This is a genomic window from Bifidobacterium imperatoris, assembly GCF_002860405.1.
Taxonomy (GTDB): Bacteria; Actinomycetota; Actinomycetes; order Actinomycetales; family Bifidobacteriaceae; genus Bifidobacterium; species Bifidobacterium imperatoris.
Window position 1 is genome coordinate 1 of the sequence record NZ_NMWV01000007.1, and the last position, 42,447, is coordinate 42,447.

The window sequence follows — 42,447 nt, forward strand, 5'->3', positions numbered from 1 at the left end:
AGATGCCTCTGGGCCGTGCCGCGTCGCGCGTCTTTTTGAGGTACCGGTCCATCGTGGCCGCGCTCATCCGCTCCAGCTCGCGGAACGCGAAACCGTCCCAGTCGGCGAGCTCGCCGTGCGCGCGCAGCATGGGCATCCACAGGGGCAGCATCGCCTTGAGGTACTTCGCNCACGGCGCATCCATCATCAGCCACACCTGGACCAGCAGCTCGCGCGACTGCTCCGAATACCGCTTCGGCCGCTCCGCGGGCGACATCGACGGCCTGCCGCGCCCGGCTTCCGTGAGTCTGCGTCTCGCGGTGCTCCTGCCGATTCCCAGCACGGAGCACATCTCATCGAGGATGCGTCCCTTGTCCTTCTTCGACGCCTTCATGTATTCATCCCTGAATCTCAGGGTGACCTGCCGCTTCGTCGCCATGCTGATCCTGTCTTCCATAAGACAAGCCAAACAGGACCGATACCGTTCGCGCTCATTCCCGATGAGGCACCACCACACCCTACGCGCTCAAAAAACGTGAGGCACGTCGATCGGGCGTTTTGCAGGAGCGGTTTTGCTATACTGGGAACCGCGGAAAACATTGAAAAGAAACGGCGAGGATGCCGGTTCCGCAAGCGGTTTCCATAACAGAACAACCAACAGGCAACAGTAGTTAATTAGGTGATAGCTAGTTAAGTAATGGTGTTTCCCTCCTTGGCGGTGCCCCCGAGTGACATGGACTCCTCGGGGGCATCTGCTGTTTGGGGGAATTGTGGGGAAAGTTCATAATCCACACGGAGCTGGATGGTTGGGGTAACCGTTGTGAGACCGTAGGCTTGGCCGAACGGCCTTGAGTGTGTCGAACAACGGATACCTCAACCATCCAGTGGTCAATTGCGGATTGATCCGGCGCGTCGTTGTCTGGCCAATCCGTAATATAGATATTCGTGTGTGCCAACGGCATGCCTTATGTAACAGGTGTGCGCGCTGGGATATCCTTCAAGTCGATGATCGCACGCAGCAATGCGAACGCGGGAGGCGGGGAGGCCATCGGGCCGGTGGACTGGGCTAACTTTTGACTATTCGTCAGACGCGGATTTAATACGCGTGAGAGCGATTCAGTGAAAAGTGTGGGCGCAGTGCGGCGGTCACACGAAAGTAAGAGAAACCACTGAATCGGAGAATTCAAGTTGCCTACTATTGAACAGCTCGTCCGTAAGGGACGTCAGGCAAAGCCGAAGAAGTCCAAGACTTTGGCACTGAAGGGAAGCCCGCTGCGTCGTGGCGTGTGCACCCGTGTCTACACCACCACCCCGAAGAAGCCGAACTCGGCTCTGCGTAAGGTTGCCCGTGTGCGCCTGTCCTCCGGCATCGAAGTCACCGCCTACATTCCGGGCGAAGGCCACAACCTGCAGGAGCACTCCATCGTGCTCGTGCGCGGCGGCCGTGTGAAGGATCTGCCGGGTGTGCGTTACCACATCGTGCGTGGTGCACTCGATACCCAGGGCGTCAAGGACCGTAAGCAGGGTCGTTCCCTGTATGGAGCAAAGAAGGCGAAGTAAGAGATATGTCACGTAAGGGACCTTCCAAGAAGCACGTCGTGCTGCCCGATCCGATCTACGGTTCCACCGTGGTGGCGCAGCTCATCAACAAGATTCTGCTTGACGGCAAGAAGTCGATCGCCGAGGACATCGTGTACTCCGCTCTCGACATGGTCAAGGAGAAGTCCGACCAGGAGCCGGTCGCTGTTCTGAAGCGCGCCCTGGACAACATCCGTCCGTCCCTCGAGGTTCGCTCCCGCCGTGTCGGTGGCGCTACCTACCAGGTGCCGGTCGAGGTCAAGCCGAACCGCGCTAACACCCTGTCTCTGCGCTGGCTGACCGACTTCTCCCGCGCTCGTCGTGAGAAGACTATGGCCGAGCGTCTCGCCAACGAGATTCTGGACGCTTCCAACGGCCTCGGTGCTTCTGTCAAGCGCCGCGAGGATACTCATAAGATGGCAGAGGCCAACAAGGCCTTCGCTCATTACCGCTGGTAATTAATCCAGGAGAATAAGGAATAACGATGGCTCAAGAGATTTCGGACCTTCACGACGTCCGCAATATCGGCATCATGGCTCACATCGATGCCGGTAAGACCACCACTACCGAGCGAATTCTGTTCTACACCGGTAAGAGCTACAAGATCGGTGAGGTTCACGATGGCGCAGCCACCATGGACTTCATGGCTCAGGAGCAGGAACGCGGCATCACCATTCAGTCTGCTGCTACCACCTGCTTCTGGAACCGTCAGACTCACGACACCAAGGACAAGTTCCAGATCAACATCATCGATACCCCTGGCCACGTGGACTTCACGGCCGAGGTGGAGCGCTCCCTGCGCGTGCTCGATGGTGCCGTTGCCGTGTTCGACGGCAAGGAAGGTGTGGAGCCGCAGTCTGAGACCGTGTGGCGTCAGGCTGATAAGTACAGCGTTCCGCGTATCTGCTTCGTCAACAAGATGGATAAGCTGGGCGCCAACTTCTACTACTCCGTCGACACCATCAAGGAGAAGCTGGGTGCTAACCCGATCGTTATGCAGCTGCCGATCGGCGCTGAGAACGACTTCGCCGGTGTTGTCGACCTGGTTGAAATGAAGGCCTACGTCTGGAACGGTACCGAGGGCCTCGGCGCTAAGTACGACACCACTGAGATCCCGGAGGACCTCAAGGACAAGGCTGAGGAATACCACGAGAAGCTTGTTGAGGCCGCTGCTGAGGCTAACGACGAGCTGATGGACAAGTTCTTCGAGGAAGGTGACCTCTCCAAGGAAGAGGTCCGCGCTGGTATTCGTCAGCTGACGATTGCCAAGAAGGCCTTCCCGGTCTTCTGCGGCTCCGCCTTCAAGGACAAGGGTGTTCAGCCGATGCTGGACGCCGTTGTTGATTACCTGCCGTCTCCTGAAGACGTGCCGGCTATCAAGGGCTACAAGCCGGGCGATGAGTCCGTCGAGATCGATCGTCACCCGACGAAGTCCGATCCGTTCTCCGCACTGGTCTTCAAGATTTCCACCCACCCGTTCTACGGCAAGCTCGTGTTCGTGCGCGTCTACTCCGGTTCCGTCAAGCCTGGCGACACCGTGCTGGACTCCACCCGCGAGAAGAAGGAACGTATCGGCAAGATCTTCCAGATGCACGCCGATAAGGAGAACCCGATGGATGTGGCCGATGCCGGCAACATCTACACCTTCGTGGGCCTGAAGAACGTCACCACCGGTGACACCCTGTGCGCCATCGACGAGCCGATCACCCTCGACTCCATGACCTTCCCGGATCCGGTGATCCAGGTTGCCGTTGAGCCGAAGACCAAGGCCGATCAGGAGAAGATGGGCATCGCTCTGGCCAAGCTGGCTGAAGAGGATCCGACCTTCCAGGTCACCACCGACGAAGAGTCCGGCCAGACCCTGATCGCAGGTATGGGCGAGCTCCAGCTCGACATCATCGTTGACCGTATGCGTCGTGAGTTCAAGGTCGAGTGCAACCAGGGCAAGCCGCAGGTTGCCTACCGCGAGACCATCCGCAAGGCCGTCATGGACCAGGGTTACACCCACAAGAAGCAGACCGGTGGTTCCGGCCAGTTCGCAAAGGTCCTGATGAACTTCGAGCCGCTCGACACCACCGAAGGCAAGACCTTCGAGTTCGAGAACGCCGTCACCGGTGGCCACATTTCCCAGGAGTTCATCCCGTCCATCGAGGCTGGCGTCAAGGAAGCTATGGAATCCGGTATTCTCGCCGGCTTCCCGGTTGTGGGCGTCAAGGCTACCGTCACCGACGGCCAGATGCACCCGGTCGATTCCTCCGAAATGGCCTTCAAGCTCGCAGGCTCCATGTGCTTCAAGGAGGCTGCTCCGAAGGCTAAGCCGGTCATCCTCGAACCTATCATGAAGGTCGAGGTCCGTACTCCGGAAGAGTACATGGGCGAAGTCATCGGCGATCTGAACCAGCGTCGTGGCAACATCCAGTCCATGACCGACGCCATCGGCGTCAAGGTCATCGACGCCAAGGTCCCGCTGTCCGAGATGTTCGGCTACATCGGCGATCTGCGCTCCAAGACCCAGGGCCGCGCCATGTTCACCATGGAGATGGACTCCTACGATGAGGTCCCGAAGAGCGTCGCTGAAGAGATCATCAAGGCTCAGCGCGGCGAGTGACACGCGCCACTAACTGAAGTTCGCTAGTGTCTCCAGTCAGCGGTAATATCGTGTACCGCTGACTGGGTTCTGGCTCTTCAAAGTGGCACATAACCCAGAAACCCAGTAGAATAGAGCGAGTGCCTACGCGAAAGGGCGTAGGAAACTCACGAGACGTCCAGGAGGACAAGAGTAATGGCAAAGGAAAAGTACGAGCGTACTAAGCCGCACGTTAACATTGGTACCATCGGCCACGTCGATCACGGTAAGACTACCCTGACTGCCGCCATCTCCAAGGTGCTGCACGAGGAGTTCCCGGATGTCAACCCGGAGTACGACTTCAACCAGATCGATTCCGCTCCGGAAGAGGCCGCCCGCGGTATCACCATCAACATCGCCCACATCGAGTACCAGACCGCTAAGCGTCACTACGCTCACGTCGACTGCCCGGGCCACGCCGACTTCGTGAAGAACATGATCACCGGTGCTGCCCAGATGGATGGCGCTATCCTCGTTGTGGCCGCCACCGACGGCCCGATGGCTCAGACTCGCGAGCACGTTCTGCTCGCTCGTCAGGTGGGCGTTCCGAAGATTCTCGTCGCTCTGAACAAGTGCGATATGGTCGAGGACGAAGAGCTCATCGAGCTCGTTGAGGAAGAGGTCCGTGACCTTCTCGACGAGAACGGCTTCGATCGCGACTGCCCGATCATCCGCGTCTCCGCTTACGGCGCTCTGCATGATGACGCTCCGGACCACGAGAAGTGGGTTGAGCAGGTCAAGAAGCTCATGGACGCTGTCGACGAGTACATTCCGACCCCGGTTCACGACCTGGACAAGCCGTTCCTGATGCCTATCGAGGACGTCTTCACCATCTCCGGCCGTGGTACCGTTGTCACCGGTCGTGTCGAGCGTGGCCAGCTGGCCGTCAACACCCCGGTCGAGATCGTCGGTATTCGTCCGACCCAGCAGACCACCGTCACCTCCATCGAGACCTTCCACAAGACCATGGACGCCTGCGAGGCTGGCGACAACACCGGTCTGCTGCTGCGTGGTCTCGGCCGTGACGATGTCGAGCGTGGCCAGGTTGTGGCCAAGCCGGGCTCCGTCACCCCGCACACCAAGTTCGAGGGCGAAGTCTACGTGCTGACCAAGGACGAGGGCGGCCGTCACTCGCCGTTCTTCTCCAACTACCGTCCGCAGTTCTACTTCCGCACCACCGACGTCACCGGCGTCATCGAGCTGCCGGAAGGCGTCGAGATGGTTCAGCCGGGCGACCACGCTACCTTCACCGTTGAGCTGATTCAGCCCATCGCAATGGAGGAAGGCCTGACCTTCGCAGTGCGCGAAGGTGGCCACACCGTTGGCTCCGGTCGTGTGACCAAGATCCTCGCCTGATTCACTGAATCACGCAAGAATCTACGCTTGAACTAGCGTTATAGGAAATCCCCTTCGAGGAAACTCGGAGGGGATTTCTTGTATGTGACGCATGCTTACACCTGTATCAAATTTGTATGAATTAGCAGTGGGACATAAGTCTTAGGCATAGCTGTGCATGGTCAATGGGTATTGGATATTGCTATCGAATAGTTGTTCAATAGGAGTCAATATCAATAATCAAAGGAGCAACAATGAGCGAGACCATGAAAGCTGCCATCTTTGTCAAGCCTGGACAGATGGCTGTGGAAGAGGTGCCGAAGGCACGCCTTGAACAGGATGATGATGCGGTTGTGCGTGTTGTGCGTGCTTGTGTGTGCGGTTCCGATCTGTGGTATTTCCGTGGGTTGAGCCCGCACCCCGAACACGCGCAGATTGGTCATGAGTCGATTGGCGTGGTCGAGGAAGTGGGTTCGGCAGTCACGTCTGTGAAGTCCGGTGATTTTGTGGTACTGCCTTTCCCGTACAGCTGCGGCAAGTGCCCGGTGTGCAAGGCCGGTTTCGAATCCGTATGCCCGCACGGTGGCTACTTCGGTGCCAGCCAGGCCGAATATGTGCGCGTACCGGAAGCCGATGGCACCGTGGTTAAGGTGCCCGGTTCTCCTGAGGATTACGATGATGCCACGCTCGCTTCGCTGCTGACCATCGCTGACGTGATGTCCACTGGCTACCACGCAGCAGTTTCCGCCGAAGTCAAGCCCGGCGACACCGCCGTGGTAATGGGTGATGGTGCGGTTGGCCTGTGCGGCGTGCTGTCCGCGCACATGCTCGGTGCCAAGCGCATTATCGCGATGAGCCGTCACGAAGATCGTGCCGCGGTCGCCCGTGAGTTCGGTGCCACGGATATTGTGGCTGAACGCGATCAGGCCGCCATTGACAAGGTGTTGGAGATGACCGGCGGCTATGGCGCAGATGCCGTGCTCGAATGTGTGGGTTCCAAGCAGTCCTTCGACACCGCCATCGGTCTCATTCGCCGCGGTGGCGTGATCGGCCGTGTTGGTCTGCCGCATGATGTCGAAATCAGCGCCGAGGGCACGTTCTACGGCAACATCGGTATCAAGGGTGGCCCGGCTCCCGTGCGTCATTACGATCTGCAGTCCGGCCTGCTGGACACCGTGGTGAAGGGCGAAATCAACCCCGGTCGCGTGTTCACCGCCGAGTTCGACCTCGACCATATTCAGGAAGCTTATGAGGCAATGGATCAGCGCAAGGTCATCAAGTCCCTGATTCGCTTCTGAATTACCGCAGCGAATGGTTCTCATTAACGACTGTGCGGGGATTGCACACGCACTTGAACATCCTCACGTTGCTTCCATCGTTGGGATTACGAGGAAGGTATGACTGTGATGTTCGTTTGATGGTGTGTCAATCCCCGCACGTTTGCTATTGAGAATGATTCGCTGCGGTATCGGTCGCTACTGCAGTGTACCGAGCTTCTGATTAACTCGGGTTTGCACTTCGATGTAGTACTGCAGTTCTTCGTCGGTCAGCGAACCATCGTCCACGGCATCGAACTTTTGCACCATGTCGCTGTACTGCTTGGTCCACTTGGCGTAGTCGGCAAGCATGGAAACCGGATGACCTTCGGAGTTGTACTTGTTCATGAAGTCCACGTAGTCGTTCATGATTTTCTCGTAGCTATCCATTGCGGCCTTGAAATCACTTTCGGATGGGCTGGAAGACGCATTGGAGTCGGTGTTCGCAGAATCATCAGAGGCAGTGGAATCATCGGTAGAGGAGTCCGAGGAACCTGAAGAGTCCTCTGGTGGATAGATGGAAATATCCATCACATTCGTGTTGTATTCATTCACCGATGCATGCACACTGTAGCCAGCTGCATTCTTAGCTGTAAATGCCTCGTCGGACTTGGAATAGTCGACGGTGAAACCCTTGTCCTGCAATGCCTTTATATAAGCCGTATATGCAGTGGAATCCGTATCGCATACGGAGATGGAGAATAGGCTGGAGCTTTCGCTTTCGATCTTACCGGTGGTGGATTGCGGTTGCGGCAGCTGTGCGACCAGGTCAGAGGACGGCCAGCTATACGCTTTGCACGTCACCTTCATGGATTCCTTGAACGCGGCATCATCAGCTGCGCTCTTGGCGCCGGCGCGCACAATGCCAACGCCGCCGATAATCAGCGCCACTACGGTAATACCAACTGCCACCCAAGCGAGTACACGGCCTTGAACTTTGCCATCCTTACGCGTCACATACAAGGAGAAGCCGGAAAGCAATACTGGCAAAACCGCAAGGACCACCAGTGTGCTCCAAGAGTTTATGCCGATGAAAGTGCTCAGCAGGAACACTGCGTCCACAATGATGGCGAAAACCGCAAGTTTCGAAGTCTTCTTATGCGGTTTCGGTTGCTGAATGGCGGGACCATTCGTTGGAATTCCTGTAGGGTTAGCAGGTCCGTTTGGATACACAATTGGCGTAGTGGGTTGGCTGGGCTGCCCGTTCGGCTGCTGTGCCGGAGCCGGCTGATTGAATTGATTGGTCATAGTATCTTCTCTCCTTTCCAATCAAAAGCCACTAATCTCGCGGAAATTATTGCGTAGAACCAAACAGCATTCCTCAGCTGGCTGCTGAATTACTCAGTTGCCAACTGAATTTCAAGGAATTTGTTTGATGGCTGACTCTGCTCGCCTGCAATACAGCGGTATAAAGGAAGGCATGAGAACGAACGGTACTTCAGGCGAGAAAATCCTTACCGAAGAACTACTGGACCGGTTACTTGCCAGCAACAGCATCGAGGCATATCTGGATGAGGAGAAAATTAAGGACCGCGAGCTGGTTGATTATCTGCAGTTTCTGTTGGCTCGGCATGGTTTGAAACGTGCTGACGTGGCTCGTGCATCCGGTCTGAACGCCACAGTGGTGTATGACATTTTCGCCGGTAAGAGCAGGCCGGGGCGCGATCATGCGATTATGCTGGCGTTCGGGTTGCAGTGCGACGTGAGAGAAACCCAGCGTGTACTGCGTTTTGCCGGTGTCTCTGAGCTGTGGTGCCGGCAGCGGCGCGATGCCATTATCTTATGGTGTGTGCAGCAGGGCTTCGACCGGGCGTCTACGGATGATGAACTGCATCGATTTGGCGAACCGACGTTGCTGAGCGTGGATTAGCATAGAGAAAATATGGAGCATGCAATGTTTGCAATGCTCCAGAAACTGAGCGATTGCGGCACTGGGGGAGGGCACGTCATGGATGATATGCAAACGATGCATGCCATGATGCTGGACGATGCCTACCATGTTGAGCAAGTGTTGGCGAACGGACAGTATGGCATTACCGAGCTGGTTACGCTCGATGGCACCGGCCCGTTTGTTCGTAAAAAGATTCCTCTGCAATTCGCACGCAGACGCTTATGGTCAACGATTGCTGAATGCCGTTCGCCACGCTTGCCGCAGATTGAAGCCACATATGAGCTGCCTGACTGGTTTGTGGTGATTTACGATTATGTGCAAGGTGTCACGCTCGAACAGTACATGGCCGAGCGCGGACGTTTATCTGCTGATGCGGCGATTCGCATTGTTGCGCAATTGTGCGAAGCGGTAGACGAATTGCATCGGTGCGGTATTGTGCACCGCGACATCACCCCGGCGAATATCATCATGGCTGCTGACGGCGTGCATCTTATCGATTTTGGCATTGCGCGCGAACACAGTGGCGCTGATGGAGCCAACGGTATGCCGCGCTCGCATGATACGACCACGCTGGGTACTTGGGGTTTTGCGGCTCCGGAGCAGTATGGTTTTGCGGCCACTGATGCGCGTAGCGATGTGTACGCCATCGGATGTGTATTGGGATTTTTGGTTACCGGTGTGCAGCCTTCAGATAAGAATCACTATGAGCGGCTGCTTGCGGATGCTGATGTGGTTGATTCGCGCATTCGCTTCATTGTGCAGCAGGCATGTGCGTTTGAGCCAAGTGCTCGACCGCAGGATGCGGCAGCCTTGCGTCGATTGCTGTATTCCGCGAATGCTGGGTCGGCAGGCGCGTACGGCAGTGGGGAAGCGCCTGATGCAGCGCATAGTGGTACGGTGCGGCGTTTGCGCAGACGATGGGTGATGTGGATTGCTGCGGTGCTGGTAATGGTGCTGATTGTGGCCGGCGGCATTACCGGATATGCGCTGTTGCGTGGGAATCTTGGCGGTGGGCTTGCGCAATCGAGCTCCGATACGCAAACTTCAACCGGTAAGGTTCCTGATAAGAACGGTGGCGATTCCTCGCCGGATTCATCGTCAGCTGGCAGTAACGATGGGAAGGAAGCGTTGCAGAATAACCCTCTTGAACTGACCGAATCTGGATGGTCGGCACCAAACGGGTATGTGGAATATGCGCTTGCGCTGCATAATACGGATGTTACGTATGCTGTACAGTTCCCTCAGGTCACGGTTACCGGTAAAAGTGCCGATGGATCGGTGATGTTTTCGCATACACAGGTGTTCGCTATCGTGTATGCCTCAGAGACTGCGTATTTCGCAGGGCAGGCCGGGGACGGTGAGAAACCGGCGAGTGTGGAATTCACGGTGGAGAAGCCATCAGCGGATGATTTGTTGGATACCGGTGGCGCGGAGTCGTTCACTGTTCGGGGAGTCAAAGCGCGCAAGATCGATTTGGGCGGTACGACCTTCAGCGGGGAAGTGGTGTGCGAGCGTGATGATGACAATGGCAAAGGCTTATATGCGGACGACATCAGTGTGACGCTTGTCTTGCGTGATAAACAGGGACAGATCGTATATGGGCGCAATACCAATGTGATCAAGCCCGCACAGGGCAGTGCCAAGGCGTTTTCTATCGAGACGTACGATTTGCCGGCATATGCGTCATACGATGTGTATGCGCATGTGTACTAGGATATTCCGGTACGGTATTGATGTATCGTTACATCAGGAGTGTGCTCTACTGATATTGAGGTAGGGGAGGGCCTTATGGCATTCGTGACCATTCGAGATATTGCGCAGGAAGCCGGCGTTTCCGTTACGGCGGTTTCGCAGATTCTGCATGATAAAGGCCGTTTCTCTCAGCAGACGCGCGAACTGGTGCGTCAGACCGCCGAACGATTGGGGTATGTGCCCGACCAGCGTGCTCGTGCGATGCGTTCGGCCGCCACGCAAACCGTAGGACTTCTGGTACCGGACCTACGCAACCCGTATTTCGCCGACATGGTTTCCTCGATGGAGGAGGAGCTGTATAGACGAGGTTTTACCACGTTGATTGGTTCCTATGGTGAACGGGTGGATAGGCAGGATGCGTTCTTGCGCAGTCTGCTCGGCCAGCGTATCGATGGGGCCATCGTAGTGCCGCAAGGTGGGCTTTCCCAAGGATTGCAACTGTTGATTGAGCGTAAGTTGCCGTTGGTGTTTGTGGATCGTCTGGTGCCGGGAGCGGAGAATGTTCCGTTTGTGGTTTCCGATCCCAAACCTGGTTTGGAGGAGGCTCTGGAACGACTGGCCGGGCTGGGGCACAGGGCAATTGGATTTGTTTCGCATTCCGCATTGGGGTCGTTCAGCGTAAACGAACGTGCGAAGGCGTTTTCCGCTGCCATTCGAGAGCGGATTCCTGGCGGGACCGGCGTGGTGGTTGACTGTAATTCAACGGTCGAGTCGAGATCTTCTGCTCTGGAGCGTTTGAACAATGCGGGGGTTACGGCCATTATCTGTGCGTATTCTCCGGATGCCATCACCATGTTGGGGCTGCTTCAGGAACGTGGCATTGCCATCGGCGATGCGGTGTCGCTGATTTCGTTCGATGACATCGAGGCATTTCGTTTGATGGTTCCGCAAGTATCCGTGATCTCTCAGCAGGCCGATGCGATGGGCCGGCTTGGCGTTGAGATGCTGATACGGCGTATCGCTTCGGGAACTGAAGTGGCTGCGCATACGCACTGTGTGCCCACGGTATTGCATATGCGCGGATCATGCGGTGTCGCAGTCGTATGATGTTGGGCCTCTATGGATTTCCTGATTGACGCACCGGCTAGCAAGAATGACGGCTGGGGCAGCCTATATGTGTATAGGCTGAGTGCTGTCGTGCTGATATGCAACACGCTGAAAAGGGCAATGGTTATTTGACAATATTGATTTAACGTTTTATCTTTGATGTTGTCAGATGATAAAACGTTAAATCAAAGCTTTCGGGCTAGACCACAACGCCCATCATCACCGGTCGCGGAAGACCGGTTTAACGCCATCAATGAAGAAAGGCACTCAATGAAGAAGCTCATTCTCGATCTCGATACCGGTGTAGATGACGCGCTTGCCATCTCCTATGCACTGGGCAGCCCGGAGGTCGAACTCATCGGCATCACTGGTACGTACGGCAATGTGCTGCTCGATCAAGGTGTACGCAATGCACTGGCTATCACCGATCTGCTGGGTCATCCGGAAGTCAAGGTGTATAAGGGCTTGCCGCATTCCAGCACTACCGATTCCTTTGAAGTGCTCGACATTTCCGCTTTCATCCACGGCAAGAACGGCATTGGAGAAGTCGAAATCCCGGATTCTCCGCGTCAGCCGGAAACCGAATCCGCGGTCGACTTCATCATCGATGCAGTAAAGACCTACGGTAAGGATTTGATCTACGTACCCACCGGTCCAATGACCAACATTGCCGCAGCTCTAAAGAAAGTTCCCGAAATCAAGGATGAAATCGGCAATATCGTGCTCATGGGTGGCGCACTGACCGTACCGGGCAACTGCAACGCTTGCATGGAAGCCAACATTTCCCAAGATCCGGAAGCCGCGAACGAACTGTTCCATTCAGGTGCTCCTGTCACTATGGTCGGCCTCGACGTAACGCTGCGCACGCTGCTGACCTATAAGGAAACCCAGCAGTGGCGTGATCTCGGTACCAAGGCCGGCAACTTCCTCGCGGATATGACCGACTTCTATATCAAAGCCTATGAGACCACGTCGCCACACCTCGGTGGCTGCGGTCTGCATGATCCGCTCGCTGTGGCGGTGGCCATCGACCCAAGTCTTGTCACCCTGCTGCCACTCAATATGAAGGTCGATCTGGAAGGCCCGACCCGCGGCCGTACCATCGGAGACGAAACCCGCTTGAGCGAACCGGCTGACACCACCAAGGCCGCCGTGCAGGTTGATGTGCCGCGCTTCCTCAACGAATTCATGACCCGCATCACTAACCTCGCCAAGGCCGCCGAGTAATACCACCATCGCATATATATAAGGACTTCAATCATGTCGAATACCGCAACTGTGCCTGCAAACGCATCCGCTGATCCGTGGGCCGATCCGGAAACCAGCAGCAGCATGGCCGTCAAGGCCCTGATTCCGCTGCTCATCACCTTCATTCTCGGCACCCTGTGTCTGCAGGGCTTCAACTTGGTCTTCACCCAAGTCGGTGCAGACGTCGGCGCACCAGCGCAGGCCTCGCTGATCACTGCCATCCCCGGCATCGTGCTCGGCATCGTCTGCTTCATCTACGGCTCCCTTGGTGATTTCGTCTCCCTGAAGAAGCTCGTGGTCGTTGGTCTGATCACCCTGTTCATTGGCTCGATTTTCGGCTTCGTGGCCAACTTCTTCTTTGCCGCGAACCTGTGGACCGTAATCATCGCCCGCGTCCTGCAGACCGCAGGCGAGCAGGTGGCCGGTTCCGCGTTCCTCGTGGTGGCCAGCAAGTACCTGAAGCCATCGCTCAAGGTGATTTTCTTCGGCCTGTTCACTGCCGGCTACCAGCTGTCCGCATCCATTGGCGTATTCGCTGCCGGCATCCTGAGCTCCATCGCATGGCAATACCTGTTCCTCATTCCTTCCGTCACCATCGTCTTCCTGCCGCTGCTGCTCAAGAACCTGCCGGACAAGCAGGGCAATGGCGAGAAAGTCGATTGGCTCGGCTTCACCATCTTCGGCGTGGCCACCGCATTCCTCACCCTGTTCTTCTCCTACATGGCATGGTGGATGCTCGCCGTGGCCATCGCACTGTTCGTGGTCTTCGCCGTGTACATCACCAAGGCTGCCAAGCCGTTCGTGACTCCGGAATTCTTCAAGAACAAGCGTTGGCTGTGCGCCATCAGCCTGATTCTGGTGTTCTACTTCACCAACTACTTCATCTCCCCGATGTTCAACGCCATCGGCACCAACATCTACGGTATGACCACCACGCAGGTCTCCCTGCACATCGTGTTCGCCTTCCTCGTGGCCGCTGCATTCGGCATCTGCTCGGGCGGCATCGTAGGCAAAATCGGCATCCAGCGTGCCCTGCCCATTGCCGGCACACTGATGGCGGTCGGTTTCATCGCCTCCGGTCTGGCTGTCAACTCCGGATTCGTGGTGCTCACCCTGTGCGCATGCTTCTTCTACGCAGGCTGCGGCCTCATGTACTCGCCGGTCGTTACCACCGTGCTTGGTACGCTGTCCGCTGACGAGTCCGGCCGCGGCGTGGGCATGAACGATCTGGCCATGAACGTCAGCCCCTCCATCGGCATCGCACTGTTCTCCAGCCTCATGGGTTCGCAAGCATTCTCCGGATTCAGCGTGATTGGAGCCTCCGGTGCGGCCGCCAGCTACTCCAACATCCTGATTCTCGCCGGCTGCGCGCCGATCCTCGGTCTGATTGTGTTCTTCGCCTTCCGCAAGAAGATCTACACCGATAAGTAAGCAATACTTCCGATCAACCATCGGACGGCTGTGATACTACGGCCGAATATAGTAGCCATATCAAGGCCGTTGGGCCGGTCTTATATCCGGTTCAACGGCCGTTCTCATGCGAAAATCACTCAGTTTCCCAATCAATTCACCTCACGAAAAGGCAACTCTCATGTCTGATTCTGTTTCTTCTTTCTTCTCTTCCACTACCTCTTCCAATAATGATGTGCTTGCCTTGCTCGACCATATTCACGGTTCGGTCAGCGTGGTTGGCTCAATGAACGCTGACTACACCGTTGCCGCACAACGTCTTCCCGGCCCGGGAGAGACGGTTGCAGGCGGACCATTGCAGATCTTGCCTGGCGGCAAGTCCGGCAATCAAGCTGCTGCAGCAGCGCGTATAGGTGCCAATGTGCGCATATTTGGCGCGGTCGGCTCGGATAGCAACGCTGATTTTCTGCTGGGAGCCTTAGACGATGCTGGCGTAGACACTGCCAATGTGCGTCGCGTGGCTGGACCGAGCGGCACCACCGTCATTATGGTGGACGCGGCAGGGGAGAACGCCATCGTGTATTCACCGGGTTCCAATGCACAAGTCACAGCGGACTATATTGAAGCCTCACGCGAGGCATTGACCGGCGCCAGTGTGCTCGGACTGTGTTTGGAAAGTCCGATGGAAGCTGTGACTGCGGCGGCACGCATGTGTCATGAGGCCGGAGTCAAGGTACTGCTCAATAATTCACCGTTCACGCCGGTTTTGCCAGCTGAGCTCATCGAAGCTGCTGATGTGCTGTTGGTTAACGAACATGAAATGGTGCAATTGCTAGGGATTGCAGAGCCTGAGAATGATGATTGGTCAACGTTTGACTGGGAGACCGCACGGCAGCGCATGCACGAATACGGGTTCAAGCAGGCGATAGTCACTTTAGGCGGTGATGGATCGATGGTACTGGATTCCGCATGCACGCGTATTGCGCCGGTGAAGGTGGATGCTGTGGATACCACCGGGTGCGGCGACTCATTCATGGGTACTGTGCTGGCGGGGCTTGCCTCTGGTTTTGCGCTGCGCGAGGCGGCCAGCCTGGCATCATATGTGTCCGCCTATGCGGCCACCGGTTACGGTGCCCAAGCATCCTATGGCACGGCGGCGCAGATCAGGGAGCGTTTTTCCTTCTGAGTAACCGCGCAGCGAATCATTCTCATTAACAACCGTGCAGGGATTACGCACACAATCGAACAAAAGCGCATTGCTACCATCGTTGGAATCGCAGGGAAAATGCGGTTACGATGTTCGTTTGAGAGTGCGTCAATCCCCGCACGGTTGTTAATGAGAACCATTCGCTGCGGGGGAGGGAGGGGAGCTTCATGACACAAGGGCAGCAGCAGAAGCCAACTACAATAGAAGTGCGCGGCGCCCGCGTGCATAACCTTAAAAACATCAACGTCGATGTGCCGTTGGGCGAGCTGGTTGGCATCGCCGGCGTCTCCGGTTCAGGCAAAAGCTCCCTGGCATTAGGCGTGCTCTACGCGGAAGGCTCCCGGCGATATCTCGAAGCCCTCTCCACATACACGCGTCGCCGTTTGACCCAGGCCTCCCGCGCGCAAGTCGACGAAGTGTTGCATGTGCCGGCTGCGCTTGCCCTGCATCAGCGGCCGGCAGTTCCCGGCATTCGCTCAACGTTCGGCACAATGACCGAACTGCTCAATAGCTTGCGATTGCTGTTCTCCCGCTGCGCATCACATGTCTGTCCATATTGCGGCGCGCGCCAAAAACCCACGCTGAATGTGGCAGCTGAACTGCCGATGATCTGTATTAGTTGCGGCAAGGAATTCCAAGCTCCGGGCGCAGAATCATTGGCATTCAATTCAGCTGGCGCATGCCCTACCTGCTCAGGCACCGGCATTGTGCGCGAAGTGAACCGTGCGGCCTTGGTGCCAGATGAGTCAAAAAGCATCGATGACGGTGCGGTGTTGCCGTGGGGTTCCCTGATGTGGGATCTGATGAAGCAGGTGTGCGGTGCGATGGGCGTGCGCACCAATGTGCCGTTCAAAGAATTGACACCTGAAGAGCGCGATATCGTCTTCAATGGTCCGGCAGTCAAAAAGCATATTCTGTACCGGCCAAAGAAAGGTGACGATTTCGCTGAACTGGACTTCACCTACTACAACGCGGTCTACACGGTGGAAAACGCGCTCGCCAAAGCCAAGGATGAGCAGGGTTTGAAGCGTGTGGCGAGGTTTCTGGAAGAAAAGCCATGCCATGACTGTGGTGGTACGAGGCTGAGCTCGGCGGCCCGAGGGCCTGAAATTCGTGGTATTAATCTGGCGCAAGCCACGGCTATGACCTTGGATGATGCGGTGGCTTGGATGCACGGTGTGCCGGAATCATTGCCGGTTGACATGCGCCCGATGGCCACCAATATTTGTGAGTCTTTCCTCGATGTGGCGAAGCGGCTGCTCGAGCTCGGGCTTGGGTATCTTGCACTGGATCGTGCCGGTTCCACTTTGTCCACCGGCGAACGCCAGCGCGTGCAGTTGGCGCGTGCCGTGCGCAACCGCACCACCGGCGTGCTGTATGTGCTGGACGAGCCGTCCATCGGGCTACATCCCTCGAATGTAGACGGTCTGCTTGGCGTGATGCATGATCTGGTGGCGGACGGCAATTCCGTGGTCGTGGTCGACCATGATGTGCGCGTGCTCAAAGCCGCGGACCATCTCATCGAAATGGGGCCGGTCGCCGGTGCCGGCGGTGGCTATGTGATTGCACAGGGTGCGGTTAGTGAGGTGGCGCATAATGCGAACAGCCGTATTGCGCCTTTCTTGAGCGAAGACGGGCAGCAACGGATTCGCGCGCGAGTTGCTGTCCACGATGATTCTTCCGAAACGATGCCGCAGCCAAGCCGACCTGAAGCAGCATCAACGGAATCAAGCATGTTCGCCAACGGACGTATTCACATGGAGACCGGTTCGCTGCATACGGTCAAGCCATTGACCGTGGATATTCCGCGCGGCCGATTAGTGGCCGTCACCGGTGTTTCCGGTTCTGGGAAAACCACGATGGTGCTGGAGTCGCTGATTCCAGCGCTGAAAGCCGCGGCCGCCGGTGAATCATTGCCGAAGCATGTGCATGCGTTGCAGGCGGACGGTATAACACGCGCCAATCTCATCGACGCCACGCCCATCGGCGCGAATGTGCGTTCCACTGTGGCCACGTATGCTGGCATCCATGATGAGCTGCGCCGAGCATTCGCACGTTGCGAGGAAGCCAAAGCGGCTGGTTATAAGGCCGGCGACTTTTCCTATAACACCGGCCGGTTGCGCTGCCCAACCTGCGATGGTACCGGTTCGATTTCGCTCGATGTGCAGTTTCTGCCGGATGTGACCATTGCCTGCCCAGACTGCCAGGGCTCGCGTTATGCGCCGGAAGCCAGCACCATTCATCGGCAGGTGAAAGCTGCGAAATCCTCAACCGGTCGAAAGACTGCGAAGAATGTGGCAGACGAAAGCGGTAACGCTGTTACCTCGGATGTTTTCGAGGTGTCGCGCTTGCTAACACTGCCGCAACTGATGTCCATGAGCGTGGACGAGGCGCTGGCCGTGACCGCTGATATGCGAAAAGTGCATGCACGCCTTATCACCTTGCATGATTTGGGGCTTGGCTATCTGACTCTTGGCGAACCCACGCCATCCCTTTCCGGCGGCGAGGCGCAGCGATTGAAGCTCGCCAGTGAGATGGGTCGTGCGCAATCCGACGCGGTGTTTGTTTTCGACGAGCCGACCATCGGCCTTCATCCCCTCGATGTGCAGGTGTTGCTCGGTGTATTCGACCGGTTGATGGCAAGCGGTGCCACGGTAGTGGTCATCGAACATGACTTGGATGTCATCGCTAATGCCGACTGGGTGATTGATCTGGGACCGGGCGGTGGAGAAGCGGGCGGACGCATCATAGCCACTGGTACGCCGGAACAGATTGCATCTGATCCCGTGAGTATCACCGGCAGGTATCTCAGCGTGCGCTGAGCCGCGGAAGTGCTGCGATCACAGTACTTTTTGCGCGAAAAGTGCGTTGCTGATACAGCATATGCCTCGTATGGCGGGCGAATAAGAGAGCTTAGGTGCGGCAGGGGAGTAGGATAACCGGCGTGAATCAGGTACATGGCATCAAACGCGCGAATGCGGACGCAAAGTACCATCAGATGACCGAACAGCCGATTCCCTCGCTGATTCTGACGCTGAGCGTGCCGGCGGTCGTCTCCAACCTGGTGACTACCGCCTACAATCTGACCGATACGTTTTTCATTGGCCAGCTGGGTACCTCACAATCGGGTGCGATTGGCATCGCCTTCTCCATCATGACCGTACTGCAGGCGCTGGGTTTCTTCTGCGGCCAGGGTGCCGGTAATTCGCTCAGCCGCGAGCTCGGCAAGCGCGACATCGACCGCGCATCCAAATTGCTGGCCATTGGATTCGTGGCGGCATTCAGCTTCGGTCTGCTCGTGGCCATCATCTGTCTGGCGACTCTGCGGCCTCTGGTCATGCTACTGGGATCCACTGCCACCATTGCCCCTTATGCCGTGCAATATCTGACGCCGATCCTGGTGGCCGCACCTTGCGTATGCGGATCGTTCGCGCTGAACGGATTGCTGCGATACCAAGGGCAATCGGCATACGGCATGATCGGTCTGGTCACCGGTTCGTTGCTGAACTTCCTGTTGGCGCCACTGTTCATTTTTGTGCTTGACATGGGCATTTTCGGTGCCGGCCTCGCCACCGGCATCTGCCAGACGGTGAGCTTCATCATTCTTGTGGTGATGAGTGCGAAGTTTGGCGTGCTGAGGCTTTCGCTGCGCAACTTCAAACCGGATCCGCTGCTGTTGCGTGAGATTCTGGGCGGTGGTCTGCCATCGCTGATCCGCCAAAGTGCAGGTTCGATAGCCACCACATGCGTGAACATCGCCGCCAATCCGTTCGGTGACGCGGCCATCGCCGGCATGGCCATCGTGATGCGCATCATGCTCGGCGTCAATTCGGTGATCATCGGTCTCGGCCAAGGATTCCAGCCGGTATGCGGCTACAACTATGGCGCCGGCAAGTTTGCGCGCGTGCGTGAAGGCTTCTGGTTCTGCGTCAAGCTATCGACCGCCGTGCTGGTGGTGCTTGGAGCGCTGATTTGGGTGATTGCGCCACAGCTCGTAGAGATCTTCCGCTCCGACCCGGCCGTGGTGTCGGTAGGCGTTGCCGCGCTGCACTTCGAATGCCTGTCGGTGGCGCTGAACGGCGTGAACATGATGGGCAATATGATCAGTCAGACGCTTGGCAAAACCGGTATCGCCTCATTCCTCGCGGTCTGCCGCACGGGATTGTATTTGGCTCCGGTCGTGCTGATCTTGCCGCAATTCATGGGCGTCACTGGCGTGGAAGTGGCGCAAACGGTTTCCGATGTGCTGACGTTTATCACCACGGTGCCGTTTATGAGGTATATCTTGCATAAGTTCCTCGCACAGAATCGCGTCTAGCGGTAAGTGTGTAAAGTAGGAGAGAGCAATGGACCAATTTGGGGTAATGATCGGCCAACTGGTCGGCTTCTTCATCATGCTGATGGTGGGTTACGGCTGCGTGCGCCTGCGTTTTTACGGCAAGGTGGCATTGGATGGCATGTGCTCGCTGCTGCTTAACGTGCTGATTCCTGTGCTGGTGTTCTCCAATGCGGTGGACGGTACCGATCGCTCGCATCTTGCCGCCAATTGGGGTGTGATGCTGCTCACCGCGGTTATGTATGGGCTGTTGGTTCTTGTGTTTTGGGCGCTTGCCCATGTACTGCGACTCAAAGGTTCACGCAGTCACATATTCCAAGCATCCTTGATTTTCGGCAACGCTGGTTTTATTGGTATTCCACTGATTATGGCGCTGTTTCCCAAGGAAGGCGCGATTTATGTGGCGCTGATGTCCATTGTGGATCAGGCGCTGTTGTGGACGTATGGCGTTTGGTTATGCGAACCGGTCAAAGAATCTAATGATGCGACGGCGACGCAATCAGCGGAATCCGTCGCTGCTGTGGGAGCTCGCAAAGCGTCGCGCCCCTCCATTGGCTCGAAAGTGATTTCCCTGCTGCGCCGCTTCATCAACCCGGCGTTCATCGGTGTGATGATTGCGCTTGCATTGATTCTTCTGGGTGTCAAAGTGCCAGCCATTATTTTGAAGCCGCTGCATACCATCGGCAATATGGCCACGCCAATGTCGCTGATTTATCTCGGTGGCCTGTTCGCACTGACCCGCTGGTGGAAGGTACTGCAGCGTTACGAGCTGTATGTGGGTCTTGTTGCCAAGATGATTGCGTTCCCGCTGGCTTTCTATGCGCTGCTTACCGCCGTTGTGACTGCGCTGCCGTTCGCCGTGCCGATCACGCATGACATGATGCTGATGATTACGGTGATTTCAGGCTTGCCGACGATGACCACCATTGCCATGTTCACTGGGCGCAAGGACAATATGCCCGAATATGCGGTGGGATTCGTGCTGGTCAGCACACTGTTCTCCCTGTGCTCGCTTGCCGTGGTTTCCGCGGTGGTGTTCTAGCCTCGTGATGCTCCGCTCTCAGCCATTATTGGTGCTTTCGTTCGTTATCGACTACACTCATAGAAACGTTTCGACTGCATATCGATGAGGAGGATGCGCAATGGCGGGCATCAAAGATGTGGCGGCGCTGGCGGGAGTTTCGATTAGCACGGTCTCATATGTGATGAGTGGTAAGCGCTCGATTGGCGATGCGACTAAGAAGAAGGTACTTGCCGCCGCTAAAGAACTCGGCTACATGCCCAACGCGCAGGCAAGATTCCTGAGAGGAGAACCCACCAAGGTTCTGGCGTTGAGTTCCCCTATTCACGAATACACGGATTATTCCAACTATGCGGTGTTCTTCTTCGCGCTTGCTATGCGTGCTAAGCGCTATGGGTATGACATTTTGCTGCTTATGCATGAGTATGGCGATCAGGAACTTTCACGCATTGCCTCCAGCGGCATGGTAGACGGTATTTTGCTGTTGGATGTATTGATGTGCGATGCTCGTGCCGATGTGGCGAAAACCCTGGACATACCAGTGGTGGCAGTGGGATATCCGAGCAATTCAGATGGTATTTATTCAGTGGATCTGGACTTCGAGCGCATGGGGCGCGAAGCCATCGAAAAGGCGCATGCGCTTGGCCATCGACATGTATTGATTGCAGGTTCGGAACGCAATGCCTATGAGGATGGGTCGAATTATCTGGTTCGTTTCCGTGATGCCGCCGTCAAAAAGGGTGATGATCTCGGTGTATCGGTGATGTTCAAACCATCTACCGGTTTTGGCCGCGATGACGTGAATTTGATGCTGGATGAGGCTTTCGCTGAAGATTCGGAGATTTCATTGATTATCTGTCAAACCAATGCCGCGCATATTTCCAATGTGCTGGCATGTTTGCAAGCCCGCGCAATCAAAGTGCCTGAGGATGTTTCCGTACTTGCCGCATGCACGTACGGCTTAGGTTCCCTGCCCAAGCGTGTTGATGAAATGCCGATGATGCCGAATGAAACATGCTCGCGAGCCGTTGACCTCATGATGGAAGTGTTGGAGGGCAAACGCAGTGACGTGGGCCATGTGGAATTGCTGCCTTCGCGGTATCAAGCGCGAGGCACGGTGACCGCACACTGAAACATAACAGTGATGACGTATCCGTTGTTTATCTCGTAGTCATACGAGAATCATTTGGCGTTGCGGCGTGCTACGATGTGCACCGTTGTTAGGCGTTGATCCGTTATCAGCGGGGAGTCTTCGGAAGAACAGCAGGTGCGGCCGGATGTGATGGCTGAAGCTGCTCAGTAGAACCGACGGGTTCGGCCCGAAATAGCCGAACACAAGCGATCGCACGATCGTCAGCAATAGATTGGGTTTCTTATCTGATTTATTGCTGTGATGGTGGCGATAAGCGAGGTGGTACCGCGGTGCGGGGCGCAACAATAGCGTTCATCATCGTCCTCGTAGGCAGGAATGGTTGGAATGAAACCATTCCGGGCGGAACAATGGCTGTTCCCGAACTGCGAGGGTTGCCGCTGGCGCCATCGCAAACGGGAATCATGCTGATTTGATTCATTGCTCGGAATTTTCATCGCAGCCGCTCCTGCAAGGACCAACACAGTATTACTAGGAGATTTACGGTGAGCGAAAACGTATATCCCAAGGCGAACGAGGGCGGCGAAACCGCACACGTAGCGCCAAACCCAAGCTTCCCCAACATGGAGCAAACCGTTCTCGACTACTGGGATAAGGACGATACCTTCCAGAAGTCCGTGGAACGCAACCCTTCCGGCGACCACTCCCAGAACGAATTCGTGTTCTTCGATGGCCCGCCGTTCGCCAACGGTCTGCCGCACTACGGCCACCTGCTGACCGGTTACGCCAAGGACGTGATTCCGCGTTACCAGACCATGAAGGGCCGCAAGGTCAACCGCGTCTTCGGCTGGGATACCCACGGTCTGCCGGCAGAGCTCGAAGCGCAGAAGGAACTCGGCATCGACTCCGTCGATCAGATCGAGAAGATGGGCATCGATAAGTTCAACGATGCCTGCCGCGCATCCGTTCTGAAGTACACGCACGAATGGCAGGACTACGTGCACCGTCAGGCTCGCTGGGTGGACTTCGAACACGGCTACAAGACCTTGAACATTCCATACATGGAATCCGTGATGTGGGCATTCAAGCAGCTGTACGACAAGGGGCTGGCTTACCAGGGCTACCGCGTGCTGCCGTACTGCCCGAAGGATCGCACGCCGCTTTCCGCCCACGAGCTTCGCATGGATGCCGACGTCTACCAGGATCGTCAGGACACCACCGTCTCCGTGGCCGTTAAGCTGCGCGATGAAGACGCCTACGCCGTCTTCTGGACCACCACCCCGTGGACCGTGCCCACCAACTTCGCCATCGTGGTCGGTGCCGACATCGATTACGTGGAAGTCCAGCCGACCGAAGGCAAGTTCGCCGGCAAGAAGTTCTACCTCGGCAAGGACCTGCTGCCGCACTACACCAAGGAACTTGGCGAGAACTACGAAGTCGTGCGTGAGCTCAAGGGCTCCGAACTGGCCGGCCGCCGCTACTGGCCGGTGTTCCCATACTTCGCCGGTGAGAAGGCCGAGACCGAAGGCAATGTGCCCGGTCCGAACGGCTACACCATCTTCACCGCCGATTACGTCGACACCGTTGAAGGTACCGGCCTCGTGCATCAGGCACCTTACGGCGAAGACGATATGAACACGCTCAACGCCAAGGGCATCAAGAGCACCGACGTGCTCGATGCAGGCTGCCGCTTCACCTCCCAGTGCCCGGAATACGAAGGCATGTTCGTGTTCGACGCCAACCTGCCGATCTTGCGCAATCTGCGTGCCGGTGACGGTCCGCTCGCTCAGATCGATGAGGACAAGCGCGCCATCCTCTTCCAGGAGAAGAGCTACGTGCACTCCTACCCGCACTGCTGGCGTTGCGCCACCCCGCTGATCTACAAGCCGGTGAGCTCCTGGTTCGTTTCCGTGACCAAGATCAAGCCGCGCCTGCTGGAGCTCAACCAGCAGATCAACTGGATTCCGGAGAACGTGAAGGACGGCCAGTTTGGCAAGTGGCTCGCCAACGCCCGTGACTGGTCCATCTCCCGTAACCGCTTCTGGGGCTCCCCGATCCCGGTGTGGGTTTCCGACGATCCGAAGTACCCGCGTGTGGACGTCTACGGTTCTCTCGAAGAGCTGAAGAACGATTTCGGCGACTATCCGCGCGACAAGGACGGCAACATCAACATGCACCGTCCGTGGATCGACGATCTGACGCGCCCGAACCCGGATGACCCGACCGGCAAGTCCACGATGCGCCGCATTCCGGATGTGCTCGACTGCTGGTTCGAGTCTGGCTCCATGTCCTTCGCGCAGTTCCACTACCCGTTCGAAAACAAGGAGAAGTTCGAGCAGCACTTCCCGGCCGACTACATCGTCGAATACATCGGCCAGACCCGTGGCTGGTTCTACCTGTTGCACGTCATGGCCACCGCACTGTTCGATCGTCCGGCATTCAAGAACGTGATCTGCCACGGCATCGTGCTTGGCTCCGATGGCCAGAAGATGTCTAAGCACTTGCGCAACTACCCGGATGTGAACGGCGTGTTCGACAAGTACGGTTCCGACGCCATGCGCTGGTTCCTCATGTCTTCGCCGATCCTGCGCGGCGGCAACCTGATCGTCACCGCAGAAGGCATCCGCGACACGGTTCGCCAGGTCATGCTGCCGGTGTGGAGCTCCTATTACTTCTTCACGCTGTACGCCAACGCAGCCAATGGCGGCAAGGGCTTTGACGCCCGTCACCTCAACGCTGATGAGGTCGCCGGTCTGCCGGAAATGGACCGCTACCTGCTGGCCCGTACTCGTCGCCTGGTCGAGAAGGTGGAGAAGTCGCTCAATGAGTTCGCCATCTCCGATGCCTGCGATGCAGCCTCCGACTTCATCGACGTGCTGACCAACTGGTACATCCGCAACACTCGTGACCGCTTCTGGAACGAGGACGCGAACGCGTTCAACACCCTGTACACCGTGCTTGAGGTGTTCATGCGCGTGCTCGCCCCGCTCGCTCCGATGGAAGCCGAATCCGTATGGCGCGGCCTCACCGGTGGCGAATCCGTGCACCTGGCTGACTGGCCGTTCGTCGTGGACGAGAAGACCGGCGAAGCCACCGAACTCGGCCGCGTGCTGGTCGATGATCCGAAGCTGGTCAATGCTATGGAGAAGGTGCGCGAAGTTGTCTCCGGCACCCTGTCCCTGCGCAAGGCCTCCCAGATTCGTGTGCGCCAGCCGCTCTCCAAGCTCACCGTTGTGGTCGAGGACGTGGACGACGTGCGCGCTTATGCAGAGGTGCTGAAGTCCGAGCTTAACGTGAAGGACATCGAGTTCTGCACGATGGAGGATGCCGGCTCTCAGGGGCTCAAGATCGTGCACCAGCTCAAGGTCAACGCCCGTGCCGCCGGCCCGCGCTTGGGCAAGCAGGTGCAGTTCGCCATCAAGGCTTCCAAGACCGGTGCCTGGCATGTGAATGCCTCCGGCGCTCCGGTGGTGGAAACTCCGAACGGCGAGGTTGCTCTGGTGGAAGGCGAATACGAGCTCATCAACCGCGTGGAGGAGGAGAACGCTGCCGAGGCCGCCGCTTCCGTGTCCGCAGCACTGCCGACCGGTGGCTTCGTGATTCTCGATACCGCGCTGACTGATGATCTGCTGGCCGAAGGCTACGCTCGCGATGCCATCCGTGCTGTGCAGGATGCCCGTAAGGACGCTGGTCTGGAGATTTCCGACCGTATCGCCCTGACGCTCACCGTGCCGGTTGCCGATGTGGCCAAGGTTGAGCAGTTCAAGGATCTCATCGCTCACGAGACCCTCGCCACTTCCTTGGAAGTCAAGGAAGGTGCCGAGCTCGCCGTGGAGGTGAAGAAGGCCTGAATGATGCGGTAATCGCAGGTTGATTGGAATCTTGGATCACATCATCCTGTGATAGATAAACAAGGCTGAGTCGTGAAAACGGCTCAGCCTTGTTTGTATTTCTTGAGTTGTTCGATTGTTGTGCGGTGGAGACCGGAGGGAATCGAAATGATTCGAAATAATTGGTTTGAATGTGCCCGCATTCGTTGGTGAGTGACTGCAGCGTCTGTGATTCAAAGATTGATGCCGAGGTGAGGTGTGCGAAGGAGCCCTTATTTTGTAAGGAAAATAAACATTTATGAAGTGAACGTTATCATTGCAGCGTGAACGTTCACATTGTTCATTCGTTGAATTAATTTATCGAAATCAATCGAAATAATTTGCGGGCGATGTTATCAATCCGTTATCTTAATTACTGAAAACATTCGAATCGTTTCGAAGCTTTTCAATCAGTAATGGCGCTGAATAAGGAGACAAGATGAAAGCTACCCGCAAATTCGTTGCTGCAGCTCTCGCAGTAGCCACCATGATTGGCATGGCCGGCTGCGGTGGCGGTGAAACCGCCCAGGAGGAGAACCCAACCTCCATCAAGATTTGGCACTATGAGGAAGACAACGGCGCTCAGGGCAAGGCTTGGGCCAAGGCTATGGAAATCTTCGAAAAGGAGACCGGCGTCAAGGTCGAGTTCGAGAAGAAGTCCTTCGAGCAGATTCGCCAGAACGCTTCCCAGATTCTGAACTCCGACGAAGCCCCTGATGTTATGGAATACAACAAGGGCAACGCTACCGCCGGCCTGCTTGCCAGCCAGGGCCTGCTGAGCAACCTGAACGATTACGTCTCTAAGTACAACTGGGATAAGAAGGTCTCCGGCTCCCTCGCCGACACCGGCAAGTACAACGAGCAGGGCATCATGGGCTCCGGCGACTGGTACGGCATCACCAACTACGGTGAAGACATCGTCATGTACTACAACAAGGACATGTTCGACAAGTACGGCATCGAAATCCCGACCACTATGGACGAGCTCGAAGACGCCATGCAGAAGTTCGTGGATGCCGGCGTGACCCCGCTTTCCGAAGGTGTGGCCGAATACCCGCTGCAGCACCTGTGGTGGCAGCTGGTTCTGCAGAAGGCCTCCGACAAGTTCCTCAAGGCCTACGAGATGTACGACGGTGACGTCGACTGGCAGGGCGAAGCAACCACCTACGCCACCAAGACCATCAAGGATTGGGTCGACAAGGGCTACATTTCCAAGGATTCCACTGGTCTGAAGGCCGAGGATGCCGGCCAGAACTTCATCAAGGGCAGCTACCCGATGTTCTTCTCCGGCACCTGGTGGTTCGGCCGCTTCCAGTCCGACATGGCTGACACCAACTGGACCTTCTCCCTGTTCCCTGAATCCAAGAAGGTCGTCGGCTCCTCCGGCAACATCTGGGTCATTCCTGAGAACTCTAAGCGCAAGGATCTCGCTGCCAAGTTCATCGACATCACGCTGAGCGAAGAAGTCCAGAACCTGATGGGCAACTCCGGTGGTCTGCCGATCGCCGCTGATCCGGACAAGATCACCGACGAGAAGACCAAGGAACTCATCACCTCCTTCAACGGCGTGCTGAAGGATAACGCCCTCGGCTTCTACCCGGATTGGCCGACCTCCACCTTCTACGACGAGCTCAACTCCTCGCTGCAGGAACTGGTCAACGGCACCTCCGATGTCAAGACCGTGCTCGGCCAGATGGAAGACAACTACAACAAGGGTGTCGAAGCCGCTGGCGTAAAGCAGCAGTAAACGTATCTTCCTCCTCCGATAAATTCAGGGTTTGCCGGTTTTCCTCCAAAATCCTAACCGGCAAACCCGCCCTTTATTTTTGTTTTTTCCTTAGGCTTGGCGTGAGCCTACCCAAAATCAAGCCACTCGCACATCGCAGTGCCGAATTCCAATACCAATGACGTTAACGGAAGTGAGCCGTTATGAGCGCAACAGCGAAAACCAAGAAGCATGTGCAGGATGCAACTGCGCGTGAGAAGGGAATGTCCCGCATTCCGGGCAGCCCATCAAGCCGATTCTGGCTGTACCTGATTCCAGGTTTTGTCATGCTGCTGTGGATCATCGTGATCCCGGCTGTGTGGAACATTTATCTGAGCTTCACCAACTATCGTGGTATCAAGCCGCCAACCTTCGCAGGCCTGACCAACTGGGCTCGACTGATGAAGGACACCACCTTCTGGACCTCCTTCCGCAACTCCATCTGGATGATTATTGCAATGGTGGTCATCCCGATTCTGCTCGGCCTAATTCTCTCCTCCCTCGTCTTCGACGTGGTGCAGAAGAAGTTCGGACCGAAGGCCGCATCCACGATGCGTGCCATCTACTACTTCCCGCAGTTGCTGCCTATCGCAGTCGCATCCTTGGTCATGGGCTGGATCTTCCGCCCGGAGAATGGCGCACTGAACGCCCTGCTTGAAGCCATCGGTCTCGGCAACCTCCAACATGACTGGCTCGGCAAACCAGATACGGCACTGATCTTCCTCATGCTCATCATGATCTGGATTCAGGTAGGCTACCCGCTGGTCATCTTCATGTCCGGCCTGCAGCGCGTCGATCCGGAACTGTATGAAGCCGCAAGCCTCGACGGCGCCAACTGGTGGCAGCGCTTCCTCGCCATCACCCTGCCGGCCATCAAGCCTGAAATCTTCGTGGTGGCCCTGACCTGCACCATCGCAGCCCTGAAGGTGTTCGGTCCGGTCTACATGCTGACCAAGGGCGGCCCAGGCACCAGCACCATCGTGCCGTCCTACTACTCGTACGTTCAGTTCTTCCAGTCGCAGCAGGTTGGCTACGGTGCCGCGATTGCTACCGCTCTGACCATCGTCATCATCATTGTGGCCGTTGTGTTCACCAACCTTCAGGAGAAGGTTGCGAAGGAAGATGAGGAGTAGACCATGACTTCTGCAACCGCACGCAAAATGAATATTCCTAGGGCTCACAAGAACCGCACGGTCGGCGACTGGACGATCATGGTGTTGCTGATTATCGGCGGCCTGATCATGCTCTTCCCGTTCATCGTCCTGCTGCTCAACGCATTCAAGACCACAGCCGACTACAATGCCTCCGGCCCTCTGGCCTGGCCGCATGAGTTCAGCCTCGACGGTCTGGTGAAGTTCTGGACCCGCGTCAACTACCCTGAAAAGCTCTGGAACTCCATCTGGACCTCCGGCCTTGTGGCAATCTTCGCAGTGATTCTCTCCATGTTCAACGCCTTCGCGCTCGGCATCGGCCGCGTCAAGGGTCGCCGTTGGATCGTGCTGCTTATCATGCTTGCCAACATGCTGCCGCAGGAAGCCATGCTGTACCCGCTGTACATCATGTTCAAGGAGATCGGCCTGTACAACAGCCCGTGGGCCATTGTCATCATCTTCACGGTGATTCAGTCCGCATTCGGCACCTACCTGCTCTCCTCCGTGTATGGCACCTTCCCGAAGGCAATCCTTGAAGCAGCAACCATCGATGGTGCCAGCCGCTGGACCATCTTCAAGGACATCGTGTTCCCGATTTCCAAGCCCACCCTGAGCGTCATGCTCGTGTTCTTCTTCATCTGGACCTGGAACGAGTACATGATTCCAATGGCCTTCCTCATCGACAACTCCACCCAGACCATCCCGATTGCAGTCAGCTCGCTGACTGGTGACCGCCTGATGGATGTGACCACCACCGCTGCCGCATCCCTCATCAGCATCGTGCCTACCCTGATCTTCTACTTGATCTTCCAGCGCACGCTGTCCCGCGGTATCACCTCCGGTGCAGTCAAGTAGTGGAATAACGGCCCGAAGTAGCAACCCAGGGTCATAATACAAACCAACATAACCCGATAAACCAAGGTTCCGGCCGGTTCTAATTCCCTGCCGGCCGGAACCGCCTCTCCCACAAGGAGTACAGCAACAATGAAGTTCACCAACGGTTACTGGATGATTCGCGACGGCGTCGAAGCCCTCTACGCGCGTGAAGCCTATGAATTGAGCGCCGACGCTGCAGCTGAGCAGCTCAACGTGCTTGCCCCGACCTCTGTGGTGCGTGGCCGCTACGATACGTTGAACCTGCCTACATTCGATGTGGACATCACCTCGCCGGCCGAAGGCGTGATCCGCGTACGTGCTGCCCACTGGCTGGGCGCTACCGAATACCCCGGATTCCCGCTCAACGCGGACGAGCCCGGCAACCGCGACTATGTGAGTGTGGCTGCCCACGGCAATGGTGATGGCGAAGTGGGCGTCAACGGCGCGGACGTTACTTTAACCACCGGTGGACTGACTGCCAAGGTCGTCAAGGGCTCACCTTGGAACCTGACCTTCCTCGGTGAAGACGGTAAGGTGCTCACCAAGTCGGAAGGCAAGTCCCTGGCTCGATTCAAGCTTGGTGTGGAATCCAACGTCACCGCGCAGCCGGTTGGCGAATTCGGTGTGACCATGGATGGCTCCGCCCGCGATGAATCCGACGTGTTCACCGCCATCCAGCTGCACCTCGGCGTGGGCGAGAACGTCTACGGCCTGGGCGAACGCTTCGGTGCCTACGTGAAGAACGGCCAGACCGTCGACATCTGGAACGAGGACGGCGGCACCGCATCCGAGCAGGGCTACAAGGATGTGCCGTTCTACATGACCTCCAACGGCTACGGCATTCTGGTGAACAACCGCGGCCACGTCTCCTTCGAAATCGGCTCCGAAAACACCGAAGCCGTGCAGTTCTCCGTGCCGGGTGAAGGCCTCGACTTCTGCGTGATCTATGGCCCGACCCCGAAGCAGATTCTCGACCGCTACACCAAGCTCGTGGGCCGCCCGGCCAACGTGCCGGCATGGAGCTACGGCTTGTGGCTCACCACCTCGTTCACCACCAAGTACGACGAGCAGACCATCAACTCCTTCATCGACGGCATGGCCGAGCGTGATATTCCACTGGCCGCATTCCACTACGACTGCTACTGGATGCGTGAATTCCACTGGTGCGATTTCGAATGGGACAAGCGCTTCTTCGGCGACATCGAATCCACGCTGAAGCGTCTGCACGAGGACAAAGGCCTGCACATCTGCGCATGGATCAACCCGTACATCGGCCAGCGCGGCGACATGTTCAAGGAAGGCCGCGACAAGGGCTACCTCGTCAAGAAGGCCAATGGCGAAGTCTGGCAGACCGACTTCTGGCAGGCCGGCATGGGCTTGGTGGACTTCACCAACCCTGAGGCCCGCGAATGGTTCAAGGGCAAGGTCAAGAAGCTGCTGCACCAGGGCGTGGACGCCATCAAGACCGACTTCGGCGAGCGTATCCCGCGCGACGTGGTCTGGTACGACGGCTCCCCGAAGCTCTCCATGCACAACTGGTACACCCAGCTCTACAACCAGACAGTGTTCGAGGCGATTGAGGAAACCTACGGCAAGGGCAACGCATGCCTGTACGCCCGATCGGCAACCGTGGGCGGCCAGCAGCAGCCCGTGCACTGGGGCGGCGACTGCGAATCCACCTTCAACGGCATGGCACAGTCCCTGCGCGCAGGTCTGTCCCTGACCTCCTCTGGCTTCGGCTTCTGGAGCCACGACATTGGCGGCTTCGAAGGCGCCTTCCCGGATCCGGCAGTCTACAAGCGTTGGGTGGCATTCGGCCTTCTGGGCTCCCACTCCCGTCTGCACGGCTCCACTGTGTACCGCGTGCCGTGGCTGTTCGACGAGGAAGACAAGAAAAACGGCGTGGAGCTGGTTCCCGGTCAGACCGCCGTGGACGTGGCCCGCAAGTTCACCAAGCTCAAGCTCGAACTCATGCCGTACGTCTACGAGACCGGCCTGAAGCCGCACATCAACGGCACTCCGGTAATGCGTTCCATGTTCGTCGAATTCCCGGATGACCAGACCTGCCGTACGCTGGACCGCCAGTACATGTTCGGCCCGAACTTCTTGGTGGCCCCTGTATTCACCTACTCCGGCGAAGTTTCCTACTACCTGCCGGAAGGCGTGTGGACCAACTGGCTCACTGGCGAGAAGGCGCAGGGTGGCGTGTGGCGCAACGAGGTGCACGGCTACGATTCCATCCCGCTGTGGGTGCGCGACGGCTCCGTCATCGTCACCAACCCGGGCGAAACCAAGCCGGACCGTGTCTACGGCACCGACGCTCTGGTTTCCGTGTTCCTGACCGATGCCGAATCCGCCGAAGCGGTGGTCAGCGAAATCGACGGCTCCTCCGTGACCTTCACCGCCCGCCGTACCCCGGCCGGCGTGGAAGTCTCCAGCTCCGACGGCCGCGCATTCTCCGCCCGACTGGGCGCGGACGGCGAGATCGTCAAGGCTGAATCCGGCACCGTGGTGCTGTAATGCATGAATGATGGCAGCTCCTTCCTTCCGTGAGGGAGCTGCCGCTTTGTTATCAATGGTTTATGGAGATACCGCCATGACATTCACATTCCCGAAAGATTTTACATGGGGAACCGCCACCGCCTCCTATCAGGTCGAAGGCGCAATTTATGAAGGTGGTCGTACCGCATCTATTTGGGACACGTATTGTGCGGTGCCGGGCAATATCTTGGACGGCTCCAGTGGTGAATTCGCCTGCGACCAATACCATCGCTACTTGGAGGACATCAAGCTCATGCAAGAGCTTGGCGTAGGGGCTTACCGGCTTTCCGTGGCGTGGTCGCGCATCGTTCCCAAATATGGCGGACCAGTGAATCAGGAAGGCATCGACTATTACCGGCGAGTGCTGAAAGCCTTGCACGAAGCCGGAATCAAACCTGCCGTGACGCTGTATCACTGGGATTTGCCGCAATATTTGGAAGATCGTGGCGGATGGGTGAACCGGGAAACCGCGTTGCGATTCGCCGATTACGTTGCGGTCCTCGTGCATGAGTTCGGCGACCTGGTGGATACATGGATTACATTGAACGAACCGTGGTGCAGTGCATATTTAGGGTATGGCAATGGTGCTCATGCGCCCGGATTGCGTGATCATGCCAAGGCGCTCGCTGCCGTGCATCATCTCAATCTGGCTCACGGTCTTGCCGTCAAGGCTATACGTGCTGAATTGGGGGAGCGGGCCAAGGTTGCCGTCACGCTGAACTTGGCCGCTAATGTGGCCGAAACCGATGCGTCTGAAGATATTGCGGCCAAGCATCGTGCCGATCTTATGGCCAATGAGGTGTTTTTGGGGCCTATGATTGACGGCGCATACAATCCGGAGATTTTCGAGGTTACCAAGCATGTCACCGATTGGTCATTCATCCAGGACGGTGACGTTGAAATCGCGCACCAGCCAATTGACGCATTAGGTATCAATTACTATTCGACCAATCATGTGCGCGGCTGCGTCGCTACTGATGCTGGCTCCTTTGCTGGTGATCGGCATGCCAATGCGATGCCTGCGCAGGAGAACGTGGAAACACTGCCTCCCACCGGCGAATTGACGGCGATGGGGTGGAATCAGGAGCCGAAAGCGCTGACCGCTCTGCTCTGCGAACTCAGTGAACGCTGGCCCGACCTGCCGATAGTGATTACCGAAAACGGCTCGGCATGGGAAGATGAAGTCAGTGAGGATTCCGCTGCACCGGGTGGACGTATTGTTCATGATCCACAGCGAGTGGCCTATCTGAATGCGCATGTACAAGCGGTTGCCGACGCTTTGGCGGCTGGGGCAAACGTGACTGGTTACTTTGCCTGGAGTCTGCTCGATAACTTCGAGTGGGCGTATGGCTATACCAAGCGATTTGGCATTATTCGTGTGGATTACGACACCCAAGCGCGTATCTGGAAGGATTCGGCGCTGCGATTTAGGCAAATCGTCCAGGAGAACGCCATCTAGTCGTCGTTCTCTGTTGAAGCTTGCGCGGTGAAGGCGCTCATCACCGCGCATAACGGATAGTGGGTGGAACCTTCAATTAAGGTTCCACCCACTATCCGTTATGCACTCGCGCAGTTACTGCCTGTTTGATGACGAATACAGGCAGTAACTGCGCGAGCGCTACGTTAAGACGCGCACATACTGCCTGTTTCGGGATAAAAACAGGCAGTAACTGCGCGGGAGAGGGCGGAGTCTTGGCGTTCCAAGGTTCCGCTGCTTGCTCTATGCGGTTCATATGCTGAAAGCCTTGCATGTTTCTTTATTGAGAACGATTGCTGCGGGGAAGAGTCGTTGTAAAGTAATCAATCACGGATGTTTTGGGCGGGAGGTCTGCGCATGGAAAAGGAAACGGTTACAATTCGCGATGTGGCGAAATTGGCCGGCGTTGCCGTTTCCACGGCTTCTCGCGCACTTGGCAATGGATCGGCATCGGCAAAAACGCGATTGAAGGTGCAGGAAGCCGCAGAAGCCCTGCATTTTGTGCCCAATCAGGCTGCCAAGCAGCTGACCTCAGGCAAATCGAACATTATCGCCATCGTGGTGCCTGAGAATCCCGACTTTGTGTTCCGCGATGCATTTGTTTCCGGAATGGTATCCCAGCTGGCAACGTCCTTTACCGCTGCACATTTGTTGCCGTTCCTCGTACTGACCAAACCGCATGATGCGCATGGTTTTGCTGAGATTCTGAAAAGTTCTGGAGCAGCCGGCATCGTCATGGTCAGCTTCCATTATTCGAAATCATTTGCGGATGTACTCGAACAATCCGGTAAACTGATTGTCTCCATCGGTCAACCGGATCCCTCCATGCATTACCCGTATGTTGACGTCGATAATTATCAGGGTGGCTATGATGCAATGATGTTGCTGCGTAAGCTCGGTCGCAAACATATCGCAGTAATTGCAGGCCCGACCGATATGCAGGCATCAGTACTGCGCACTCAAGGTGTGAGAGCCGCGCTAAAGACTCTGAAGATGGAACCGATTGCATTGGTCCCAGGCGAATATGGGACTGAGCATGGCGAAAATGTGATGCGGCAGGTACTTGCTGAGCATCCTGAAGTGGATGGCGTTTTCGCGCAGTCAGATCAGATTGCAGTCGGTGCACTCAAGGCGCTGCTGGCTACCGGTAAACGGGTTCCCGAGGACGTGGCACTTATTGGATTCGATGATTTTCATGTGGCGCAGGCTGTATCTCCAAGCCTGACCACATTTTCGCAGCCGTTGGCCACGATGGCGAAGACCGCGACCGAGATGCTTTGCGAACGCTTGGAATCGGGGGAGTGGAAGCGTAAGGCCGTGGTATTTCCTGCTCCTCTTGTTCGCCGCGAAAGCGCATGATTCCGCTTTGTATCGCGTTTCTTGTTGAACCGGTGGAAGGCGCGGAAGCAATCGGATTTACTCATAGAAGTTGGGTGTAAACGGGGGCTTCCATTCGGAATCTGAGTCAAACGGTTTGGCGCCATGATGGAACGCATATGCGTTATTGGTTGATATGCCCGTTTTCTTTCCGTATGGTTTTGCTTGTCTTACCCTATTGATGCAAGACAAGGAATGCTGCAATCGTTCGGGTTTCATGCGTTATCCAGAATATCTGGAATGCCATGCGGAATCGGTTGCAAGCATTGTGTGACTTTATTTCTATAGGTTCTTTCTCTAATTGTTCGATTCTGAGTTAGCTTGTTTTGTTGTGTTTGCTTGTGAACGTGCACATGTGACACGACACGCTAATTGTGTCAAATAATTTGACGAACTAAGTACCGGACGGTAATTTAACAATCGGTTTTTGGAAGCGGTTCCAAAAATTTTGCGGTGTGACGACGCATCGTAAAGGGAGCGGGGCTCGCAGCAGAGCTTCGCGGAAAAGGAGAAAGCAAATGGTAACGAAGTCTGTGAAGCGCATCTTCGCTGCGGCACTGGCCGTCGCGACGATGACTGGCATGGCGGCCTGCGGCAACTCTACTGCGGCGATGAGGGTGCCAAGACTTCCGATGGCAAGACCATCATCAAGATTCAGACCTTCAACAACTTCGGCTATGGCAAGGCCACCAACGAACGCCCGGGTGCAGACCTGTGGAGCAAGTACGAGAAGGAACATCCGAACATCAAAATTGAGGAAACGGTTGCATCCGGTTCCGACGATGCTCGTTCCGCCTTCAATACCGCAATCTCCTCCGGCGCAGATGCCTACGACATTTACGCCGTGGATATCGCTTGGATGCCTTCCATCCTCGCCATGCCTGATTCCTTCATGGATTTGACCGACTACCTCAAGGGCAATGACTGGCTCGACTGGAAGGTTCAGGGTGCCAAGACCGCCGACGGTAAGACCATCGGCGCCGGCAACGACATCGGCCCGACCGCTCTGTGCTACCGTTCCGATTTGTTCGCCAAGGCCGGTCTGCCGACCGACCGTGACCAGGTCGCTCAGATGCTCGGTGGTGACAACGCCACTTGGGACAAGTACTTCGAGGTTGGCAAGCAGTACACCGAGAAGACCGGCCTGCCGTGGTATGACGCTATGGGCGGCATCTGGTCCACCATGAAGACTCAGCTCAAGGAAGCTTACGTCAAGCAGGACGGCACGGTTGTTGCCACCGGCGACAAGATCAAGAGCCTGTACGATCAGCTGACCGCCACCTCCGAAATGTCCGCTCATGTTTCTCAGTGGTCCGATGACTGGAACGCCATGTTCAAGGCCGACAACGGCTTCGCCACCATCATGTGCCCGGCATGGCTCGTCAACAACATCAAGGGCAACTCCGGCTCCGACTTCAAGGGCTGGGACATTGCTGACGTGACCCCTGGCGGCGGTTCCAACCAGGGTGGTTCCTGGCTCGTGGTGCCGAAGACCTCCAAGGTTCAAACCGAAGCCGCCAAGCTGGTTGCATGGCTGACTGCTCCTGAGCAGCAGGTTGCCACCTTCAAGGCCGCATCCAACTACCCGAGTTCCCCGAAGGCCATGAAGGACCCGGCCGTGGCCGACAAGACCGACGAGTTCCTGAACAATGCTCCTACCGGCAAGATCTTCGCTGACCGTGCCAACGCCGTCAAGATCGTTCCGTACACCGGCGCACAGTACTACGACATCGACTCCAAGTTCGGTGATGCACTGGGCCGTGTGGACGTGACCAAGGAGCAGACTCCTGCTCAGGCCTGGAAGCAGTACGTGGCAGACGTCAAGGCCCTGTCCTGACAATTCATAACTAATCAGCAGTAAAGGTGCCGGGTGGGCAATTCCAGCCGGCACCTTCTATGTGGGGATTCGTCAAAGGAGACATCATGGCAGCGAAAAACGCGCAGCCTAATAAATCATGGCGGAGCAAGCTTGGTAACTTCGAATGGAAAGCTTCGCCGTACATCTACATCGCACCATTCTTCATTCTGTTCCTGATCGTCGGGCTCTTCCCGCTGATCTACACCGTGGTTATCGCCACCCGTTCTTACAACACTCTGACCGGTGACGCCGGTCTTGCCGTGTGCGGCGCAACCTGCAATAGCACCACGCCATCCTGGTATGGCAACTTCCTGTGGGTGCTGCATCAGCCCGCCTTCTATGTGGCACTGCGCAACTCGTTCAGCATCTTCCTGCTGAGCTCCGTGCCGCAGATTATCATCGCCCTGTGGCTCGCATGGATTCTTGATGGCAACCTCAGAGCCAAGACCTTCTGGCGCATGGGTGTGCTGCTTCCTTACGTGGTTGCACCTTCCGCCGCAGGTATCATCTTCTCCCAGATCTTCTCCGACAAGATGGGTGCCATCAACGTGCTGTTGCAGCAGGTCGGACTACAGCCCATCATGTGGCACGGCAGCACCATCTGGTCGCATATCGCCATCGCCACCATTGTGAACTGGCGTTGGATCGGCTACAACACCCTGATTCTTCTGGCCGCCATGCAGGCCATTCCGCGTGACGTGCTGGAAGCCGCAGTCGTGGATGGCGCCGGCAAGTGGCGCACCTTCCGCTCCATTACTCTTCCGATGCTGAAGCCCACCCTGATCTTCGTTATCATCACCTCCACCATCGGTGGTCTGCAGATCTTCGATGAGCCGCAGCTGTTCCACAACGGCGCAAGCTCCGGCGGTGGTCCGAACAATCAGTACCTGACCGTCAGCCTCTACCTCTACAAGCTTGGCTTCGTGAACGTGACCCCTGGTCAGCCGAACCTCGGCCGTGCAGCCGCAGTGGCTTGGTTGCTGTTCCTTATCATCGTGGCCATCGCACTGTTGAACTTCTACCTGACCCAGCGCATGGCTACCGGTGGCCAGAAGAACGACAAGAAGGCTCAGAAGCTTTCCGCAGAACGCAACGAGGCAGAACGTCAGCGCGCCATTCGCTCTGGTGCCAACGCTCGTGCTGCCGCAGGAATCGAGTAAGGGAATCATCATGGGTAAAGAATCAACTGCAAACGAACTCGGCACCCCCGCTCTCGAACAGGTATATGGCAAGGGTGTTGCCCACTCCGCCTCGCGTCAGCGCAAGGCTCGTCTGGGATTGACCTCCGAAGGCCGCAAACCAGGCTGGGCCAGCTATCTGGTCCTTGTCATCACCCTGCTGGTATTCGTGTTCCCGCTGTATTATGCGATCTCCATCGCCTCGCAGGATACGCCAAGCAACCAGTACGGTGTACAGGCCCTGATTCCAGGCGGTTCGCTATTGCGCAACCTCAGTCGAGCATTTGCCGAACTGAAGTTCTGGCAGGCTCTCGGCGGTACCTTTACCGTGTCCACCGTGGTCTCCATCTCCACCGTGTTCTTCAGCACTTTGGCCGGCTATTCCTTCGCCAAGCTGCGTTTCCGCGGTCGCAACATGCTGCTGACCTGTGTGGTGGCCACCATGACCATTCCGCAGCAGCTCAGCGTTGTTCCGTTGTACATCATGGCCAACAAGGCTGGTCTGTATGGCAATCTGCTCGCCGTCATCATCCCTGGTCTGGTCAGCGCATTCGGTGTGTTCTGGATGACGCAATATCTTTCTGACGCATTGCCGTACGAGCTGATTGAGGCCGCGCGTGTCGATGGCTGCTCCATGTTCCGCACGTTCCTCTCCGTCGGCCTGCCAGCCGCCAAGCCGGCAGCCTCCATGCTGTTCCTCTTTACCTTCATCGGTCAATGGACCAACTACTTCTGGCCTATGCTGGTGCTCGGTTCCAACAAGAACAGCATGCTCACTGTTGCTGCCTCCGCCCTGAAGGGTGCACACTTCACGGACTACACCATCGTGATGTCCGGCGTGCTGCTCACCACCTTCCCGCTAGTCCTGCTGTTCTTCTTCGCAGGCAAGCAGCTGGTCTCCGGCATTATGGCAGGTGCCGTCAAGGGCTGATATCGGCCCCCGTACTATACGTCTCTGTCTCTCCTTCTGACGGTTGCTGGTTTCCCGCTTCGGCAGGAAACCAGCAACCTCCCCCCCCCTTGTAAGCCTTTTCTATTTCTTTCGCTCTGTTCTTTGCTCATTACAAGACCTCGATACTGAGGAGTTTTCATGACTTTTGCATTCCCGAACGATTTCACATGGGGCACCGCCACCGCCTCCTATCAAGTGGAAGGTGCCGCCCATGAAGGCGGACGCACTGATTCCATCTGGGATACGTTCTGCGCCAAGCCCGGCACCATTGCGGACGGTACATCCGGCGAGAAAGCGTGCGACCAGTACCACCGTTACATGGAAGACATCGACATCATGAAACGCATCGGCGTAGGCGCCTATCGTTTTTCAGTGTCCTGGACCCGCATCTTCCCTGAATTCGATGGCCCGGTCAATCAGGAAGGCCTTGACTATTACCTGCGTTTGCTGGATGCCCTGCGTGAGGCCGGCATCAAGCCAGTGTGCACAATGTACCACTGGGATTTGCCGCAGTACCTGGAAGATCGTGGTGGCTGGCCGAACCGCGATACTGCAAAGCGCTACGCCGACTATGCAAGAACCTTGGCTCAGGCATTTGGCGATCGCGTAGACACTTGGACCACGCTCAACGAGCCGTGGTGCACCGCCTACCTTGGCTATGGCAATGGTGTGCATGCGCCAGGCATTAAGGATTACGCCAAGGCATTGGAAGCCGTGCACCATCTGAACCTTGCGCACGGCTTGGGCATTCAGGCCATCCGCTCCGTGTTGGGCGACGATGCGCGTATGTCCGTCACACTGAATCCAGCGGTCAACATCGCCGAAACCGATGCGCCTGAGGACCTGCTGGCCAAGCAGCGCGCTGATTTGATTAACAATGAGGTGTTCTATGGGCCGATGCTGCAGGGGCGTTATGATTCCGGCATCTTCGATGTGACTCGTGACATTACCGATTGGTCCTTTGTCAAGGATGGCGATATGGAAGAAATCCATCAGCCGCTTGATGTGCTGGGCCTGAACTATTACTCCACCACGCACGTGCGCCATGCCGCGCCCGGCACTGTGAATAACGGTCCAGTGCCGGCTCAGGATATCGTTGAGTCCCTGCCGCCTGCAGGCGCATTGACCGCAATGGGTTGGAATCAGGAGCCTCAGGGTTTGACCGGTCTGCTTACCGAGTTGAGCACACGTTTCCCGGATCTGCCGTTGATGGTCACCGAAAACGGTTCCGCTTGGGATGATGTGGTCACCGAAGATGCCGCAGCTCCTGGTGGCAAGATTGTTCACGATCCGCAGCGTGTCAACTACATGAATCAGCATATTCAGGCGGTTGCCGACGCTCTCGAAGCTGGGGCCAACGTAACCGGCTACTATGCATGGTCGCTGTTGGACAACTTCGAATGGGCTCTGGGTCTGAGCAAGCGCTTCGGCATTATTCGTGTGGATTACGACACTGAAGAGCGCATTTGGAAGGATTCAGCATTGCGATTCAGGGATATCGTTCGAGCGAACGCCATCTAGGGTCGCGGAGAATCATTCTCAAACGCCCGCGCAGTTACTGCCTGTTTGGTCACCAATACAGGCAGTAACTGCGCGGGCGTTTCGTCAAGACGCGCACATACTGCCTGTTCCCGTCCCGATACAGGCAGTAACTGCGCGGTCAGCTATTGAACCAGCCCGACTTCTCCGGACTCATCTTGAGATTGATCTGCTTCAGTACCGTGTATTCCTTAAGGCCATCAAGACCGCCATCCACTGTGGTACCGCTTTGCTTATGCGGGCTTACCGGCACGCCTGGCGTCTCATCCATATACGTGTTCGCCCACATTATGCCGGTGTTCACATTGGTGCACACCCGCAGCGCGCGCCCCATATCGCGTGTGAACACACCGCCAGCGAGACCGTAACTGGTGCTGTTGGCAAGACGAACCGCCTCGGCTTCGTCACTGAAAGTCTGCACGGTGAGCACCGGCCCGAAAATCTCCTCACTGACTACGCGCATATGCTCATTGCAGTTCACCAATACGGTCGGCTCGATGAAATAGCCCTTTGCAAAGTCGCCCTTGGTGATGCGATGCCCGCCGATCAATACCTTGGCACCTTCTGCCTTACCGATTTCAATGTATTCCAGTACATGCTCCATATGACGTTTGGACACCATCGGGCCAAATTCCGTATCCTCGTCGAGCGGCATGCCAATGCGTATCTTCGGAATCCGCTCTTCAAGCATATGCATGACCTGTTCATAGATGGTGCTCTGCACTAGCAGTCGGGAACCGGCGATGCATACCTGGCCTTGGCTCAAGAAAATACCGAACATCAGCCGGTCAACCGCCACATCCAGATCGGCATCATCGAAGATAATGAACGGCGACTTACCGCCGAGCTCCATAGCATAACGCTTCACGCTGGTCGAGGATTTCGCAATGATATCCTTGCCGGTTGCGGTGCCACCGGTGAAGGTAATTTTGGCCACGTCCTCACTTTGAGCCAGTGCCGAGCCGACTTCCGAACCAGAGCCGAGCACCATGTTCACACTGCCGGCGGGGAAGCCTGCCTCTTCCATAGCCTCCACCATCATCGCGGTTGAAACCGGTGTGAGCGAAGACGGTTTAATCACCACCGTATTGCCAGCGGCCAATGCTGGAGCCATACCGGCAGCCAACGTGCCCATTGAATAATTCCAGGGAGCCACCACCGCGCACACGCCAAGCGGTTCGCGTACGGTCACGGTCAGCATATCGACATTTTCCGCGGAAGCTGCGCCTTGCAATTCGTGTACGAGCGAAGCGTAATAACGGAAAGCACCGCTCGCAGCATAAACATCGTCGTACCTGGTTTCCTTATAAACCCTTCCCATGCTATTGGTTTCGGCAAGAGCGAGTTCCTCGGCTCTCGCTTCGATCAGATCGGCGGCTTTATTGAGTAGTTCCGCGCGTTCGTCTGCCGTGAGATGGCGCCACAGTGAGCCGGGCTTGAATGCTTGTTTGGCTGCTGCGACTGCCATGTTCACATCTTCGGCTGTGCCGCGCGTGGCTTGTGCGAATGTGCTGCCATTGGCAGGGTTGATGATTTCCGTGACTTTGCCGGACGCAGATTCAACCCAATGTCCGTTAATGTACATATTGATCGTGCGCATTATGTACTCCTTTATTAATTATTAATGAGAACTGTTGTTTTTCTTCGCAATCGACGTGCCTCACGTTTTTTGAGCGCGTAGGGTGTGGTGGTGCCTCATCGGGAATGAGCGCGAACGGTATCGGTCCTGTTTGGCTTGTCTTATGGAAGACAGGATCAGCATGGCGACGAAGCGGCAGGTCACCCTGAGATTCAGGGATGAATACATGAAGGCGTCGAAGAAGGACAAGGGACGCATCCTCGATGAGATGTGCTCCGTGCTGGGAATCGGCAGGAGCACCGCGAGACGCAGACTCACGGAAGCCGGGCGCGGCAGGCCGTCGATGTCGCCCGCGGAGCGGCCGAAGCGGTATTCGGAGCAGTCGCGCGAGCTGCTGGTCCAGGGGTGGCTGATGATGGATGCGCCGTGCGCGAAGTACCTCAAGGCGA

29 protein-coding genes and 1 pseudogene are annotated in these 42,447 nt (G+C 56.7%); 27 read left to right on the forward strand and 3 right to left on the reverse strand.

Annotation, left to right across the window (positions count from 1 at the left end; all coding sequences use genetic code 11):
* Positions 1-1,167 precede the first annotated feature (1,167 nt).
* From rpsL to Tam1G_RS03200, 5 genes are all read left to right on the forward strand, one after another.
* A complete protein-coding gene (gene rpsL, locus Tam1G_RS03180) occupies positions 1,168-1,539 on the forward strand; it encodes a 30S ribosomal protein S12 (RefSeq protein ID WP_003813881.1) in 372 nt (123 codons plus the stop codon).
* Positions 1,540-1,544: 5 nt separating this feature from the next.
* A complete protein-coding gene (gene rpsG / locus Tam1G_RS03185) occupies positions 1,545-2,015 on the forward strand; it encodes a 30S ribosomal protein S7 (protein WP_003828652.1) in 471 nt (156 codons plus the stop codon).
* Between the two features lie 26 nt (positions 2,016-2,041).
* The gene (gene fusA / locus Tam1G_RS03190) at positions 2,042-4,165 is read left to right on the forward strand and encodes an elongation factor G (protein WP_033889608.1); all 2,124 of its coding nucleotides are present in this window, start codon (positions 2,042-2,044) and stop codon (positions 4,163-4,165) included.
* Positions 4,166-4,339: 174 nt separating this feature from the next.
* Positions 4,340-5,539 carry an elongation factor Tu gene (tuf, locus tag Tam1G_RS03195; protein WP_033889609.1) on the forward strand — a complete coding sequence of 400 codons (1,200 nt, stop codon included), beginning with the start codon at positions 4,340-4,342 and terminating at the stop codon, positions 5,537-5,539.
* Between the two features lie 233 nt (positions 5,540-5,772).
* On the forward strand, positions 5,773-6,816 hold the full coding sequence (locus Tam1G_RS03200; protein ID WP_033889610.1) for a zinc-dependent alcohol dehydrogenase family protein: 1,044 nt from the start codon (positions 5,773-5,775) through the stop codon (positions 6,814-6,816).
* Positions 6,817-6,993: 177 nt separating this feature from the next.
* On the opposite strand, the gene Tam1G_RS03205 is transcribed toward Tam1G_RS03200, so the two are convergent.
* The gene (locus tag Tam1G_RS03205; RefSeq protein ID WP_101625430.1) at positions 6,994-8,082 is read right to left on the reverse strand and encodes a DUF6591 domain-containing protein; all 1,089 of its coding nucleotides are present in this window, start codon (positions 8,080-8,082) and stop codon (positions 6,994-6,996) included.
* Positions 8,083-8,254: 172 nt separating this feature from the next.
* Here Tam1G_RS03205 and Tam1G_RS03210 point away from each other — a divergent pair, with 172 nt between their 5' ends.
* From Tam1G_RS03210 to Tam1G_RS03295, 17 genes are all read left to right on the forward strand, one after another.
* Entirely contained in the window at positions 8,255-8,704 is a 450-nt protein-coding gene (locus tag Tam1G_RS03210) for a helix-turn-helix domain-containing protein (protein WP_101625443.1), read from the forward strand.
* Positions 8,705-8,782: 78 nt separating this feature from the next.
* Complete coding sequence (locus tag Tam1G_RS03215) at positions 8,783-10,438, forward strand: serine/threonine protein kinase (protein ID WP_101625444.1); 1,656 nt, start codon at positions 8,783-8,785, stop codon at positions 10,436-10,438.
* Between the two features lie 75 nt (positions 10,439-10,513).
* Positions 10,514-11,524: a LacI family DNA-binding transcriptional regulator gene (locus Tam1G_RS03220; protein WP_101625431.1), complete on the forward strand. Its 1,011-nt coding sequence runs from the start codon at positions 10,514-10,516 to the stop codon at positions 11,522-11,524.
* A 270-nt stretch (positions 11,525-11,794) separates the two neighbouring features.
* Positions 11,795-12,751 (forward strand): nucleoside hydrolase, encoded by a 957-nt coding sequence (locus Tam1G_RS03225; protein WP_101625432.1) that lies wholly within the window; start codon positions 11,795-11,797, stop codon positions 12,749-12,751.
* A gap of 33 nt (positions 12,752-12,784) precedes the next feature.
* The gene (locus Tam1G_RS03230; protein ID WP_033889614.1) at positions 12,785-14,203 is read left to right on the forward strand and encodes an MFS transporter; all 1,419 of its coding nucleotides are present in this window, start codon (positions 12,785-12,787) and stop codon (positions 14,201-14,203) included.
* Positions 14,204-14,363: 160 nt separating this feature from the next.
* Entirely contained in the window at positions 14,364-15,368 is a 1,005-nt protein-coding gene (locus tag Tam1G_RS03235; protein ID WP_051917246.1) for a ribokinase, read from the forward strand.
* Between the two features lie 188 nt (positions 15,369-15,556).
* Entirely contained in the window at positions 15,557-18,211 is a 2,655-nt protein-coding gene (locus Tam1G_RS03240) for an excinuclease ABC subunit UvrA (protein ID WP_033889615.1), read from the forward strand.
* A 176-nt stretch (positions 18,212-18,387) separates the two neighbouring features.
* Entirely contained in the window at positions 18,388-19,707 is a 1,320-nt protein-coding gene (locus Tam1G_RS03245) for an MATE family efflux transporter (RefSeq protein WP_423220509.1), read from the forward strand.
* 28 nt (positions 19,708-19,735) lie between these two features.
* Positions 19,736-20,767 (forward strand): AEC family transporter, encoded by a 1,032-nt coding sequence (locus Tam1G_RS03250; protein ID WP_033889617.1) that lies wholly within the window; start codon positions 19,736-19,738, stop codon positions 20,765-20,767.
* A 100-nt stretch (positions 20,768-20,867) separates the two neighbouring features.
* Positions 20,868-21,878: a LacI family DNA-binding transcriptional regulator gene (locus Tam1G_RS03255; RefSeq protein ID WP_033889618.1), complete on the forward strand. Its 1,011-nt coding sequence runs from the start codon at positions 20,868-20,870 to the stop codon at positions 21,876-21,878.
* Between the two features lie 503 nt (positions 21,879-22,381).
* Positions 22,382-25,687 (forward strand): mupirocin-resistant isoleucine--tRNA ligase, encoded by a 3,306-nt coding sequence (gene ileS / locus Tam1G_RS03260; protein WP_101625434.1) that lies wholly within the window; start codon positions 22,382-22,384, stop codon positions 25,685-25,687.
* Positions 25,688-26,144: 457 nt separating this feature from the next.
* Positions 26,145-27,452, forward strand: a complete 1,308-nt coding sequence (locus tag Tam1G_RS03265) for an ABC transporter substrate-binding protein (RefSeq protein WP_033889620.1) — start codon at positions 26,145-26,147, stop codon at positions 27,450-27,452.
* A gap of 182 nt (positions 27,453-27,634) precedes the next feature.
* The gene (locus Tam1G_RS03270) at positions 27,635-28,603 is read left to right on the forward strand and encodes a carbohydrate ABC transporter permease (protein WP_033889622.1); all 969 of its coding nucleotides are present in this window, start codon (positions 27,635-27,637) and stop codon (positions 28,601-28,603) included.
* Positions 28,604-28,606: 3 nt separating this feature from the next.
* Positions 28,607-29,476 (forward strand): carbohydrate ABC transporter permease, encoded by an 870-nt coding sequence (locus tag Tam1G_RS03275; RefSeq protein ID WP_100494408.1) that lies wholly within the window; start codon positions 28,607-28,609, stop codon positions 29,474-29,476.
* A 129-nt stretch (positions 29,477-29,605) separates the two neighbouring features.
* Positions 29,606-32,017: an alpha-xylosidase gene (gene yicI / locus Tam1G_RS03280; RefSeq protein WP_101625435.1), complete on the forward strand. Its 2,412-nt coding sequence runs from the start codon at positions 29,606-29,608 to the stop codon at positions 32,015-32,017.
* Between the two features lie 76 nt (positions 32,018-32,093).
* The gene (locus tag Tam1G_RS03285; protein WP_101625436.1) at positions 32,094-33,497 is read left to right on the forward strand and encodes a GH1 family beta-glucosidase; all 1,404 of its coding nucleotides are present in this window, start codon (positions 32,094-32,096) and stop codon (positions 33,495-33,497) included.
* A 405-nt stretch (positions 33,498-33,902) separates the two neighbouring features.
* Positions 33,903-34,874, forward strand: coding sequence for a LacI family DNA-binding transcriptional regulator (locus tag Tam1G_RS03295; protein WP_243394864.1), 972 nt, complete (start codon positions 33,903-33,905; stop codon positions 34,872-34,874).
* Positions 34,875-35,286: 412 nt separating this feature from the next.
* Here Tam1G_RS03295 and Tam1G_RS11880 read toward each other — a convergent pair whose 3' ends face one another.
* Positions 35,287-35,631 (reverse strand): hypothetical protein, encoded by a 345-nt coding sequence (locus Tam1G_RS11880; RefSeq protein WP_242689665.1) that lies wholly within the window; start codon positions 35,629-35,631, stop codon positions 35,287-35,289.
* A 12-nt stretch (positions 35,632-35,643) separates the two neighbouring features.
* Here Tam1G_RS11880 and Tam1G_RS03300 point away from each other — a divergent pair, with 12 nt between their 5' ends.
* From Tam1G_RS03300 to Tam1G_RS03315, 4 genes are all read left to right on the forward strand, one after another.
* Complete coding sequence (locus Tam1G_RS03300; RefSeq protein ID WP_242689735.1) at positions 35,644-36,729, forward strand: ABC transporter substrate-binding protein; 1,086 nt, start codon at positions 35,644-35,646, stop codon at positions 36,727-36,729.
* An 86-nt stretch (positions 36,730-36,815) separates the two neighbouring features.
* The gene (locus Tam1G_RS03305) at positions 36,816-37,910 is read left to right on the forward strand and encodes a carbohydrate ABC transporter permease (protein WP_101625439.1); all 1,095 of its coding nucleotides are present in this window, start codon (positions 36,816-36,818) and stop codon (positions 37,908-37,910) included.
* A gap of 10 nt (positions 37,911-37,920) precedes the next feature.
* Positions 37,921-38,859, forward strand: a complete 939-nt coding sequence (locus tag Tam1G_RS03310) for a carbohydrate ABC transporter permease (RefSeq protein WP_101625440.1) — start codon at positions 37,921-37,923, stop codon at positions 38,857-38,859.
* A 159-nt stretch (positions 38,860-39,018) separates the two neighbouring features.
* A complete protein-coding gene (locus Tam1G_RS03315) occupies positions 39,019-40,401 on the forward strand; it encodes a GH1 family beta-glucosidase (RefSeq protein ID WP_101625441.1) in 1,383 nt (460 codons plus the stop codon).
* Positions 40,402-40,540: 139 nt separating this feature from the next.
* On the opposite strand, the gene Tam1G_RS03320 is transcribed toward Tam1G_RS03315, so the two are convergent.
* Positions 40,541-42,019, reverse strand: a complete 1,479-nt coding sequence (locus tag Tam1G_RS03320) for an aldehyde dehydrogenase family protein (RefSeq protein WP_101625442.1) — start codon at positions 42,017-42,019, stop codon at positions 40,541-40,543.
* 142 nt (positions 42,020-42,161) lie between these two features.
* Here Tam1G_RS03320 and Tam1G_RS03325 point away from each other — a divergent pair.
* A pseudogene (locus Tam1G_RS03325) lies at positions 42,162-42,447 on the forward strand (integrase catalytic domain-containing protein); the annotation flags it as partial.

Coding starts and splice junctions, on each gene's coding strand:
- rpsG (WP_003828652.1), top strand. CDS start 1,545: ATGTCACGTAAGGGACCTTCCAAGAAGCACGTCGTGCTGCCCGATCCG.
- fusA (WP_033889608.1), top strand. CDS start 2,042: ATGGCTCAAGAGATTTCGGACCTTCACGACGTCCGCAATATCGGCATC.
- tuf (WP_033889609.1), top strand. CDS start 4,340: ATGGCAAAGGAAAAGTACGAGCGTACTAAGCCGCACGTTAACATTGGT.
- Tam1G_RS03200 (WP_033889610.1), top strand. CDS start 5,773: ATGAGCGAGACCATGAAAGCTGCCATCTTTGTCAAGCCTGGACAGATG.
- Tam1G_RS03205 (WP_101625430.1), bottom strand. CDS start 8,082: ATGACCAATCAATTCAATCAGCCGGCTCCGGCACAGCAGCCGAACGGG.
- Tam1G_RS03210 (WP_101625443.1), top strand. CDS start 8,255: ATGAGAACGAACGGTACTTCAGGCGAGAAAATCCTTACCGAAGAACTA.
- Tam1G_RS03215 (WP_101625444.1), top strand. CDS start 8,783: ATGGATGATATGCAAACGATGCATGCCATGATGCTGGACGATGCCTAC.
- Tam1G_RS03220 (WP_101625431.1), top strand. CDS start 10,514: ATGGCATTCGTGACCATTCGAGATATTGCGCAGGAAGCCGGCGTTTCC.
- Tam1G_RS03225 (WP_101625432.1), top strand. CDS start 11,795: ATGAAGAAGCTCATTCTCGATCTCGATACCGGTGTAGATGACGCGCTT.
- Tam1G_RS03230 (WP_033889614.1), top strand. CDS start 12,785: ATGTCGAATACCGCAACTGTGCCTGCAAACGCATCCGCTGATCCGTGG.
- Tam1G_RS03235 (WP_051917246.1), top strand. CDS start 14,364: ATGTCTGATTCTGTTTCTTCTTTCTTCTCTTCCACTACCTCTTCCAAT.
- Tam1G_RS03240 (WP_033889615.1), top strand. CDS start 15,557: ATGACACAAGGGCAGCAGCAGAAGCCAACTACAATAGAAGTGCGCGGC.
- Tam1G_RS03245 (WP_423220509.1), top strand. CDS start 18,388: ATGACCGAACAGCCGATTCCCTCGCTGATTCTGACGCTGAGCGTGCCG.
- Tam1G_RS03250 (WP_033889617.1), top strand. CDS start 19,736: ATGGACCAATTTGGGGTAATGATCGGCCAACTGGTCGGCTTCTTCATC.
- Tam1G_RS03255 (WP_033889618.1), top strand. CDS start 20,868: ATGGCGGGCATCAAAGATGTGGCGGCGCTGGCGGGAGTTTCGATTAGC.
- Tam1G_RS03265 (WP_033889620.1), top strand. CDS start 26,145: ATGAAAGCTACCCGCAAATTCGTTGCTGCAGCTCTCGCAGTAGCCACC.
- Tam1G_RS03270 (WP_033889622.1), top strand. CDS start 27,635: ATGAGCGCAACAGCGAAAACCAAGAAGCATGTGCAGGATGCAACTGCG.
- Tam1G_RS03275 (WP_100494408.1), top strand. CDS start 28,607: ATGACTTCTGCAACCGCACGCAAAATGAATATTCCTAGGGCTCACAAG.
- yicI (WP_101625435.1), top strand. CDS start 29,606: ATGAAGTTCACCAACGGTTACTGGATGATTCGCGACGGCGTCGAAGCC.
- Tam1G_RS03285 (WP_101625436.1), top strand. CDS start 32,094: ATGACATTCACATTCCCGAAAGATTTTACATGGGGAACCGCCACCGCC.
- Tam1G_RS11880 (WP_242689665.1), bottom strand. CDS start 35,631: ATGTTCCTTCTCGTACTTGCTCCACAGGTCTGCACCCGGGCGTTCGTT.
- Tam1G_RS03305 (WP_101625439.1), top strand. CDS start 36,816: ATGGCAGCGAAAAACGCGCAGCCTAATAAATCATGGCGGAGCAAGCTT.
- Tam1G_RS03310 (WP_101625440.1), top strand. CDS start 37,921: ATGGGTAAAGAATCAACTGCAAACGAACTCGGCACCCCCGCTCTCGAA.
- Tam1G_RS03315 (WP_101625441.1), top strand. CDS start 39,019: ATGACTTTTGCATTCCCGAACGATTTCACATGGGGCACCGCCACCGCC.
- Tam1G_RS03320 (WP_101625442.1), bottom strand. CDS start 42,019: ATGCGCACGATCAATATGTACATTAACGGACATTGGGTTGAATCTGCG.